41 protein-coding genes are annotated in these 49,935 nt (G+C 49.3%); 24 read left to right on the top strand and 17 right to left on the bottom strand.

Going from position 1 to position 49,935, the window contains the following annotated elements; translation table 11 throughout:
• Window positions 1-43: 43 nt before the first annotated feature.
• Both JRI95_05570 and JRI95_05565 read left to right on the top strand, forming a co-directional pair.
• Window positions 44-838, top strand: a complete 795-nt coding sequence (locus JRI95_05570) for a 2,4-dihydroxyhept-2-ene-1,7-dioic acid aldolase (protein MBW2061019.1) — start codon at window positions 44-46, stop codon at window positions 836-838.
• Between the two features lie 47 nt (window positions 839-885).
• Window positions 886-1,872 (top strand): D-glycerate dehydrogenase, encoded by a 987-nt coding sequence (locus JRI95_05565; protein MBW2061018.1) that lies wholly within the window; start codon window positions 886-888, stop codon window positions 1,870-1,872.
• 137 nt (window positions 1,873-2,009) lie between these two features.
• Here JRI95_05565 and JRI95_05560 read toward each other — a convergent pair whose 3' ends face one another.
• The 3 genes from JRI95_05560 to JRI95_05550 all read right to left on the bottom strand — a co-directional run bounded on the left by JRI95_05560 (window position 2,010) and on the right by JRI95_05550 (window position 5,026).
• Complete coding sequence (locus JRI95_05560) at window positions 2,010-3,428, bottom strand: CoA-binding protein (GenBank protein MBW2061017.1); 1,419 nt, start codon at window positions 3,426-3,428, stop codon at window positions 2,010-2,012.
• A gap of 530 nt (window positions 3,429-3,958) precedes the next feature.
• Window positions 3,959-4,417 carry a DUF3237 domain-containing protein gene (locus JRI95_05555; protein ID MBW2061016.1) on the bottom strand — a complete coding sequence of 153 codons (459 nt, stop codon included), beginning with the start codon at window positions 4,415-4,417 and terminating at the stop codon, window positions 3,959-3,961.
• Between the two features lie 96 nt (window positions 4,418-4,513).
• Window positions 4,514-5,026, bottom strand: coding sequence for a nitroreductase family protein (locus JRI95_05550; protein ID MBW2061015.1), 513 nt, complete (start codon window positions 5,024-5,026; stop codon window positions 4,514-4,516).
• Between the two features lie 322 nt (window positions 5,027-5,348).
• Between JRI95_05550 and JRI95_05545 the strand changes: the two genes are divergently transcribed.
• Window positions 5,349-6,296: an amidohydrolase gene (locus tag JRI95_05545; GenBank protein ID MBW2061014.1), complete on the top strand. Its 948-nt coding sequence runs from the start codon at window positions 5,349-5,351 to the stop codon at window positions 6,294-6,296.
• A 64-nt stretch (window positions 6,297-6,360) separates the two neighbouring features.
• On the opposite strand, the gene JRI95_05540 is transcribed toward JRI95_05545, so the two are convergent.
• From JRI95_05540 to JRI95_05525, 4 genes are all read right to left on the bottom strand, one after another.
• Window positions 6,361-8,055, bottom strand: a complete 1,695-nt coding sequence (locus JRI95_05540; GenBank protein MBW2061013.1) for a long-chain fatty acid--CoA ligase — start codon at window positions 8,053-8,055, stop codon at window positions 6,361-6,363.
• A gap of 462 nt (window positions 8,056-8,517) precedes the next feature.
• On the bottom strand, window positions 8,518-9,150 hold the full coding sequence (locus JRI95_05535) for a response regulator (protein ID MBW2061012.1): 633 nt from the start codon (window positions 9,148-9,150) through the stop codon (window positions 8,518-8,520).
• Between the two features lie 16 nt (window positions 9,151-9,166).
• Complete coding sequence (locus tag JRI95_05530; protein MBW2061011.1) at window positions 9,167-13,543, bottom strand: PAS domain S-box protein; 4,377 nt, start codon at window positions 13,541-13,543, stop codon at window positions 9,167-9,169.
• A complete protein-coding gene (locus tag JRI95_05525) occupies window positions 13,540-13,968 on the bottom strand; it encodes a response regulator (GenBank protein MBW2061010.1) in 429 nt (142 codons plus the stop codon). Before JRI95_05525 ends, JRI95_05530 begins: the two co-directional genes overlap by 4 nt.
• A 387-nt stretch (window positions 13,969-14,355) precedes the next feature.
• Between JRI95_05525 and JRI95_05520 the strand changes: the two genes are divergently transcribed.
• Window positions 14,356-15,513, top strand: a complete 1,158-nt coding sequence (locus tag JRI95_05520; protein ID MBW2061009.1) for a hypothetical protein — start codon at window positions 14,356-14,358, stop codon at window positions 15,511-15,513.
• A gap of 270 nt (window positions 15,514-15,783) precedes the next feature.
• Here the strand turns inward: JRI95_05520 and JRI95_05515 are convergent, their stop codons facing one another.
• Window positions 15,784-17,226 carry a hypothetical protein gene (locus JRI95_05515; GenBank protein ID MBW2061008.1) on the bottom strand — a complete coding sequence of 481 codons (1,443 nt, stop codon included), beginning with the start codon at window positions 17,224-17,226 and terminating at the stop codon, window positions 15,784-15,786.
• A gap of 313 nt (window positions 17,227-17,539) precedes the next feature.
• On the opposite strand from JRI95_05515, the gene JRI95_05510 reads away from it, so the two are divergent.
• Window positions 17,540-18,943, top strand: coding sequence for a CoA-binding protein (locus tag JRI95_05510; GenBank protein ID MBW2061007.1), 1,404 nt, complete (start codon window positions 17,540-17,542; stop codon window positions 18,941-18,943).
• Window positions 18,944-19,269: 326 nt separating this feature from the next.
• On the opposite strand, the gene JRI95_05505 is transcribed toward JRI95_05510, so the two are convergent.
• The 5 genes from JRI95_05505 to JRI95_05485 all read right to left on the bottom strand — a co-directional run bounded on the left by JRI95_05505 (window position 19,270) and on the right by JRI95_05485 (window position 25,779).
• A complete protein-coding gene (locus JRI95_05505) occupies window positions 19,270-20,715 on the bottom strand; it encodes a 4-hydroxyphenylacetate 3-hydroxylase family protein (protein ID MBW2061006.1) in 1,446 nt (481 codons plus the stop codon).
• Between the two features lie 211 nt (window positions 20,716-20,926).
• Window positions 20,927-21,772, bottom strand: coding sequence for an SMP-30/gluconolactonase/LRE family protein (locus JRI95_05500; GenBank protein ID MBW2061005.1), 846 nt, complete (start codon window positions 21,770-21,772; stop codon window positions 20,927-20,929).
• 105 nt (window positions 21,773-21,877) lie between these two features.
• A complete protein-coding gene (locus JRI95_05495) occupies window positions 21,878-23,353 on the bottom strand; it encodes an acetyl-CoA hydrolase/transferase family protein (GenBank protein ID MBW2061004.1) in 1,476 nt (491 codons plus the stop codon).
• A 27-nt stretch (window positions 23,354-23,380) separates the two neighbouring features.
• Window positions 23,381-24,337, bottom strand: coding sequence for a hypothetical protein (locus tag JRI95_05490; protein MBW2061003.1), 957 nt, complete (start codon window positions 24,335-24,337; stop codon window positions 23,381-23,383).
• A 254-nt stretch (window positions 24,338-24,591) separates the two neighbouring features.
• Window positions 24,592-25,779, bottom strand: a complete 1,188-nt coding sequence (locus JRI95_05485; GenBank protein MBW2061002.1) for a DUF362 domain-containing protein — start codon at window positions 25,777-25,779, stop codon at window positions 24,592-24,594.
• A 350-nt stretch (window positions 25,780-26,129) separates the two neighbouring features.
• On the opposite strand from JRI95_05485, the gene JRI95_05480 reads away from it, so the two are divergent.
• Window positions 26,130-27,443, top strand: coding sequence for an MFS transporter (locus JRI95_05480; protein ID MBW2061001.1), 1,314 nt, complete (start codon window positions 26,130-26,132; stop codon window positions 27,441-27,443).
• 73 nt (window positions 27,444-27,516) lie between these two features.
• On the opposite strand, the gene JRI95_05475 is transcribed toward JRI95_05480, so the two are convergent.
• From JRI95_05475 to JRI95_05465, 3 genes are all read right to left on the bottom strand, one after another.
• Window positions 27,517-29,382 carry an ABC transporter substrate-binding protein gene (locus JRI95_05475; protein ID MBW2061000.1) on the bottom strand — a complete coding sequence of 622 codons (1,866 nt, stop codon included), beginning with the start codon at window positions 29,380-29,382 and terminating at the stop codon, window positions 27,517-27,519.
• A gap of 549 nt (window positions 29,383-29,931) precedes the next feature.
• A complete protein-coding gene (locus tag JRI95_05470) occupies window positions 29,932-31,386 on the bottom strand; it encodes a sulfatase (protein ID MBW2060999.1) in 1,455 nt (484 codons plus the stop codon).
• 63 nt (window positions 31,387-31,449) lie between these two features.
• Entirely contained in the window at window positions 31,450-31,887 is a 438-nt protein-coding gene (locus tag JRI95_05465; protein MBW2060998.1) for a sulfatase-like hydrolase/transferase, read from the bottom strand.
• Between the two features lie 465 nt (window positions 31,888-32,352).
• Between JRI95_05465 and JRI95_05460 the strand changes: the two genes are divergently transcribed.
• The 15 genes from JRI95_05460 to JRI95_05390 all read left to right on the top strand — a co-directional run bounded on the left by JRI95_05460 (window position 32,353) and on the right by JRI95_05390 (window position 45,514).
• Entirely contained in the window at window positions 32,353-35,460 is a 3,108-nt protein-coding gene (locus JRI95_05460) for a peptidase domain-containing ABC transporter (protein MBW2060997.1), read from the top strand.
• A gap of 13 nt (window positions 35,461-35,473) precedes the next feature.
• Complete coding sequence (locus JRI95_05455) at window positions 35,474-36,826, top strand: HlyD family efflux transporter periplasmic adaptor subunit (GenBank protein MBW2060996.1); 1,353 nt, start codon at window positions 35,474-35,476, stop codon at window positions 36,824-36,826.
• A 24-nt stretch (window positions 36,827-36,850) separates the two neighbouring features.
• Window positions 36,851-37,594, top strand: a complete 744-nt coding sequence (locus JRI95_05450; GenBank protein MBW2060995.1) for a peptidylprolyl isomerase — start codon at window positions 36,851-36,853, stop codon at window positions 37,592-37,594.
• Between the two features lie 132 nt (window positions 37,595-37,726).
• Window positions 37,727-38,143 (top strand): hypothetical protein, encoded by a 417-nt coding sequence (locus tag JRI95_05445; protein ID MBW2060994.1) that lies wholly within the window; start codon window positions 37,727-37,729, stop codon window positions 38,141-38,143.
• 64 nt (window positions 38,144-38,207) lie between these two features.
• Window positions 38,208-38,390, top strand: a complete 183-nt coding sequence (locus JRI95_05440; protein ID MBW2060993.1) for a DUF4150 domain-containing protein — start codon at window positions 38,208-38,210, stop codon at window positions 38,388-38,390.
• Between the two features lie 384 nt (window positions 38,391-38,774).
• Entirely contained in the window at window positions 38,775-39,308 is a 534-nt protein-coding gene (locus JRI95_05435) for a biotin transporter BioY (protein MBW2060992.1), read from the top strand.
• 14 nt (window positions 39,309-39,322) lie between these two features.
• Window positions 39,323-40,072: an ABC transporter ATP-binding protein gene (locus JRI95_05430; protein MBW2060991.1), complete on the top strand. Its 750-nt coding sequence runs from the start codon at window positions 39,323-39,325 to the stop codon at window positions 40,070-40,072.
• Window positions 40,060-40,815: an energy-coupling factor transporter transmembrane protein EcfT gene (locus JRI95_05425; GenBank protein ID MBW2060990.1), complete on the top strand. Its 756-nt coding sequence runs from the start codon at window positions 40,060-40,062 to the stop codon at window positions 40,813-40,815. Before JRI95_05430 ends, JRI95_05425 begins: the two co-directional genes overlap by 13 nt.
• A gap of 187 nt (window positions 40,816-41,002) precedes the next feature.
• The gene (locus JRI95_05420; GenBank protein MBW2060989.1) at window positions 41,003-41,149 is read left to right on the top strand and encodes a hypothetical protein; all 147 of its coding nucleotides are present in this window, start codon (window positions 41,003-41,005) and stop codon (window positions 41,147-41,149) included.
• 69 nt (window positions 41,150-41,218) lie between these two features.
• Window positions 41,219-41,536 carry a hypothetical protein gene (locus JRI95_05415; protein ID MBW2060988.1) on the top strand — a complete coding sequence of 106 codons (318 nt, stop codon included), beginning with the start codon at window positions 41,219-41,221 and terminating at the stop codon, window positions 41,534-41,536.
• A 346-nt stretch (window positions 41,537-41,882) separates the two neighbouring features.
• Window positions 41,883-42,134 carry a DUF4150 domain-containing protein gene (locus JRI95_05410; GenBank protein ID MBW2060987.1) on the top strand — a complete coding sequence of 84 codons (252 nt, stop codon included), beginning with the start codon at window positions 41,883-41,885 and terminating at the stop codon, window positions 42,132-42,134.
• A gap of 140 nt (window positions 42,135-42,274) precedes the next feature.
• Entirely contained in the window at window positions 42,275-42,478 is a 204-nt protein-coding gene (locus tag JRI95_05405) for a hypothetical protein (GenBank protein ID MBW2060986.1), read from the top strand.
• 128 nt (window positions 42,479-42,606) lie between these two features.
• Window positions 42,607-43,761: a glycosyltransferase gene (locus tag JRI95_05400; protein ID MBW2060985.1), complete on the top strand. Its 1,155-nt coding sequence runs from the start codon at window positions 42,607-42,609 to the stop codon at window positions 43,759-43,761.
• A 324-nt stretch (window positions 43,762-44,085) separates the two neighbouring features.
• Window positions 44,086-44,385: a TIGR04076 family protein gene (locus JRI95_05395; GenBank protein MBW2060984.1), complete on the top strand. Its 300-nt coding sequence runs from the start codon at window positions 44,086-44,088 to the stop codon at window positions 44,383-44,385.
• Between the two features lie 91 nt (window positions 44,386-44,476).
• The gene (locus JRI95_05390; GenBank protein MBW2060983.1) at window positions 44,477-45,514 is read left to right on the top strand and encodes an alcohol dehydrogenase catalytic domain-containing protein; all 1,038 of its coding nucleotides are present in this window, start codon (window positions 44,477-44,479) and stop codon (window positions 45,512-45,514) included.
• A gap of 46 nt (window positions 45,515-45,560) precedes the next feature.
• Here the strand turns inward: JRI95_05390 and JRI95_05385 are convergent, their stop codons facing one another.
• The gene (locus JRI95_05385; protein MBW2060982.1) at window positions 45,561-47,066 is read right to left on the bottom strand and encodes a long-chain fatty acid--CoA ligase; all 1,506 of its coding nucleotides are present in this window, start codon (window positions 47,064-47,066) and stop codon (window positions 45,561-45,563) included.
• 357 nt (window positions 47,067-47,423) lie between these two features.
• Between JRI95_05385 and JRI95_05380 the strand changes: the two genes are divergently transcribed.
• The 3 genes from JRI95_05380 to JRI95_05370 all read left to right on the top strand — a co-directional run.
• Complete coding sequence (locus JRI95_05380) at window positions 47,424-48,695, top strand: 3-isopropylmalate dehydratase large subunit (GenBank protein ID MBW2060981.1); 1,272 nt, start codon at window positions 47,424-47,426, stop codon at window positions 48,693-48,695.
• Between the two features lie 14 nt (window positions 48,696-48,709).
• Window positions 48,710-49,210, top strand: a complete 501-nt coding sequence (locus tag JRI95_05375; protein MBW2060980.1) for a 3-isopropylmalate dehydratase — start codon at window positions 48,710-48,712, stop codon at window positions 49,208-49,210.
• A gap of 5 nt (window positions 49,211-49,215) precedes the next feature.
• Window positions 49,216-49,935, top strand: a 720-nt coding sequence (locus JRI95_05370; protein ID MBW2060979.1) for an isocitrate/isopropylmalate dehydrogenase family protein, incomplete at its 3' end; no start/stop codon positions are given.

Raw genomic sequence — 49,935 nt, 5'->3', positions numbered from 1 at the left:
CTTTTAAAAGCGGTAAGTTCTAACAGAAGGGAAGGTAACTCTGATGAAAAGAAACCGACTCAGGGAGCTGCTGAATGAAGGCAAACCAACGCTGGGGACCCACGTCATCATACCATGGCCGGGGGTTGTGGAGGTAATCGGCCAGTCAGGCGCCTTTGACTATATCGAGTATGTCGGGGAATATTCCCCCTTTAGCCTTGAGCAGATGGATAATTTCGGCCGGGCCATCGAGCTTTTTCCTGACATGTCTTCCATGATGAAGGTGGAAGAGCAAGGCAGAGGATTCATTGCCACCAGGGCCATAGACGCCGGTATTCAGAACGTACTGTTCACTGACTGCCGTTCCGCGGAAGAGGTCAGGGAGTGTGTTCGACTGGTCAGGCCGGAGACGCCAGAGGCGGGCGGCACACACGGTGCTGGCATGCGGCGAAATGTGGGCTATATTTCCTATGCCGGTACAGAGGCGTGGGTCAAGGCCATGAACGAAGTCGTCATTGCCATCATGATCGAAAAAAAGGGCGCCATGGAGCACCTGGAAGAGATACTTACAGTTGAAGGCGTGGATATGGTCCAGTTCGGTCCGTCTGACTATTCCATAAGCATCGGCAAGCCGGGCCAGGGGGGTAGTCCCGAGGTACAGAAGACGCATCGGGACATGATAGAACTGGCTCTGAAAAAGGGCGTCGCTCCCAGGGTAGAACTAGCCAGCTTTGAAGCGGCAAAACCATATGTTGAGATGGGGGTTCGTCATTTCTGTATTGGCTGGGATCTGGGAGTCATTTTCGGATGGTGCCGACAGCAGGCCAAGGGGATGCAGGAATTGCTGGCCTCGACTTAACCACGTTCACAGCTTGAACCGCCCCAGATTAATCCCAAGGAGTAGATATGGCCAGACCGAAAGTTTACATTACGCGCCAGATAGCGCAGGAGGCCTTGGACATGATTGCCCGGACTGCCGAGATGGTGGTATGGTCCGAGGAATTACCCCCGCCATATGACGTTATTTTGCAAAAGGCCCGGGATGCTGACGGCCTGTTAACGCTTCTGACCGACCGGATTGACTCGGTTGTCATGAAGGCCGCTCCCAGGCTGAAGGTGATCAGCAACCTGGCGGTGGGATACGATAATATAGATATCGTGGAAGCGACCCGGCGCGGCATCGTGGTGGGGAACACCCCCGAGGTGCTCACCGAGACTACGGCCGACCTTACCTTTGCCTTGCTCATGGCCTTGGCCAGGCGCGTGGTTGAGGCAGATAATTACACCCGGAAGAGGCGGTGGCAGACATGGGGCCCGCAGACACTGCTGGGGCAGGATATCCACAGCGCCACCCTGGGTATTGCGGGTTTGGGCCGCATTGGTGCTGGGGTAGCCAGGCGAGCCAAAGGCTTCAACATGAAGGTGCTCTATTACGACCCCATCAGACAGAGCGAGCGGGAAGAAAGGGAACTCGGTGTGGAATACGTCCCTGAGCTTGAGACACTGCTTTCAGCTGCCGACTTCATTACACTCCACCTACCGCTGCTTCCATCAACCCGACACCTTATCGGGGCCGCCGAGTTTGCGGCCATGAAGCCGACCGCCGTCTTTATCAATACCTCGCGCGGACCGATCGTTGACCAACGGGCGCTCTACGAAGCCCTCAAGTCGAGGCAGATTTTCGCAGCAGGGCTAGATGTCACTGAAGTCGAACCCATACCGCCCGATGACCCTTTGTTGACGCTCGATAACGTTGTTATAACTCCCCATATAGGCAGCGCCAGCTTTGAAACCAGAAGAAGGATGGCGTTTATGGCTGCCGAAAACCTTCTGGCCGGGTTACGCGGAGAAGTGCCGCCGAACTGCGTCAACCGCGAAGCTCTCAGCAGCTAGTGTTATGTCCTAAAATTAGATGATTAACATGTCTCCTGTCTTGTCATCAGGCCAATTGAGTGAACAGGAAGTAGACATCGCGGCAGAGAGGTTAGAATTGTGGTTATCAGTTTTTCGGGAACATTGAAGAGACAGTGCTACAACCTTCTCTTCTCATAATACCTTATCATTTTGCTAACGGCCCTGGCGGCGCGGCCGATGTTAGGATAGACAGGTAGATTATTAGCGACAAGCCTTGCCTGTATCTGGGCCATAATCTTTGCGTGCTCTTCAGCTTCACTACCGGCACCTCGAGGTCTGTCCGATATTACTGCTACTATCGGTTTGTCAGGCAATTCGTGTACGTTAAATTGCTGCATGTGCTTATCAAGCGAGAAAGGCTCTGGCCCTCTGCGCCACGGGCCATGAACGAAAACGATAAGGAAGTCAAAGTCTGGATGCTGGGCCATCATTCGCGTTATTATGGCGGCATCGGCAAAATTCCGCATTGAAATCGAAAAATCAGCAGGGTTGCCTATCCAGTCCCAGATGGGGTTGCCTTGGTTTTTTAATCTTTCTCTTATATCATCTGGTAATGGAATGACATCAAGGCCAGCCTCTTCGCACAAGTCAGCAGCGAGCACGCTACTGCCTCCACTGCCACCAGCCACCCCAACACTCCGACCGGCAATCCCGGGCAGGAAATAGAATGCAGCGGCTATGTCAACAAGTTCTTCGAGATCAACGGCGCTGATAACGCCAGTCTGGTCAATCGCAGCTTGCCAAACTCGTCGAGAGCCGGCCATAGACGCAGTATGAGAGGCCGTTGCTCTTGTTCCGGCTTCTCCTCTGCCGCCCTTGACAATGATAACCGGTTTAACCGCAACGGTACGCCTCAGTAAATTCAGGAATCTTCTGGGGTCCCTCACTCCCTCGATATACATCAGGATCACCTTTGTCTGGGGATCTTGTAAAAAATAATCAAGATAATCGCATTCGTTGAAGTCAAGGGCGTTACCATAACTTATCGCCTTGCTGAAACGAATTCCCCGCTGTGCGGCGAAGCCAACAATCTCACCCACTGCTTGCCCGCTCTGAGATGCGAGTCCCAGGTGCCCCGATTCCTTGGGCATACCATCGGAAAAAGCGATTCCCTCATCAGGATAATAGACTCCCATACAGTTCGGGCCGATGATGCGTATGCCGCCTTTTCTTGCCTGCCTTAGAATTTCTATTTCTAAATCGGCAGCATCCTTTCGCCCTGTCTCACTGAAACGGGCTGTGTAGAGGTGGACTGCCTTGACACCCTTCTGGGCGCAGTCCTCGATCAAACCTAGAACCTCTGACGCCGGAATGGAAGAAATGACGTAATCTACTGGCCCCGGGATGTCTCTGACCCTGGGATAGGCTTTCAAACCCATGATCTCCGGGTACTTGGGATTAACCGGGTAGATTTTCCCCTGGTAGCTGAGTTCTTGAAGGGGGGTGATGAAACCTCCTCCTCGACCACCGTCTGAGGCTCCAACCACGGCGATTGATTTTGGGTGGAGAATTTCCTCTAGTGGGTGAATTGACATCAATGAAACCTCCGTAAAATAAAACCGGTCACAGCCGGCTGAAAATATATGTAGCCTGATTGAGAACAAATAGGATAAATACCATCTGAATGAACCGGGCCGTGATAACCTCTAAAACCCGTCCCACATGCAGATGAAATGAAAGGAGACGATGAAAAATCCTTTTTTTCTGTGAGCAATATAAGAGGAAATGTCCTGGTGTGTCAAGGAAAAGGGCTTTACAAGAGTGTAGAATTAAGGCTATTCCCTGGCATGAATGATTGGGAAGGATAAAGCATTTAGAGATAACATCATCTTCAACATAATATGGTCTCTCTTACCCTTCTTTAACTTAATAATACTTACCAAAGCTCTTTCTCGAAAATCGAAAGCCGAAATGTATCAATAAAACTGAGACACCTCCAAGTCAAAATTACTATAGCGTTTCAACGGTCGTTCTGTTTCCACCGTGATGCAGCTTGAGACTTATAAAAAGCACTCAATTTAGGTGTATAACCTTGTGTAGACTTCTTCGCCTATAATTTTTTATTTTAAAGTATCTGATACACCCTATAGCGAACTCGTTTTGGTTCAATTTTACCAACACCAACACAGATAATCTGATTCAACCAACTATATTTCTCTGACCTGGTCTCGAAAATCGGCGTAGTACGAAAATAATACTCAGATGGATCAACGTCATCGCCATTTTGGATCCGTTGCATAACTTCTGGAGCAATTTTCAAGATGCCACGGTAATAAACATAGATGAGTTCACCGTCATCAGCACGCATAGTGGCTCGAACATCTACTTCTCCCACGCCATCGGAGCGCATAAGAATCCAGTCCGCCCCAAAAGCAAGTACCTCTCCGTTTAATTTGGGTCCTTTTACTGTGCCACCAACAATAGGAACAATCATTCGAACACCATAAGGTGTTGCCCCAATTTCCTGAGGATCATCTAAATCCCCCACTAATTCACAGAGAAACTCTGACTTAAGTTCAAGCATATTAGACTCCTTATTTTAATTCGATTTCCTTTCAGCCTGTATTCTCACTGATTTTATTACGACATTTAAAACACTGCCAATCAATATATTCGCTGTTTATGGGTTAACTTGGAATGGACGGCCATAGCCGTTTAGGTAAACAAATTCTTCGATCGCCTTACGGCTTTTCGGAGCGTGCCTTCCCTTGGGTATGCCAAAAGCCATACAAACAAGCACCTTCTTGTGATCGGGTATGCCTAAAAGCTCTTTGACTCTAAATTCATCAAAAGCGCCTATCCAGCATGTGCCGTAACCCAACTCCATGGCTTGCAGGGTGAAGTTTGTCAGGGCGATGGTGATGTCCACCTGGTGCCATTTTAACGCGGGATCAACAATAGCGGCAATAAGATAGGAACATTGAGCCACAAAAGGCTGATAGGAGCAAGCCTGAACGAGACGCTGCTTGAGCTTGGGATCACCGGCGAAAACGAATTCCCAATTTTGAAGGTTACTGGCTGAAGGGGCCAGTTGCAACGATTTGAAAAGCGTCTCCAGGTGCTCACAGGGGATGGATGATTCGGTATATTGTCTGATGCTAAGACGATTGGCAATGGCTTCTTTAACATACATGGCGATACCCTCCGTTCAACTTATAATTATGAACATCTCTGATGATTCGGTTGACGATATGTTTCTTTAGGATTAAATCATCGAGACTGTCGCTGCTTGATTTCTGATTTTTTAAATATGCTTACCATATCTGATGGCGGCAATCAATGACGATGCTTATAGTAATCTTGTCAAGATAAGGCATACTATTTCTTTGAAAATGACCCTCCGATATACCCATCTCAGCGCTGTTGACATGCACTGCAATCAGTTGATATGGTAAAACTAGCAGGCTGTCTCCCGGGAAATCATTCAAATCGCTTGTAATTAGGAGGGGACTGAGATGACTATTGATATGCATTGCCACTTATTTGTCAAAGGATTTACTAGTGAGAATGCCGTATCGCCTTCCTGGGTCCCGGGTGAGCACGAAGCCCGGAACCCTGAGGAAGCGCGGGCCGAAGCAGAGGAAATGAGCGTCACTCGCCCACAGAACTTTGACCCAGACGGCACGAGTCACATCAGGCGAATGGATGAGGCAGGCATTGAAAAGTCCATCATATTACACCTTGATTACGGTCTGCTGTTTGGTGAGGCCGAGATACCCATTGATGAGCAGAACAAGCACGTGAGTGAGGTCGCAGCGAAACACGCGGACCGCTTCATATGGTTCTGTGGCGTAGACCCCAGGCGAGAGGGCGCTGTGGAGTTACTCGAAAAGTGTGTCACCGAATGGGGCGCCCGGGGAATAAAGCTGTACCCCACGACCGGGTTCCTTCCCGCCGACAAAGAGTGCTACCCTTTCTACGAAAGGGCCTCTGCCTGGAAGATTCCAGTATACTTCCATATGGGACCGGAGAATCCCCCGTTCTATAATCAAGGCAATGCTCATGCTGCTGTCTTACTGCGAGTTCTTGTTGATTTCCCTGATCTTACCGTGATAGTGGCTCACCTCGGCTTTGAGTTCTGGCGAGACCTAATAGCTTTGGGGAAGGTCAGGGAAAACGTTATGTGCGATTTCTGCGCCTGGCAGACTATCGCCAGGCAACGCTACAGCCAATTCTGTTATATCCTCAGGAAGTTCTTGGACGAATTCGGGCGGGACAGGGTCATGTTTGGCACTGACGCCCCCATTTTGGAAGACTCCCTCTCAAGCAAGGAGTGGATTAAAATTATAGAAAGCCTTCCCCATCAGGCGCCACCGAGCCAGCCTTTTACTGAAGAAGAGGTGATGGCCCTTCTTGATGGCAATGCGCGAAGGTTGCTTGATTCGATACCTGTATCACTTTAACCAAAATCATAATATCTCCTGGCTGGGAATCGGAGATCGTCGAAATTTTGTGATCAGGGTCTTACTAAGGTTCTTTCTGAGAGTTGTCAGTATTCCGCAAGGCCCGGCGTAAGAATTTTCCAGTTTGGGTCTTGGGAATCTCTGAGACAAACTCGACGTTTCTAGGGTATTTGTAGGCCGCCAGCCGCTCCTTACAGAAATTTATTATCTCTTCCTCAGTGACCTGACCCTCATTTCCCTCCCTTAAGGCCACAAAGGCCTTTACGGTTTCACCCCTGTATGGGTCCGGTAAACCCACCACAGCCGCTTCACGGACGGAAGGGTGAAGATAGAGGCAGTCTTCGACTTCCCTTGGCCAGACCTTAAATCCTGATGCAATTATCATATCCTTTTTCCGATCTAGGATATAAAACCAGCCGTCTTTATCCATTGTGCCGACGTCACCGGTATAAAGCCACCCTTGTCGAATGGCATGGGCTGTTTCGTCAGGTTTTTTCCAGTATCCTGGAATTATTCCCGGGCCCTTAACGGCCAGCTCACCAACTTCCCCAGGGAAAAGTACCCTTTCAGGATCTTCCAGGTCCGTGATTTTTGCAAAGTGGCTTGGGATTGGAACTCCAATGGAAAGGGCTCCAGTAGTTGAATCTTCAGGCGCTCTTACCCCGAAAGGAACCATGTGGGTGGGGGATGTGCTCTCTGTGAGCCCATAAAGGTTGTGGATATAGACTCCAGTTGCCTTTTCAAATTGTTCAACGATGGCTGGAATAACAGGAGCTCCTCCGCTATAGACTTTTTGCAAACTGGACAGATCACGTTCATTGATAACCGGGTCGTTGAGCAAGGCGATAAATACAGTGATGGCGCCTGCTGTACATGTAACCTTCCACCGTTCGATCATCTCAAGGGCTGTAAAGGTATCAAAGCGGTAAAACAGGACGAGAGGAATGGCTGAGGCCACGGCTGCTGTTATATGAGCGATCATACCAGTAACATGAAAAAGAGGGGCGACACCGAGGATGACATCAGACGATTCGAGCTGCCACCAATGGCGATAGACCTCTGAGTTAAACACGACATTTCCATGAGTGTTCATAGCTCCCTTAGGCGGACCCGTAGTTCCGGATGTATAAGTGAGATAAGCTACATCATGGGATGATAACTGCACGTCAGGGGGACGCTGCCCCTGATACCTCTCCAATAGATCCACAAAGTCAAGCGTCCCCAATCCCTTGTTTTTTTCAATTCCCTGCATCATGGCTGGTAAAGCGGCGCTGCCATCGGTAAAGTCCAGTTCACAAGTTGTAATTACATGCTGAACACCGCTATTATCAATGGCATCCTGAGCCGAACCTATATAAAGGGATTCCTGGGCGATAAGCACCTTGACACCAGCGTCGCTAAAATAGTAGGTGAGTTCCTTCTCCTTATACATAGGATTTAGGGGAACAACGATCCCTCCTAACTTCCAGACACCATATTGAGCAATAACAAACTGGGGGATATTTTGTAGATAGAGGGCCACTCGATCTCCTTTACTCACTCCAAGGGCCTTTAAGGCACAGGCAAACGCATCACTCATCTCATCAAGCTGACGATAGGAAGTTGTCTCGGTAAAGTAAAAGAGGGCTGGTCTTTTGCCTTCTATTTTGACAGTTCGGCGGAGATGGTTGAGGGCTGTCGAAGCTTCAGGGGTTAAATCCGGAAGATAGCTTGGGGGATACAGAGAAAGCCAGGGTCTTGATTCAGAAGTTGATTCCATTTCAAGCCTCCTTATTTGATTGATGCCATGACCTTTAGTAGATTGTTTTAGAAGCCTCTAGCCGTTATTTAAAAATGGATCATCTCCGATTTTGTTGATCATTTAACCAATGTTTCGTAATTGGGTTGTGATATAATCAGTTGCAATTTCAATAGATTGGATAGGCAGGTGGAGTTTAACAAAAGTGTTGTTGATAAAAGACTCGGCCTAAAAAAATCCCCCTAAATCCCCCTTTAGAAAAGGGGGACTTTAAAACGCTCCCCTTTTGTAAAGGGGATTTTCCATGGGACAAGAATATTAGATTGCTCCTAAATTTAACAATATCAGAGCGTTAATTAATAGACCCAAGGATAAGCCCCTTCGCTTGAATTTTTTACCTATGGTCAAATATATGGTTATCAAGTTTTTATTATCAACTAATTTGGAGAAGAACCAAAGTTACCAATCGTTTTTAATCAGTTTCTACTGTTTATTTTGATCTGGAACATCGTTTTGTTTCGGCTCGGAATACTCAGGATAGTACTTTTCCAAACATTCCGGGCAAAGGCCGTGGCTGAATTCGGCCAGGGAGCGTTCTGAAACGTATTTTTCCAGTCGCTGCCAGACGTCCTGGTCGTCGCGTATCTTGTGGCAGTGCATGCAGATGGGCAGGATGCCTTGCAGGATTTTGACATGATCAAGGGCATCCTGAAGCTCCTTAACGCGGTTGGCCAGGGTGGACTGCAGTTCGACAATTCTCTGCCCGGCTAATATGCGTACGCGCAGTTCGCTGCGGCTAAACGGCTTGGTGACATAGTCATTAGCACCGGCTTCAAGGCCCGCGACAATGTCTTCTTCGGGGTCGCGGCTGGTGAGGAGAATGATATATGCTGGAACCTGCATTTCCTGCTGGCGAATCCTGAGGCAGAGCTTAAGGCCGTCCAGTCCGGGCATCATCCAATCGAGGATGGCGAGCCTGGGGGCGTTTGGAGACTGGAGCACTTCCCAGGCCTTGTTCCCATCCTGGACGGAAACTACTTTATGCCCCCACCGGGTTAAAAGGGCTTCAAGGGTTTTGAGTGTCGTTATGTCATCTTCAGCGATTAACACTTTCATGAAGAGCCTCTCCTCTCTACATCAGGATTCCTGACTCAAACAGGTGTTTTTTCAATTTCATAAACTCTTGCTCGATCTTTTCTGTTAGAGAAGCTGCCCGGCCCAGGTCTTCTTTTTGGCCCGCCGTTTCTATTTGGAGAGCCGCCTCCCGCATGCCCACGGCGCAGGCCATGCCAGAGGCGCCCTTGAGCTTGTGGCCGTATTCGCGTACCATCGAGGCGTCGTTATTCTTGAGGGCCTCTTTTAACTCATTAATCTGTCCAGAGGCGTCCTCTAGAAAGGTTTCCAGTATCTCCTTGACAAGCTCCTCGTCACCGAAGAGCCGGTCTAGCAAGACAGGCCGGTCAAAGACGTCCTTGGCCTGGGACCCGGCTTTGGCAGCTTCACGGGCTGGCGGGGATGTGTCGCTAAGGAGCGCCTTTTGTATGGCCTCGAACAGTTCCTGGGGCCGAAACGGCTTGGAGACATAGTCGTCCATGCCAGCTTCAAGGCATTTTTCCCGGTCGCCCTTCATGGCGTGTGCTGTCATGGCGATGATGGGAATGCCGTGGTCCTTGACTGCCGAGGCCTTATCCCGGATGACCCGCGTTGCCTCAAAACCGTCCATCTCGGGCATCTGAACGTCCATGAGTACCAGATCATAAGGTATGGTTTCCAGGGCCTTAACCGCTTCCTGGCCGTCAGCCACCGCGTCGGCCCGAAAGCCCAGCTTTTCCAAGACCTTTAAGGCTACCTTCTGGTTCGTTATATTGTCCTCGGCCAGCAGGATGCGAATATTTCTCTTTCTGTCTTCCGCGATAGTATGCCGGGTGACGATCGGTTTTTGGCCTGCCGCGGCCTGTGGTTTTCGACCCAGGACTGTTACGAGACAGTCATAAAGCCGGGACTGTTTGACCGGCTTGGTCAGATAGGCCGAGAATCCGATCTGTTCCATACGGGCGGCGTCCCCGCGTCTTCCGGCCGAGGTCATCATCACCAGAATCGTCTCCCGCAGGGATGCGTCCGCTTTGATTTTTCTGCCCAGGGCCTCTCCGTCCATGCCTGGCATTAACATGTCCAGGATGGCGATTCGGAAGGGGTCACCTTCTGCTATAGCGGCGGCAAGCTTTTTCAGGGCGGTATCTGCATTCGGCGCTTCATCATAACGGCAGTGCCAGGAGCGGAGCTGTTCCGCCAGCACGCGCCGGTTGGTGGCGTTGTCGTCCACGATCAGAATCCGTGTGTCTCTGATGTCTTCGGCCAGTTCGTAAACAGGTTCTGTGCCTTCGGGCTGTTTGCCCAAAACAGCGGTAAACCAGAAGGTGGCGCCCTTTCCCTCTTCGCTTTCAACCCCGATTTGACCGCCCATCAGTTCGACAATGCGCCTGGAGATGGTAAGTCCCAGGCCGGTTCCCCCGTACTGGCGGGTGGTTGAGGCGTCGGCCTGGGTAAAGGCCTCGAAGAGCGAGAAAGTCTTGTCCCTGGGAATCCCAATACCGGTGTCAGTCACCTCAAAGCGCATCATGGCCTGGGCGTCATCCTCCTGCTCCAGGCTCACATTAACGGCTACTTCCCCGCGAGCGGTGAACTTGACGGCGTTGCCAATAAGATTGGTCAGGACCTGACGGAGACGGCCGGGATCGCCTTGAAGCAGCGAGGGGACGTCCGGGGCGATGCGAAAGATAAACTCCAGCCCCTTCTCCTGGGCCTTAACCGCCAGTGTTTCGTTCATGTCTTCCAGGGTTGTGCGCAGATCGAAATCAAGCGTCTCCATCTCCAGTTTGCCCGCGTCAATCTTGGAGAAGTCGAGGATATCGTTGATGACTGCCAGCAGGGAGTCGCAGCTGTTTTGAATCGTTTCAACGTATTCGCGCTGTTCCGATGTCAGTTCGGTGTCCAGCAGCAGACCGGTCATGCCCACGATGCCGTTCATAGGCGTCCGGATCTCGTGGCTCATGTTGGCTAAGAATTCGCTCTTGGCCTGGTTGGCCAGTTCGGCCTCTATCTTGGCCTGCACGAGCGCCTGCTCGACCTGCTTACGCTCGGTAATATCCCTTGAAACGCCCAGAAACCCTACAAGTTTGTTATCCTGATCATGCAAGAACGTAAACTTCACCTCCGCCAGGAATGTGGAGCCGTTTTTACGAATAAACTCAAGCTCAAGTGCCAGGGGTTCCCGGTGACCCAGAGGCTCCTCATCTGCTAAAGCCAGCTCTTTGGTAAACTCCTTTGTCATGAGCTTCAAGGAAGCAGAAGTCATGGCTTCTTCTCCCCTCAAATTCATGGCTTCTTCAGGAGTATAGCCGCGCGACTGTATAACTGATGGACTGATATAAGTTAGATTCCCGTTCATATCCAGGGTAAAGACGACATCACTCATGTTCTCGGCTATGAGACGATACTTCTCTTCTGACTCCTTAAGCGCCTCCTCGGCCTGCTTGCGCTCGGTGACATCGTCGTAGACAGCCACAATTTCGCCTGAAGGCAGTTTGTAGACGTAATTCTCCCTCCAGCCCGTTATTCTATCGTCCTGGTAAAATGAGGTGGGGTGATGCTCTGGTTCACTGGTTTTCCAAACTCTCTGGAAGACTTCAAACAGGCCGAACTCCTTTACCCCAGGGAACGTCTCGGTGATACGCTTTCCGATGACATCTTCCCTGCTTGTTCCATCCATCTTCTCTCCGGCCCGGTTATAGTCCTTGAACACGAAGTCATTTCCATTATTCACGGCTTCATAGATCGCCACGCCGCAGCTTATATTTTCAAAAAGCTCTCTGAAGCGGGTTTCACTCTGGCGCAGCGCCTCCTCGGCCTGCTTGCGCTCGGTGATGTCCCTTATTATCCCCACGGCATTCCATTTTCCTTTCAAGCTTATAGCTGCAAGAGAAAGTTCTATGGGGATTTCGGTTCCGTCCTTTTTAACGGCCGCCAGTTCAAGGGTCTCACCCACGGCAGCCCCCTGACCCGTGACCTGGAACCGAGGAAAGGCCTTCTGGTAAGCTTCCAGAAAGCGTTCGGGAATCAAGGTTTCGTGTAGATTCTTTCCTAGAACCTCATGGCCTGAATAACCGAATATCCTTTCCGCGGCTTCATTCCAGTTGGAAATATTTCCATTATTATCAATAATAATAATGGCGTCATGGGCGGAAGTGGTGATTTTTCTAAAGAGTTCTTCGCTTTCACGCAACGCCTTCTCGGTCTGCATAGACTCGATGGCATTGCCCAATCGTCCAATAATTTCATCGAGCAGACTTTTTTCTTCCTTCAAGAAAGGGCCTTCATCGCTTTTCGGTTTTTCTTTCAGGTAACATACCTCCAGAGTACCAACCCGCTCGCCATGCACTTTGATCTCGCTGATTTGCTTCCAAATTGTATCTCTGAAGTTTTGGGTTCGATACTCTTGAGTTTCGAATATAATGCGCGCGCAAGTGATCTCCGGGTACTGCCAGGAAGGGGGAATGAGATCAACTACCCCTTGAAGTAACTCCTCTAATGACATGTTCGGCTGCTCGATAAGATTAGAAATGCCATAGAAGCAATTCAGTTCCTTGACCCGCTTGTCGAGATCATATCTTTCCTTCCGCAGTGCCTCCTCCGCCTGCTTGCGCTCGGCAAACTCTTTATTGAGATTGTCTATTGATGTGGTTTTTTTCTTCAGGTTTTCGATCATCTCATCAAATGCTCTTAAAAGCTGGCCGACTTCGTCCTTAGCGTCTGTGCCTACTCTATAGTCCAGATTGCCTTGGGCTATCATCTCGGTTCCTTTATGCAGTTTATTAATCGGACCGGAAATAGAACGGTAGATGAAAAGGCTCAGACCAACCGCTATACCGAGGAGCAATAGAGTTGTTATAATAATATATTTAGTAGCCCTGGCCTGTATTTGAAAAACTTGAGCATTTGCTATGGCTAGCTCTTCTAGGTGCTCTGCCTTATGGCTTATGACATACCCGGTAAAAGAGGAAAGGACCTCGCGAAGTTCTTCGTTTTCTTTTTTTAATAGAACGTCTAGAGGTACTCTCCGGTCCTTCAGGTCAATGATTTCGTTGGCTCTAGAAATAAGCTGTTTTGCTTCCTCTTCAAGTTTTTCTGCCTCTTTTTTTTCTTCTAAACCAATATGCTTTTCATGCGCTTTATGTTCGGCTGTGCTTTTCTGCAGTTCCTCCATGGCTGCCCGAACTTCTGCTTTACTTTCAGGATTATGAGTTAACATATACTCAATGGTCTTATGCGCTATCTGCTCGGCTGAGCCCTTCATCTCGGTCATGGCCAGTGCGCCGGGAACAATATCATTATTTAACTCATTAAGAATTCCCTCGATGTTTTTAAAAGACTTCCAATTGACAAGTCCAATAACTCCTATAAACAAAATAATTATTGCAAATCCTAATAATAATTTGTGGCTTATTCTCATCCGCTGCCTCCTTTCGATTGTTCCCCTTCAGCCTCGGCTTGCGCCTGTTTGTGGCTGCGATACCAGCTTAAAATCCTTTCACCCGCGCCCTTGAAATCAACCGGTTTAACCAGATAGCCCTGGATTCCCAGTTCGAGGCAGGCCTTGACGTCCTCCTCTTTATCCATAGAAGTCGCCATGATGATGGTTACGGATTGGTCTTTCTCTTGGATTCGAACAGTTTTAAGCACCGTGTAGCCGCTTATGCCAGGCATCATGATGTCCAGGACCAGGATGTCCGGTTTCCAGGATTTATAGGCGTTCAAGGCCTCTTCACCGTCTGTTTCAAAGCGCTTCTCAAAGACTTCATCGTCCAGCGCCTTGTCATAGAAAGTCCGGGTCGTCTTGTCATCTTCGGCGATCAGGATTTTAAGCTTGGACATCATGCCCTCCTTATATTTTCCCATGTTCCAGGGTTAAAATAACCCCTTTACCTGAAAATCTGCCCGCACCTATGGAGGATAAGTGCTTTACTTATTTTATTATTTTATTTAATTTAGTAAACCCTTTACCTGAAAATCTGCCCGCACCTATGGAGGATAAGTGCTTTACTTATTTTATTATTTTATTTAATTTAGTAAAAAATAACAAGATAATAGCATCGCCAAATTAATTCGGCCTCACGAACATGAGAGTTTTCGGGTTAGGCTTTTAAGTGGACTGGAACACTTCCAGGCTTCAAGCGGCCAGGGGCGAGGAAAAGCTTTTTAAGGGTAATAATTGACAAGGATATGAGCTGCCGGTAAGTTGATTAAAATATGAAGGAGCAGGAAATGAGTGGAAGTCAAACGAGCTTCAAGGTAAAACCTGAAGGCTGGAAACCGGACTTCGAGCGTTTTCGCAAGGCAGTGACTAGACGGGCGCCTGGCCCGGTGCCGGCGGGTGACCTTTTCGCGGACTCGGGGATCATGAGCGCTCTTCTGGGGGAGAGGGTCGGGAGCTTTCTCCAGCTCATGGCCAGCAGCAGGGAGCCCTCTGAGACCTCGATCAAGGAGACCATTGCGCAAGGGGTTAAATTCCTCGAGCAATCGGTCAGGTTCTATGAAGCGGTGGGCTGGGACTTTGTGACCACCCATGGTTTACTGAACTTCCCTGGTTTCCGCCTGCAGCTCGCAAGCAAATCTTCAAAAATTAAAGGTGGCCGAAGGGCCTATCTGGACAGCAACAGGGGCCCGATCATGAGCTGGGAAGACTTTAAAGATTACGAGTGGCCGGAGAGCCCCGGGATAATTAACCTTGGCGCCAAACAGCTTGCCGACATGGTCCCGGAAGGCATGAAGGTCATGGTGCTGCCTGGGGGGTTGTTTGAGTGGACAACCTGGCTCATGGGCATGGTTCCATTCTCCTATGCTTTATATGATCAGCCGGATTTGGTGGATGCGGTGATCGAGAAGATATCAGACATAATCTACCGCGGGGCTGAAGAACTGATGACGCTGCCAAACGTCGGGGGAATCTTTATTGGAGACGATATGGGGTTTTATTCCGGGACACTGGTTTCCCCTAAAATCTTTCGGGAAAAATTCCTGCCTCATTTGAAAAAGATGGTTGACCTGGCCCACAAGGCGGACAAACTGGCCCTGCTGCATTCCTGCGGCAACATCGAATCCATTATGGACGATATCTGCGAAACCGGCATTGATGGCAAACACAGCTTCGAGGACAAGATCATGCCGGTAGAAGAGGCCTACCGCCGCTGGGGCAATAGGGTCGGCATCATCGGCGGCCTGGACGTGAACCTCCTGGCTGCTGGGACCGAGGATGAGGTCAGAAAACGCACCCGCGAGATCCTCGATGCCTGCGCGCCGACCGGGCATTATGTCCTGGGCACCGGCAACTCGGTGGCCAGCTATATTCCTCTCGAAAACTACCTGGCCATGCTCGATGAAGGCAGGCGGTGGAACAGGGATCATTTTGGTAAGGAGTTTTAAGTCCTCTAAATTGTTGTCAGGGAGACCCGCTTCGCGGGCCACCCTGACCTACAAAGCTTCCGCAGCAAAAAAACGTTTATCCTGGAATTATAACTGAAGGCATCTCCCGCGTTTGATCTCGATAGCATTATTAATTTTGGGGAGCCCGGGTTCGATCATTCCGGACTCCTTTTTTTCTACCTGTTATTATGGTGGTCAAGAGTAGATACTTTATAAAATATTCATGTGAGCGGCCAAAACAATGACATTATCAACGCAGCAATAAGCCGCTCATTCCGCAAACTTCCATGGCGGCTCGGAAGGCAGTTCCTTATAAGCCGGGTGGTCTGTTGGAAGCCCCAGCGAATGCTTGGCCGCGGCCTTGAACTGCTCCCAATCAGCTTGTTGATAGACGGTCATCCGTTGGGCGGCCAGAGAGCCCTCGGCATGGATGCTGAGGATTCCCATAAAGGCGGATGTATGCCGGTTGATGGCGTTCAGCGCCAGTATCCTTTCCTCGGTGGGATACTCGGCCACGCCCCCGAGGTACTTCTCGATGTACGGACGTATATCAGGGTTCTCCCAATCCTTCATAGAAGGCATGGTTCCGGCGATGCCGCCGGTTATATCCTGGATATACTTTACGGCCTGATGCCAGTTGTCGGCAAACCAGAATTTGGCGCAATTGGTGTAAACGGAATTTGGCTGCGCAAAACCTGTCTCCGGATCAATTTGAGCATCCAGGGCCGCGGCCTTGCCCATAGCCTCGGTTACCTCGGCGTACATGGCCAGCCAGGCCAGCATGTCCCGGATACGGGTGGCGTGGGTCAGCCCATTGTATTCCGCCATGAGCATGGCCAGTCCGGCCAGGACCTGGAGGTGGACGTGTTTGTAAGTCGCGGCGGTGAGGCGATGGTAGCGTGCGAAGGAGGTGGCAAATATCCTAGAGAACTGCCATTCGCCAGCCAGGAAGACCCTCTCATTGGGAACGAAAACATTGTCAAAGATTATCATGGGATGGCCCCCCCCGCCGGCAATTGATGTGTCTGTTCCGATAAAAGTCACCCCCTTGGCATGACACGGTACAGCGCAGGCCAGGGCGTAATCCTTGCCCGACTCATTGTGGTTGCGGGAAGGCAGCAGTATGAGCTCATTAGAAAAGATCGCGTGGCTGATGTGGACCTTGGCCCCGTTGATGACGATGCCGTCACCGGTTCGATCAACTATCCTGACGTAGTAGTCTTTATGTTTTTGCTTCGGGTCTTCGGCATGCAGCTTCCTGTCGCCTTTCGGATCGCTCACCGCGGCACAGAGGCCGGGGTCGTTCTTCATACACCACTTGCGGTAATTATCAACATGCTCCCCGTAATTCGTACCCAGTGCCGCGTCCATCTTGTGAGCGGCGAAGGCAACGCCGTTCAGGCCGTCCACTCCCGTAAGCTTGGACCCTCCGGCTGCCGAGCGATCCAGCGTTTGAATAATCATCCTCCGCCTTTGAAGGTCCTCACCGGTTTCAGGCACGTGATACGAAAAGGAATATTCCTCACCGTCTTCCATCACATTAAACAGTTCCCGGTATTCGGGCTGCTGGGCTATGTAAAACTCTGAAGCCGCTCGTTCTACCATCCTTTTGTAGGCAGGGTGCGTGGGCACATCCTTGACTTTTTCTCCATCCTGATAGACCACCCTGCCATCCCTCAGGCTTTCGATGTATTGCTCTGGTGTCTTAATCATTTTTTCCTCCCTTGCTTATTAAAAATTGTTTGGCAGTTAATACTGACTGTCTGAGTAAAAAACCCGATTTGCTCACAGAAGCATTATATTTGATGGATCAGGCGGCTGACAATAAAAAACCGACTTATTTTCATTGGGGTTACCAAACCGATCGTGCCTCACTGAATCTTGTTTACTAAGGTTCTATCTTGCCTGAGTCCAGGTTCCTTTTCTATATTTGACATTAGTCACTTTTAAATTGACTGTGAAGTAATTTTCGGGGATATGAAGGTGTTCGAGTGAAACGTCACCTGGTTGAGCTAAAGGAGGGCACATGGATCTGGACAAGCTGTTCTACCCATCCAGTATTGCTGTCATTGGGGCATCCCCGCGTTTAGGCGAGGGGAAGCTCCCTTACTTTCAGCTCCTTAAACGCACCGGCTTTCAGGGTGCACTCTATGCGGTAAATCCGGCGCACAAGGAGATAGACGGCATAAAGGTCTTTCCATCCATAGATGATCTTCCAGAAGGGGTGGACCTCGCCATTGTCCAGGTCCCGGTACGGCGGGCCTTGGAGGTGGTAACGGCCGCGCAAAAGAAAGGTATCAAATTCGTACACTTCTTCACTTCTGGCTTCTCCGAGATAGGCGATATTGAACTCGAAAGGGCCATGGTCAAACAGGCCCGGCAGGGTGGGACAAGGATTATCGGTCCAAACTGTATCGGCGTATTGTGCACGGAATCAAAAGTTACCTTTAATTATAATCCTTTGCTTGAGCAAGCGGGGCCTGGAACAATCGCCTTTCTTGGTCAATCCGGCGGTGTGAGCCTGAATTTCCTGCGTATGGCGCAATCCCGCAAACTGGAGCTGAATAAAGCCATTTCCTATGGCAACCAGATTGATTTAGGGGCTCACGACTATATTGAGTACTTTGGCCGAGACGATGCCATCAAGGTTATCACCGCCTATATTGAAGACGTTAAGGATGGAAGAGCTTTTTTAGAGGTGTTGAAGGTAACCACCCCGAAAAAGCCTGTCATTATTCTCAGGGGCGGCGCGACCGCACAGGGGGCCAGGGCCGCGGCAAGCCACACCGGGGCCATCTGTGGGCCTCAATACATCTTCTCTGCGGTTATGCGCCAGTCCAGATGTATAGAGGTCCAGACGCTAGAGCAAATGCTTGACGTGGTAACACTGGTTACCTCAGCCAAGGTTCCCAGGGGGTCCCGGGTTGGTTTCCTGGGCGCCGGCGGCGGCACCTCGGTTTTGTTTACTGACCTTGCCGCGCTGCACGGCTTTTCACTGCCTGAACTGGAGGCGTCAACCCAAGAGCGCATCAATGAGAAGATATCCAGAATAAATACAAGTACGGCCAACCCGGTTGACCTGGGCGCATATGGCAGAGACCTTCAGATCATGGTGCATACGATAAAGGTTATGGACTCTGACAAGAATATAGATCTGATCATCCCGTTTTTCTATTTGGAATACATACGCACGCTGCAGCCTGATCAGTTAGAAAGAGTGATCAAACTCATGACCGAAACTTTTCCAGGGATGGAAAAACCGGTCATACCTATCTTTTCCAGGTTTTCTAAAGACGATCTCCAGCTCGAAGAAAGGAAAATTCAGCTTTTTTCAGCATTCAGGGATGCCGGCCTGCCGGTGTTTGAAACGATGCCAGAGGCCTTGTTTACCATAAGGTCTGTGCTCAAGTGGAAATACCTCAGCCATTGAATAACATGGTTTTTTTTAAGGACAGAATCAAACAGGCTGTTCTCTATTGAAATTCACCTCAATAAGCTCCGACTTAATCTTGCGGAGAAGATGCAGCTTCTTGCGCCACCGGCTTTGGCGGCTCATATCTAACGATGAAGAAGGCTGCATGAACAACGGCGCTGGCCGTGGCGCGCGCTTGCTCCTTAAGGGCAGCACGCCATCACCAGGGCCTCACCATAACTCGAACCCCGTATGCCATGAATCCTTTTTGTAGAACTTGATATACACAACGATCAGTGGCCTGAAGAGGCAGGTCAATACCGAGTTTTCGTTGGAATCGTAATTTAAAGTATGCCGCATAGCCTTTGGGCGGCTTTTTGTTTTTCTTGCAGATTTACCAGGCGGGAAATCATGATTCTCTGCGCTTGAGGTGAACCGGCGCCATGCATGGATTCTGTCAGATACCCGACCGCTGCGGTTCCCAGGGTGATATTTTCGATGAGCCGGAGAACGTGCATTCGATTTTCTGTCGGCACGTCCGGATTGGCCTTAAAGTACTTATCCAACCATCTGGCAGTCTGCGGGGATTTAAAGTCCTTCTCAGAAGGCATCGTTACCATCAACCCCCCTGCGATATCCTGGGCCAGCCGGGAAATTTCATATGGGAACCGGGTGACGTTATGTTTATGGATATTGGCGAGTAAGATGTTGACACAGTATGTGCCGCTCGGTTCTTTATGTCCCTCCGAGGCACAGGCGATACAGCCGCAGTACAGTGTTTCGTTCAAATGATTCATCTCGACAATCTTGTCTTTTATATGAGACGCCTGTTCCGTACCATTGTATTCGGCTATGGTCTGACTGGCGCCGATCAAAACATCGCCCACACCGACTTTGCAGGCATAGCTTTGCCGGTGATAGGCCGCAAAAATCTCCACCAGCTGTCCAGCGAAGTCACATTCTCTGTACATGAAGATACGCTCCCAGGGGACAAAGACGTTGTCGAAGATTACCAGCGCTTCATGCCCCCCAAAGAATAGATTGCCTTGATCGAGCGAGCCGCCTTCTAATTTCCTGGTATCACAGGATTGGCGACCCATGATGTAGATAATCCCCTCGGTGTCACTGGGGAGGGCGAAGGAGACGGCATAATCCTGGTCCGCTTCCCTCATGCTGATGGTGGGCATCACAATAATTTCATGGGAGTTTACCGCGCCGGTCTGATGCGCCTTTGCCCCTCTGACTACAATGCCCTCCTGTCTTTCTTCCACCACGTGCAGAAACTGGTCAGGATCAGGCTGTTGATGGGGCGGGAGCCGCCGAAAGCCTTTGGGATCGGTCATGGCGCCGTCACAGGTCAGATCGTTTTCCTGAACGTATTCGAGGTATTTCAAAAATCGTTCATGATACCCCGTTCCGTACTTTAAATCGGTATCATATGTCACGATGGACAATGCATTCAGGGTATCCATGCCGACACATCTCTGAAAACAGCATCCTGTGTGGCGGCCGAGTAATCTGCCCATCTTGCTCTTCCTGACCAGATCATCGGTACTTTGATGAATGTGAGTAAAGCGGTTGATTTTTTGGCCGGTCAGGTGGGAGGTTGCGGTCATGAGGTCTTCATATTCCGGGAGATGCGCCAGTTCGTATGTTTTGGCCACCGCGTTCATCGAGGGTCTGATAATGGGGTGATCCACCGGGTTTTCCACACGCTCACCGAACATATAGATCACCAGGTTTAATTTCCTCAGGCTTTCTTCATATTGTTCTGCGGTCATGATAGGCATAGCGCAAAATTACCTCCTTTGCAGTCTGGTGGAATTATGCAGCAGCTGTCTTTCTTTGTCGAGGGGAAAGGGTCGTCTTTTCTCAAAGAAGCAAGTCAAGAATAACAATCAGGTCCCGTCTTGCTCAAAATGCAGGCCGCCTGCGGTAAAGGCATTCCGCCGTTAGTTAGCTTATGCCTTCAAGGGCTCAGGTCAAGGTGGCAGGGGGAATTTACGGAAGGCCTGCCCCAGGGACGTCAACCGGCACGATTTCGATTCGCCCGCTCGCTTTGGCCTGAACCTCATCCGGCTGGGAGGACTCAGCCGTGAGAATAAAAAGCGTGCGCCGGTCCGGCCCACCCAGCATGCAGGCATAGGCCCGGGTCTGCACTATAATGCGGTCAGTTACTTCACCGCCCTCACGAAGACGCAGGACCTCGGAGCTCACCGGCGACGCAACCCAGATCGCACCTTCTTCGTCAAGGCAGATTCCATCGGGGACTGCCTCCTTCAGGCGCGCCCAGACACGGCGGTTGGTGAGAGATCCGTCGGGCTCGATGTCAAAGGCGGTCAAACGCGCAGCATAGGTTTCGCCGACGATGAGCGTCTGTCCATCCGGCGTGATCACGGTTCCGTTGGGGAAGGCCATTTTGTCAGCCACAACACGCGCCCTGCCTTCAGGAGTAGCCAGCACGATTTCGGCTAAGGCAAAGGATGCTTGAGCAGCCGAATTGAATCCAAAGTTTCCAATATAAGCCCGGCCTTGGCTGTCAACCACCATGTCATTACAGTGAAACGACGCGAGTTTGCTCAGGTTTGCCGCTTCGGTGAGCCCTCCAGGGTCAAGTCTAAGCAGGCGGCGATCCGTCATCGAAACCACCAACAATCGGCCGTCAGGCAGCCATCCCAGACCAGAAGGCCACCCAGGCACCTCGATGATGTCTTCGGTCTTGCCTTCCAGGTCCACGGTTTTAACCCAGCTGGCGTGCATGTCAGAGAACCAGAGTTTTCCGTTGTGCCAGCGTGGACCTTCCGGGAAAAGAAGTCCATCCAAAAGGACGGTGGGCTCAAGCGTCATAAAGATTCCTCCCTGAAAGATTCTTTTGTTCGTGAGATGCGACCTGCGGGCTGGAAACGAGATCGCTCAGATTCGACTGATCCGTGTTGAAATAGGCTGCCTTGCTTAAAAAATATCTTGAGCGGCTTTTTCTAGATCCTTCCTGAAATCAGGGTGCGCTATGCGGATCAGCTCCATAGCTCGTTCCCGGTGTGTTTTTCCCACCAGTTCGGCCACGCCATACTCTGTAATGATTGTATCAGCGTAAACCCTGGGAATAGTCACCAGAGAACCTTGATCAAGATAAGGCATAATGGTGGAAACCGCTCCATCACTCCAGGTGGATTTCATGAGGGAGATGGCCCGGCCGCCAGGGGCAAAAAAGGAGCCGATATGAAACTCAATCTGACCGCCTGGCCCGTTGATCAATCGCGGGCCGAATTGAGACTCGCAGGTTATCTGCCCGGTGAGGTCCACCTGGGTTATGTTGTTAATAGAGATCATGTTTTCATTTTTGATAATATTGGCGATATTGACGGTGTAATCGGCGCTATACAGCTCTATGAGGGGGTTATTGCTGGCCCAGCGGATTTCCTCGGGGCGGAAACCGATCAAGCCGGTAAAGACGGCCTTGCCCGGGTGCAGGGAGGCATACTTACCCGTGGCAATGCCTCGTTTGACCAGGAAGCCCATGCCCGGACAGGCCATTTCGGTAAAAATACCCAAGTCTTCAAGATCGTCAAAGACCCCCAGTTCGATCATGTACTTGGAAGGCTTGCCCACCCCGATCTGGATTGTGTCGCGGTCACGAAGCACGGTCTTCAGATGCTGGGCAATGGCCCTGGTCTCCTCATCAGGCTCATCCAGGTTCAGTTGAAACTCTATAAGCGGTAAATCAATCTCCTCAATCAAGGGAAGAACCCGACGCAGAAGTCTGGGAGGCGCCACGGCCGCGGCCTCTCTGGCCTGATCCTGTTTTTCTAGAGGAAATCGGCTGGCCACCAGTTTGCTTTCCTCTTCTGTGACCGGAGGTACGGAGATATCAACCAGATAGTCAATCTCTGAGACATGGATGGCCGTATCTCCGTGAGATCTTATTTGGAGTGAATCAATTTCAGCAATCACCGTTTTTGCCTTTGTGGCATAGTTCCGTTTTTCCCAAACAACGAAGCCAAAAGTGCAAAACCCGTTTTCATCCGGCGGCGAGACTTCCATCAGCAGGACGTCAATGTCCCGGGCGCCCGGCCGGTTGTCGCGGTAAGGTTTAAACCAGGTGCCGTTGGTATAGGGGAGAAAATGTATCCGGCCTTCATCATGGCCCTGCCGCGCCTGGTGCAAATACGTTCGGGCAATGATATCGAAAGACTTCTCCATGCCAGGCGAAAGCCATCCTGGATCAATGGCCGGGGCGCAGACTTCCACCTGAACGTCACGCAGCTCGTCTTGCCGGGCCACGAGGGCGTAAGGCATTTCTCCGATGTAACCATTCGGTATAAAAATATGGTCTCCTGATTTAATCACCTTGGCCGCCTCTTCGAGTGACACCAGCTTGCGCTTATACTCTTCCTGCCAGTTATCCAATTTAATCGGTCTTCTTTCCATGAGGGATCTCAATCCTTTCTTGGCGTGCTATATTTTTCTTTCGGACGACTCGGTTTCACCTTTTTCGCTCTTTTCTTCGTACTCTTCTCGAACCTTAGCCACAATCCCATCGCGCTTCAAAAAGCGGCGGGGATCGGAATCTTTGGTTTCAAGAATCTTTATTAGATAGTTTTTCTGTCTTTCAATCGCCTCCTGATAGAGGTTCTTATGGACATTCCACCGTGAGGCGAAGTGCAAACTCATGAACCGGTCTGCGGCGTCGAGTGTCTTTTCAAGGCGCTGGGCGATAAAATCATAAAAACCAACGGTCTTGCGGAGGAGGTCTATTTCACTTTCGTACTGACCCACCTCGCCTTCCTTGAATTCATGATAGAGGAACAGGAGTTTTTCCAGGTAGGTTCGATCGGCCATTTGAGCCAGGAGATCCGTGGTACCCAGCATCTTGCCCAGGAGTTCCACCTCGTATGAAGGAAAAGCGATTGCGGAAATATCCGCAGCCAGATCGGTGCACAGAATCATCATCCGGCCTTCAGCGATTTCCTGATGAGACAGGCCGTATTCAGCACCGTGGTGTTCTAAAAAATCCATGCTTCGCTGGACGTGGAGGGCGGTATATTGGGCCCCGGTACCCTCCATCTCGTCATCTTTCTGGATGTATCCCACATCATGGAGAATGGTGGCAAGGAGGGACAGAGTAATGTGGCGCTCCGAGAAGGTCTGGCCGCTAATGATGGCGCCGTGAATCAGGCGGGCCTGCGCCAGAAAGGTATCGGTCATGTGAAGGAGATCGTGAAACTCGGTCTTGCAGGCCTGATATCCAGGCCATTCGCCCCTGTAAAGGCTGACGGTTTTATGGAAGACGGTGGTTACCGGGGCGAGGTCGAAATCTGGAGAAATCAAGTTGAGGATTAGGAGTCCCTCTTTCAGCACATCTTCCGGAGAATCCATATCAACGAGTTGGGCAAGCTGTACGTTTTTCGCCATTCTGTCTCCACGGGCTAATATTTCTTCAAGAAATGGTGAAATATAACTTTAAAGGCATCATACAACAATTTTATAAAGAAAAAAACAGAATAGCTGTTTTATAGGGGAAGTCGAAGATTCATTCCTGGCTTAGCCCGCAGAAGTCAATTATCAGGAGATTAGTATTTCTCTGAGCACGTATGGCCATGAGGTCTGCGATGAGCTCAATCATGGTGTCTGAAGAAAGGCATTTGAAGTAAAAAGGATTGACTCCCTCACGCTGGTCTTGTGGTCATTGCCGTCAGCTTCTTCATGATGTCATCTGAAACCCTGCCATTGACATTGACAAGGGTTACCTTTGGCACGCCGCCCCAGAGCTGGTAGGCCCGGTTGAGGACTCTATCGTCCCAGATGGTGTTGAGATCGTTTCGGATGAGCTTTTCGGCCTTTCTCGATTGTTCTCGTCCTCCGAGCCACCTTACCACCATCCGGTTGGTGTTGCTGACCACCAACTGCTTTCTGTAAGGGTCTTTAAACCCCATTTTTTCAAAATCCGGGGTGAGCCGCCGGTTTTCAAGCAGCCAGGCCAGTGAAACCATGTCATGCGCGACAATTGATTCGGAAGCGATTATCAATCCTATTTCCGGTTCTGACACATACCCTTTATCAGGCCCGAAGGTAGTGAGGATCTTGGTGGCCGAAGTCAGGACCAGGCGTTGTCTTTCACGAAGCGAAGGCACTGTATTGGACTCTGCCGTTTTTTCCTGAAACGTTGAGGCGTCCCGATGATATTCCAGCCGGGAGTCCGGGCGCCAGTAACCAACCGCGGCTTTCATTCCCAGTGTGCTGCCCGCCAGGATATGACGACCGCAGCGGGGCATGAGGATTACATGATCCATATCTTTTAATATTTTCGGCATCATGATCCCGGCCTTCCAGTTGGAGCCTGATGCAGGGCGCTCCTCAAAGAAAGCGTCCCATCCATCCTCTTCCGGGAAGTAAAGCTCCGCGCCTGCGGACTCCGCCGCCTGCGCCATGCCGCTTTTTATCATCAATTCGCGGGAACTACCCTTGAGCTCATCCAGGGAGAGTTTCACGTGCTCAAACCCAGACATGTCGGTAACAACCACCCGACCGGCGCCCTTGTTTTTCAGAAGCTCCACCATGGTTCGGATTCCGGCGGGGTTGGTTGTGGCTGGATAGGGGTTGCCCGAGTTGAGCGCCGGCTTGATTAAAACGGCGTCGCCTTTGGAGAGCCATGAAAAGTCAGTGGCCGTTTCCGCAGCCGCCTGCACTGCTTTGGCCAGCGTTTCGTCGGCAGAACCTTTTTCCAGGCCTGCCAGGAACACCTTTGCTTCAGGCCCTGGCTCTGGTAAGTTCAGCCCGGCGTATGCTTTCCTGAATGGCAGGGTCCCCGCGGCTGAGGCTGCAGCTAGAAGCTCCATGAACTTACGTCGGTTCATAATATGATTACCTTTTTTATGTTTATCCCTCGATACCCCTTTTGGGCTTCATTATAAAGAGTTAGCTAAATTCAGCAACAGCTTTTGGAATAAATTTATTTCAAAATAACTTTTTTTTAACGTTTCTTCTTAACTATAAAACGGTGACAGGAACTTTTTTCCCAGGCGCGTTCTTTCTCGGCGGCGTGTGCATCGCCAGGAGCGCCTTGACGTTTCTTTTTAAATACTTTCTACGAAAAAACAGGGAACCTCTGTACAATAATCTTATTTTCTTTTAGTTTAAAGTTCCTGAGCGCTGCGAGAGGCCATTCCATGAAAGGTGGTCTGTAGTTCATTCACTGAGTTATAAGATGACAGAAGTTAGAAAGAAATCTGAAGGCTGGAAATTACGGAAACCGTTTTACGGATGGGTTATCGTTGGCGTCACCTTTCTCATTGGGTTTACAGAAGCCGGGGTTTTTCAAAATATCCTTTCCATCTTTTTAAAACCCATGGCCTTGGAGTTTGGCTGGAGTCGTTCTTTGATAACCGGCGCCATCACCTTTGGTTCGATATGCGGCGGGATCATAGCGCCTTTTGTCGGCCCGATCCTCGATCGTCATGGGCCGAGAATGATTGCCTTTTGGGGAGTCCTGGCCCTCAGCGCCGGTCTGATAGCGCTGTCATTCCTGACACAGCCCTGGCAGCTTTATATCTTCTTTGGGTTAGGCCGCATGATCGCCGTTGGGATGCTGAGTCTGGTGATTGCTGTCACCATTTCCAACTGGTTCTATCGGCAGAGAGGCAGGGCCATGGGCATTGCCCACCTGGGCAGCCGTGTTGGAACGGCCGTCTTTCCGCCTTTTGTTCTATTCATGATCCTGTCCTTTGGCTGGCGGATGGCCTGGGTAGCCCTGGGGGTGGTTGTCTTCCTCCTGTCCGCGGTTCCTTCTTTCTTGTTTCTTAAAAGAAGACCGGAAGATATTGGCCTATGGCCTGATGGGAAAGCGCCGGATCAAGCCGGGAGCGCAGATAACAGTGTTCCTCATGATACGGGTAGCAATGCTTTAGAACAGAATTCAGAGCCTGAATGGACGCGGGAACAGGCGATAAGGACCCCGGCCTTTTGGATGATCGTGCTCATGTCCTGTTTTGTTCTGTTCGGCGGGGCGGGTATGAGTTTTCACATCTTTCCCTTTCTGACAGATAAAGGCATTTCCGTAAAATCGGCTGTTCTCGTTCTTACCGTCGCCGCGGTATCCGGCGCCGGAGGCAGCCTTATCCTGGGATTTTTAGCGGAACGAGTTCAGATCAAACGTCTCATGGCCGTTGTTTTCATGATTTTAGGGATATTACTTTTGTCTATTTTCTGGGTTGTGAAGCAGGGCGGATTCATATATATCTTTGCGGTGTTTTTCGGACTATTACGGGGGGGGATGATGCCTCTGTTTGCCCTTATCTGGGCGGATTTTTTCGGCCGGTCGTCCCTGGGCAGTATCTTTAGCCTCGCCAGCCCGCTCAGGCTGACCGCCAATGCGCTCGGTCCGATTTTTGGGGCCCTTTGTTTTGACTCTCTTGGCAGCTACATGGTCCCTTTTATTATATTCGCGGTCCTCCTTTTTCTGGCCGGCCTGATAGCTTCCAGCATTAAACCTCCGAAGCACCCTCAGCCCAAAGGCGCTTAACTAAAAAGCCAAGCGCCGTTTGGGTCAATACGTTTTGGACTGTATTTTTTCACAGCATGACCTGCGACCCGGACTAGCGATGCCCGTCCTTGAACCATCCAGGATGCGTAAACCAGTAAGCCTCTCCGCCTTTGTCGTGCAGTTTGGCGTCATATCCTCTCAGAACTGTCCGTCTAGCGGTGTTAATAATAGGATACCAAAGCCAAACATCTTCGTAGTTCTCGTAAAGCACCTTTTCAAGTTCCCAATAAATTTTTTGCCTCTTTTTTAAATCCAGCTCTTTTTTACCGGCTTCGATGAGAGTGAGGGCTTTTTCATTATGGCTTCTGCCATAATTGAAGCCGCCGTTTGGGTGATAGAGGCCGGTGGCTATCATGTCCGGTTCTTTGATATAAGCCCAGCCGCCTGAGGCCAGATCATACTCGAGGTTTTTCGATCGATCCGAACTGGCTGCTGCGTCCAAGGAATCCACCTGCCAAGTGACGCCCACTTCGGCCAGCATGGCTTTTAAGGCTTCCGCCAGGTTCACCTGCCAGGTTGCATTGCCCATATAGCCTTTTATTTTCAGGCCCTTTTGATAACCGGCCTCGGCCAGGAGTTTTTTCGAAAGTTCGGGATCGTAATGCACTGGTTTGAGATTTGGATTATGACACCAGTGATTTTCATGATACATACAGCTGGCGATTATACCCTGCCCTAACTGCAGTCCATGAAGCAGGGCCTTTCGATTGATGACATGGGAGATGGCCTTACGTACCCGGATATCCTTACATGGCCCCTTGGCATGATTAAAACTCAAGGCAACGAGGTGATTCCCAATTTGGCTGGTGATATTGAATCGGGGGTCTTTTTTCAGGGCTTCAAACTGCGTCGGGCTGAGAACCATGTAGTCAATTTTCCCGGCTCTCAGGTTGGCCAGTCTGATTGACTCGTCGGGAATGACATAGATCATTATGCCATCAGGGTAAGGCATGTCCGGGCGGCCGATACTCCGGCCGAACCACCAGTTAGGATTACGTTTTAATCTTAAAAAGTTCCCCGGACTGGCCTTTTCCAGCATGTATCTTCCAGAACCAACCGGGTTGGTATCCACGTCTTTGGCGCCCTTGGCTATGGCCGCCAGTTTTGACATTTCTTCTTCAAATACGGCCACTTTTTTTCTGGCTTCCTTTACTGCGGCGGCTGCCTTATCAGCTTCGGCACCTCCCTTGGCTACAGCCTTCCTCGCTTTCTTTTCTGCCTGGGCTGCCTTATCGTTAGCTTTCTTGAGATAGCGAGTCAGTTTTTTGATTTTCTTCATGGCCACGTCCCCTTCCAGGGCTTTTTTGGATATCATATATCCGGGAGTCGTGGCCATCATTCCTAAAAATCCGGCCCAGGGTCTTTTAAAGTTCCACCTGACTGTGTATTCATCCACGACTTCGATTGACTTTATTGGCTCAACCCAGGCCCTGGTCCAGCATCCATTTCTCTTGTCTTTAATATAGTCAATCAAGTACTTCAGACTTCCTGCGTTGAAGTCGGATCCATCGTGAAACTTGACGCCTTTTCTAAGATTCATGACACATGTAGTCGGTTCAGGATACTCATAAGATTCCGCCAGCCAGAGGAAGGTGGGTTGATACTCACCATCAATATAAACCAGCCCTTCGTACATATTCGTTATAGAGACCCAGTCAAGGACCGGCCAGTGGTTGGGATTCATCAGCCCGATGTAATTCGTCGAAGCTGCATATATATATCCACCGCGTACCGGTTTATCTTTTTCATCATCCCATTTCCACCATAGCGGTTTGGGTTTGTCCTTTGTCCAAACCCAGCTCGATATAATTTCCGCATCCTTACCTGCAGCGGTCGTGCTCAACGGGGCTGTCAGCAGTAAGAGGAAGAACATACCCAGAACACCCGCGCCGATAAAATATTTATTTTTTATTTCCATGCTCTTCCCTCCTAATTTTTATGGGTGAAGCTGTTGCAAATTATGTATCCGGTTTAGACGCGGAACGATGCCATGCGTCAATCTTAATGAGTGTTTAATAAAACCGAGATTACCTGGCTTGACATGATAAAAGAGATGTTTCGAAACGCCTTAAGGTTTTCCAATCAGGAAGTGTATGGTCCTGTTTTCTTTAAGAAGCAGGCATCTCAGGAACCAGTAGCGTAGATTGGTTTAAACAAAATGGCTGCCTTCTCAGGGACTGAATGATCTTTTTCAGAGTATAAAACAACTCCTCAGGAAATCCAGATTTATCGCTACTTCAGGTTCCTGAAATTGTTTATACTTTTAGCTTCTTGCTTTAAAGATATTTAAAAATTAGTATGACTGATTACTGTTGTCAAGGAATTTTTGATGTGGGTGTGGGAAGGGGAGCATACATCGTATCCTCATTACGTAAAGAACTTCAGATATCCAACCCTGGTTCGGCTGGAAGGCATCCATGTGCGTTTAGGCTATATTTCATGCAGCGCTTTAAGGCCGGGTCAACAGCTACCTTTTCCTGAAGCCAAGCCGCTCATACTGTTCAGGCGGGGTATCTGTTTCTTCCATCAGCCGGACGAGGTGGTTGATCATGGTTTGCTCAGCTTCAGGGTCATTAATAGGACTTTCCTGCCCGGGGTCATTTTCCAGGTCAAAAAGCATGGTTTCAAGTTTGATGGGGTGAGGTCGGCGTCTTTTGATTTTCATTGTGCGGCAGCCTTTGGTGAAGGAAAATGGTTCTTGAAGCTGGATGTCCTGAAGCGCCTTCACCGAGAAGGTATGTAGCATATTGGTCGGCATCAGGGTATATTCATAACATGGGTCATTGTCTGGCGCGGCCGGTCCTCTCATATAAACATACCGGCCATCGGTAACGTTAACGTGAGCGCCGTGGAGCCCAAACAGGCCGGCTTCCCGGACCGGTGAGTCTTTAGCGATGGTATTTTTAAGCGGCCTGCCTTGCATATTCTTGGGTATTTCTTTTTTAAAGAATTCCAAGATCGTTGGCGCAAGATCAACGGTCTGAACGAGAGAGGTTCGCTTTTCACCCTTCCTGGCGCAGCGAGGGTCCCAGATAAAGAAGGGTGTATGCGCGACTTCGTTGTATATTGGAGGAATCATCTTGGCCCACCACCCGTGTTCACCCAGGAGGAATCCATGATCCGTATTGACAATGAGCATGGTGTCCTTCCAGAGGTCGAGTTCGTCCATGAGGTCCAGGACCCTGCCTAAATACTGGTCGCACATACTGTGAAGTGCGGCCGACTCATACCTGACATGCTGTACCTGCTCCGGTGTCTCCTCCACTTGTTTATAATTCGGCCAGTCAAAATGGGGACCATCGTATTCATGCGGGTAGAGGTCTCGGAACTTCTGAGGCGCGATATAAGGTTCATGGGGGTCGAAGGTCTCGATATGGAGAAACCAGTTGTCCTGCTGATAATTGGTTCTAATGAATTCCATTCCCATGGTAAAGGTCTTGGCCTGGGGTGTTTCTTCCTCCTTCTGCATATAGGGACGGTTGGCCCAGTTTATGCGGGTCTCTCTGCCCAAAACCCGGTCAGGTCTATCCGGCTCCGCCACAATCCCTTTCCAGGGGTCGTTTTCTTGACCGCGTGAGTTTTCCCAGGAGCTGTAACGGGTGTGGTAGGTCCAACCCCCTTCTTCCCAGTAATGATAGTTATCGCTCACCAGATGGGTATAGACGCCGGAATATTTTAAAATTTCTGGCATGGAGTCGTCAAAAGGTTCAAGCGGCCCCCAGGAGCGGTGAAGAAAATTGCAGCGCCCGGTATGGATCTCACGTCTCGCAGGGATAGTAGCCATGCTCCCAACGTAGCAGTTATCAAAAGTCACGCTTCTTTCAGCTAAGCGTTCGAAATTGGGCGTATGAACCCAATCGCACCCGTAAGGCGAAAGCATGCGGCGGTTCAAGGAATCATACATCACCATGATGATCTTCATTTTGAGCTCCTTTCTTTATTGATATATTTCAGCTTTTTTTTACTGCCCTTTTTTTTATTCCATCTAATCTGAATACGGCCGCGTTAATAATTCCTGATCAGGCTCCAAAGCCGCGGCCCAGGGCGCTCCATCCGGAATGGGTTTGCCTTTGTTCTCAGCGAGCCAATCGGCATAGAAACTCCGGCCCGTTTGACGCAGACGATTTAAATAACCCTTGAAGGCCTGGCTGTTTTCGTTGGCGTGAAAGGAGCCACCCTCCTTCATAACCGTCCACCCGGCCGCCAGGCCTCCATGATTGACCACGCCTGTATGGATACCGAACCGGCCTGTCCAGCAGGCCGAGCGCGAGGGAAGACATGGGGCGTCCGAGGCATAACAGTTATCAAAGCGGACGGCCTCAGCACAAATCCGGTCTATGTTTGGAGTGGTCTCTCGCGGATAACCATAGCAGGACAGGTGATCCGGTCGAAGTGTGTCAATATCAATATAAAGCACCCGCATAATTAAACCTCTTTTAATGAGTCCTCCATATTTAAGTAAGTAAAATGAGGTTCCTGATTGTCGCCTTTGTTTTTATCTATGAGGACCGATTCAAGTATTTTAGACTTCAATATAGCACGCGCTTCAGCTAGAGTAAAACATCTGAATTTCTACCAGATGGTTTTGCAAATAAACTAGAGTATTCATTCCTGATCTTGCTACTATCCGGCCGCAGTATTAAGGCAACAGGATCAGTGATCCGGTAATCGAATAATTTGTGCTTTGGCTAGGATTTTGGTAGACTGGCTCATCTTGGGAGAGTATTCTTTAATAGCTGGCCGTCTAATTTCCTAATGGTAAGGCTCAAGCCAGACGATTAGGTTTTATAACGGGCGGCTGATAGATGGCTGTTCATATTTTAAGAAGGTCTGATAGTAATGAAGGTAAAAATCCTTTGAGATTTTAAGCGAATTGAAGACATAAATTATGGACATCAAAGACCTTTCAGAATTCATTCGGAAAAATTCCCTTTTCTCCATCTATACTGATGAAGAACTGGACGAATTAATGAAGGCGGCTGAGCTGAGATCAGTGGGCGCCGGAGAGATCATCTTCGAGCAGGGAGATCAGGGTGACAGATTTTATATTGTTTACAGCGGAAAGATCAGGATTGTTCAAAAGAACGAGAAAGGACAAGAGGTCAATCTTGGCGTCCGGACCAGAGGCGATCATTTTGGCGAGACAGCCCTGATCAGGGAAGGCACTAGAAATGCTACGGCGCGGGCTACAGAAGACAGCATTCTTATTGCTATAGACAGGGAATCGTTTAATAGCTACCTCTTTGCCCGGCCTGAGCTGAGAGAATATTTCGATAAATTCATCAGGAACGCCTCCATTCATCAGTTCTTAAAGACATGTACTAATCTTTCAGAAGTATCGCCCAAGGACCTTCAGGAACTGGCTCGTCAACTAAAGCCCGAATTTTATGAGGCAGGCGATGTGGTCTTTAGGCAAGGGGCAAAACCGGATAAATTTTATCTTATCGAAACTGGCAAACTCAAGGTTGTAAGGTGGGAAGATAACAAGCAGGAGACCATAAATTTTTTACGGGAGGGTGACTTTTTTGGTGAAAAAGCCCTTTTAGAAGAGACGACAAGATACGCGGATATCGTTTGTCTCACCAGCTGCCATTTATTTTCTCTAACCAGAGAGGCCTTTGACGCCCTGGTTCAAAAATCTCCCAAGATCAGGAAGGTAATTGAAGACAGGATTAAATCCTATCTTACGGACAAACCGCCCATACCTTATACCGAGTTAATTAAACAGGAGTTGGCCGCCCTCAAAGAAATCAAGGTCGAACAGGAGGTTCCTGAAGAAGAGATAGTATCACCGAAGGAGCGTAAAAAGTATTTTAAGACGCTATCATCTGCTTATCGCAGACGTATAAGCTTTCCTATTATGATGCAACATGACGAGATGACCTGCGGCACCACCTGCATCGCGATGATAGCTAAATATTACGGGAAAAAGTTTTCATCAAGCCGATTGCGGGAACTGGCTCATGTTGACCGGAGCGGATCTTCAATGGCCAATCTGGCTTCTGCCGCCGAGCAGTTAGGCTTTTCCACTCGGGGGCTCAAACTTGACTATGACGCCTTCATGTCAGTGCATCTGCCTTGTATCGTGCACTGGCAGGGATATCATTATATCGTTATTTACAAGATCAATAAGAAACATGTTTGGGTCGCAGACCCGGCCAGCGGTCTCAAGAAGTATGATAAAGAATATTTTTTAGAAAACACCACCGGTATTACCCTCACCCTAGAACCAACTCCAGATTTTGAAGATCAGCCTGAAGATCAGTCTTCCTTAAAGAGGTTTCTTAACTTTGTTCTTCCTTATAAATTGATCTTACTTGAAATTTTCGTTGCCTCTCTTTTGCTGAACATCTTTGGCCTGGCCACCCCGATTTTCACGCAGAACATTGTGGATAAGGTTTTGATACACCAGAACATCTCCATGCTTAATATCATGCTGGGCGGGATGCTCATCGTTCTTGTTTTTCGTGTGCTGACAATGGTTGTGCGGCAGTATTTAATAATCCATACCAGCATGAAAATAGATTTGACGATGCTCGTTCTTTTCTATAAACATCTGCTCGCTCTTCCGCTGGGCTATTATAAGGTCAGAAAGATTGGCGATTTCATTACCCGCTTCGGCGAAAATATGAAAATACGGAACTTCCTGACCAATACCGCTCTGACCATGGTACTCGACTCAATCCTCATCGTCGTCTATCTTTCCCTGATGATTTATTACAACATGCAGCTGACTGTTCTTGTCCTTCTTCTTATACCGTTATTTATTATACTAACCTTGGTTTTTACTCCTATTCTTAAGAGGCTCAACATTGATTCCTTCGCTGCCAGAGCTGAATCTGAATCCCATTTAATCGAGTCCATAAATGCCATAGATACCGTTAAAGCCATGAATATTGAAGTCCCAACTCGGTGGAAATGGGAAGATAAATTTATAAAGAACATGAATATTGATTATAAACTGTACAATACCGGAATGTATTTCAACTCTATCGGTGAATTTGTGGCAACTTTGAGTACGACCCTTGTCCTGTGGTATGGCGCTCAGAAAGTCATCCAGGGAGCGATGAGTGTGGGAGAACTGATGGCCTTTATGGCTTTGGTGGGCAGCGTGATCACCCCGATCAACCGAATCATATCCACCTGGGATGAGATACAGCAGATCTTGGTTTCTGTGGACAGACTGAACGATGTATTTACGGCCAAAACTGAATTCCCGGCATCCATTGAACAATCTACCGAATTAATTCTCAAAGAGCCGCGGGGTGAGATCGAGTTTGAGCAGGTTTACTTTCGTTACGGCGGGGAGGATGATTCCTATATCCTTTCTAACATTACCATGAAGATAGACCCCGGGCAGACGGTGGCCGTTGTCGGGCGAAGCGGTTCCGGAAAGACCACGCTGGTAAGGCTTATTGCCAGATTCTACGATGTGACAGAAGGGAAAATTCTTTTCGACGGGCATGATATAAAAAATGTCAATCTTTCCAATTTAAGACGATTAATCGGTTTTGTCTTGCAGGAAAATTTCATTTTCAACGGTACGATCAGAGAAAACATATCGGTCGGTGATTCTGATGAAAATATAGAGAAGGTTATTGAGACGGCCAAACTAGCCAACGCCCATGAGTTCATTTCAAATCTTGCCTTGGGTTATGAAACCAAAGTTGGGGAGAGCGGTCTCCAGCTTTCAGGCGGTCAGAAACAGAGGATTGCCATTGCACGCGTTCTTTATGCCAATCCTAAAATTATTATCTTTGATGAGGCTACAAGTTCACTCGATACTGAGTCTGAACAGGCCATACAAAAGAACTTGAATGCCATGCTAAAGGACAAAACAGCGATAATTATTGCTCATAGATTGAGCACGGTAAGAAATGCCGATAATATCATCGTGCTGGACAATGGCGAAATCGTGGAACAAGGGGCACATGAAGAGTTGATGAGTCAGGAAGGATTGTATCATTACTTGAACTATCAGCAGCTTAATCTGTAGTATTGAAAGCTCAATGGAAGAGAAAGATACAGAAAAACAAGAGCAGGAACAGCCGGAAATCTTTGAAGTGACTCCCGCGGAGTCTCCTTCTGAAAACTACCTTGTCATAGAGAACCTGCAAAGGATGCCCAGCTTGTTCTCAAGAGGCCTGCTTTACCTTGTCTTGCTGGCCTTGTTGACGGCCTTGATTTACTCCCTGGTCAGCAAAATTGATCTCGTAATTGAATGCATGTCTGTGGCGCGGCCCACCTCACATAAAATAAGATTGCTTTCCGATAGAAATGGATATATAGAAAAAGTCTTTGTCCAAGAAGGTCAAACCGTGGAGAAAAACGCTCCACTTTTCCTCATCCGCTCAAAAGAAGCCCTGACTTACCGCTCAAGAATTGAAGAGCTTCGCGAGGCTATTCCGTTTAAAGGACAATATTTCGATACGAAAATATCTTCCGTCCTGGATGAATTAAATCAATTGAAGAGTAATTATGAGAGTTCATTGCAAATGAAAAAATTGAAACTGGAACAGAACAACCTGGCCCTTAACTCTATAACCTCCGATCTCAACTACTGGCACAAAGAAATTGAATTATTGAATTCCGATTTTAAGAATGTAGAAAAATTACTGAAAAGCGGCGTTATTTCCATTCGGGAATATAATTATACCAAAAGTAAGCTTGAAAAGGCTCGCACCGAGGTAGAGAAACTCATTTCAACAAAAAAAATAACTCAAAAAGAAAATAAGATTATTGAAGGTCAAATAGAAAAAGAGAAAGTAAACTTAACAAACTCGACCACGATTCTGCAAAAAGAGATTAAGAATCTAGAATTAGAAAGACAAACTTCTCTCAACACCATGCAGAATGAGTTGGAAATGAAAGAAAAGATGCTTTCAATGCAGGATGGCTCCTCATTCAAAAGCATAGATGCAGGCAGAAATGAAAATATGGTTAGGGCCGAGAATGCAGGAATAATTTCAGAGCTTTACTTTAGAAATCCAGGTGAGTATGTTAGAGAATCTGACCTGCTCTGCACCATTCTTCCTGTAGATAGTCCTCTCTATATGGATATTACCGTGGCCAATAAAGATATCGGCTTTATTGAAAAAGGCATGAATATAAAATATAAAGTTGATGCCTTTCCCTATACTGATTACGGGATTCTATTAGGCCGAGTTTCAACCATAGCCCCTTCTGCTGTTAACGAACAAATGTTCGGCATGGTCTATCATATCCATGGTTCTCTGGATAAGGCGTATTTTGAGATTAAAGGAAAGACCTATCCTGTCAAGGCAGGCATGACCGCGAAAGCGGAACTGGTCACGAAAAACAAAAGCCTTTTTTCCATTTTGTTTCAGAAATTTAAAAAATGAAAAAATTGAGTGGAGGTGATTTAGATGAAAATCGTATATTCGCATGATGCCGTTACTCCGGAAGAGGTCATTAAATTTCTTTCGCTGACACGTCAGTCCGGCCCGCTATTTCGTGAAATCATCAAGAACAAAGAGGTGATTAAAAAGGCAGAAGAGCTGAACCTGGAGGTTTCAGATGAACAGCTGCAGGACTTCAGCGACAATTTTAGAAAGATCTGCGGCCTCTATACAGTGGAAGAAACCATTGACTTCTTTGAGAACAATGGGCTAACTGAAGATGATTTTGAGGCCTTTTGTGAAGCCTCCTTGTTAACTACCGCCGTGAAAGAGCACCTGGCCCCTAAAAGCAAGATTGAGGAATATTTCGTCAACCACCGGTCCGAGCTCGATTTGGCTAGGATATCAAGCATAATGGTCAAAGATGAAAACCTGGCCAATGAAATCGTGCTTCAGGTAACAGAAGAGGATGAGGATTTTCATGCCCTGGCAAGGAGACACTCCTTGGATGAAAAAACAAAATATGCCGGGGGTTATCTTGGTTATGTTTCGCGAGATATGCTTTGGCCTGAAATGGCGGCCAAGGCATTTAACGCCGCCGAAGGCGATTTGGTCGGCCCATTTCCAATAGAAGATTTTTTTCAGTTGATCCTGATCGAGGAATTAAGAAAAGCCGAGCTGAATGAGGAACTCCGGGAGGTCATCAAGCAAAGAATCTTTGATGAATGGGCTTCTCAATTTTTTCAGGAAGGGATAAAGATTACAGATTGATTAGTTCCTGATTTGACCCCAACTCAATTGAGTTCACCTTTTGCTCTCCCTCCAAACTCAGCGGCAGGAGTCAGGAGGAAGACAGAAGGGTCTCGGGCACAATAATTTACTATTTAAGGAGGGAATTAGATCATGGCCAGAACTAAGGAAGAAATCGAAGTGGCAGTGGCAGAGGTGGTTGACTTTTTGAAAATTAACGGACAATTCACGCCCGCTTTACAACAGGTGGTCGAAAGAAAAATTACAGCCAAGGCGGCACGGAAGAACGGAGCAAGGGTTTCCACCAAACAGCTTCAGAAAACATTTGATACCTTTTGCCATTTGCGCGGCTTGATTAAGGCCCGCGATACTGAGGTCTGGCTCGAATCCATGGGCATTTCCTTAGAGGCCCTGGAAGCCTACCTGGAGACAAACATCCTTGTCAGTAAATTTAAGGACCAGCTTTATAAGAAATCAGACTCTGTTAAAAAATACATGTCATCACCAGAGGTAAAAGAAACAATCCGGGAATTAACCTATCAGGACTGGCTGACAAAACAGTTAAAATAACCTGAAATAATTTGAACTGCCAGAGAACGCCGGTCTCTTCTGACCGTAAAGAACTTGGTGCGCCATTTCCATGGCGACAACCTCGGACGGATTGACTATGTCTTTCCCGGATGTATGCCTCACGCCGCCATCTCCACCTGGTTCTCCAGTTCCGGTACCTTATCCCAATTTAGGCGGTTCCTCTGATGATCCTTCCGGATCGAAGGACACCAAGTTGCAGTATCTTGTTACAAAATCAGATGATTAAATGATAAAATTTCGGCGGAACGGATTATAATTAAAATTTTGGTAAATATTGCTGATTATACCGGTCCTAAAAAATATGTTCCGATAAAATTCATAAAACTGCTTTGTGGCTGTGGCTTCCGTCCATGATATTTTTCCGTTCTCTCTCAAATAGACCGCTCATTCAACCCCATCTTCAGCTAAAAAAATGATGTCTTGAATAAGTTCTGGCTCTCTAGGGCTTTGAGCTTCTGGAAAGGCAGGCCGCCTTACAGGAAGCTCCTCCTGCTCGGTAAGGCTTGGCCGTGATGGTCGTCAATCTCTCAGGCAAAGCTTGACATACCCAACCGCTCTGTGGCTTTATTTTTATTCTGAATGGATTAATTGAAAGGAAGATTTTTTTTATATGGTCCTAACCGAACAGATTCACATGACGGTTTATGCCTCGTTATTTGCCGCTTTGACCGCTGTGGGGGCCTTAATTTCGATACCGATTGGTCCTGTGCCCATTGTTCTCCAGAATCTTTTTGTCCTTCTGGCCGGCCTGCTGTTAGGTAGCCGGTGGGGCCTGGCCTGTGTGGCTGTGTATCTCCTGGCCGGGGCCTGCGGGCTTCCGGTTTTTGCCGGTGGCACCGGAGGAATAGGACGTTTTGTTGGGCCCACTGGCGGCTATCTATTAGGCTACCTTCCCACGGTTTATGTGGTAGGGATCATATCTGAAAAATCAGGAAGCCGCCTGGCCTTTGATCTAGTGGCCATGGTCTGCGGGGTTTTTATCGTCTATGCCTGCGGTCTGACTTGGCTTAAGATACTAACCGGCATGACTCTGGGCAAAACGCTGGTCGTGGGGATGTATCCTTTTCTTCCGGGCGATGCCTTAAAAATTGCTGTGGCCGTTCCTATTATTAAGGCCGTGCGGCCGGTTATTAAAAGAAAATAAGTGAAAGAGTCTTTATGAATATTATTGAGATTGAAAATCTCAGCCACCGTTTTACTGATGGCACCTTGGGCGTTGACAATATAAACCTGGCCATTAAACAGGGAGAATTTGTGGTTATTGCCGGCGTGAATGGTTCGGGCAAAACAACCCTCTTAAGGCACCTGAACGGGCTTTTATTTCCTGATAGAGGTAAGGTCAAGCTGTTTGGAAAACCTGTCTCAGATAACCCGGCTAAAGCCAGGCAGACTGTGGGGATGATCTTCCAGGACGCCGACAGCCAGATAGTCGGCGAAACCGTCTATGACGATGCCGCCTTTGGGCCTGAAAACCTTGGTCTGAGCCAAAACGAGGTTAAAAGGCAGGTCATGGCCGCCCTTAAGGTTGTGGATTTATTGAAACACATGCACCAAAGACCACACACCCTTTCGGCTGGAGAGAAGCGCCGACTGGCTATCGCCGGCATCCTGGCCATGGAACCCAAGATACTTGTTTTCGATGAACCTTTTTCCAACCTCGACTACCCTGGCATCAAACAGGTTCTCTGGCAGATCATTTCTTTGCATCACTCCGGTCACACCATTTTAGTTTCAACTCATGACATCGAAAAGATTATCGCCCATGCTGATCGCCTCATAATAATGCGGGCTGGCAGAGTGGTTAAAGATGGACCGCCGCAGAGCCTGATTAAGGGCATAGAAACCTTTGGCGTGCGTGAACCATGTACTTCCCGCTTGGGCCTCGGGATCAAATCATGGCTGAGCTGACAACCTTTTATTACCGTCCCGGCCGTTCCATCCTGCATAAGCTGGATGCTCGGTTTAAACTTATCTTTGTCATCCTGATCAGCCTGGCCAGCTTATGGGCTGGCTTAACCGCGCTTGCAATTTTAAGTGCAGTCTTTGCCCTTTTGATATTGAACATTCGTCTGCCGGTTAAATCTTCCTTAAAAGAGCTTCGATACTTTTTTGTCCTGGTTATGTTCGTTTTTCTGGCTCGGGCCTTAGCCGCCTCCGGCTCGCCCGTCTTTAAAATTGCGTTTATTTCTGTTTCCCCACAAGGATTATATGAAGGTCTTCTCATTGGCTGGCGGCTTGTATTAATCGCCATGCTCGGATTATTTCTTATTTCAACCACCCGATCATCAGAGATCAAAGCGGCCGTGGAATGGTTCTTAATCCCTTTCGGGTTTATACCCGGCCAAAGGGTTGCGACCATGATGGGTTTAATCATGAGATTTATCCCTCTTGTCTTTGATCAGGCCAGAATGACCATTGAGGCTCAGAAGGCCAGAGGGGTGGAAAACAGGAAGAATCCTTTTTACAGGCTGATAAAGCTGATCATCCCGCTTCTTCGTCGAATTTTTGAAAATGCCGATAATCTGGCCCTGGCCATGCAAGCCAGATGCTACAATGAAAACCGGACACCTTCCCGGCTTTCATCCAGCCGGGTGGATTGGCTGGCCTTGATCATGGTCGTGAGCTTGAGCATCTTGATGGTTGAACTTTAGATACACCTGTTTCCGAAGCGGAAAACTTTATTTTTTGATTATGCTTTTAGTAAGGTATTTGAGTCTCTTGATTGAACCTGAAAAGCAAAAAGCGGATGGTCTTTCAGGGCCGATCCTTTTTATAACGGACCCTGGAATTGAGTCAGCCAGTCAAGAAATAAAAATGCTTTGAACATGGAGGTGCATAATGGCCAAGGCAGAAAAAAGAATAACCGCCCCGGCAGGCTCGCCCTGGGCGAGAGGAACAGCCTTTGTGGATGGTGTTTACGTGCCTCTCGATCAGGCGAATATTTCAATTCTTGACCCGGGCTTTCTGCATTCGGATGTTACCTAGGATGTGGCGCATGTTTGGAACGGAAGCTTTTTTCGGCTGAAAGATCACATCAGGCGTTTCCAGGCTTCCATGGCCGGATTGCGTATGAGCATCCCTTATGGCGCCGACGGTATCGCCGCCGTCATGATAGAGTGCGTGCGCTTGTCAGGTCTGTGCAAAGCTTATGTAGATATCATGTGTACTCGCGGCTTCCCGCCTTCAGGCTTGATGACGCGTGATCCGAGCCGGGCCCTCAATCGCTTCATGGCCTTTGCCATGCCTTTTGTGTGGATTGTCTCGAAAGAAGTAATGGAGCGCGGCGCTCACCTGATCATCTCCAGAGGTAAAAGAAACAATCCGGGAATTAACCTATCAGGACTGGCTGACAAAACAGTTAAAATAACCTGAAATAATTTGAACTGCCAGAGAACGCCGGTCTCTCCTGACCGTAAAGAGCTTGGTGCGCCATATCCATGGCGACAACCTCGGACGGGCTTGTACGTTTATCAATATGCTTAATTATTCTTTTCTATCAGGTTCAGAACGCTTCATGAAAAGACTTGACAAATAAATATATATTAATCTATATTGATTAATATAATTAAATTCAGAAGCCGCGCCAAGGGCGTTTTGATGGCAGCTGGCAGGGGGGAAATCGCCGGTCAACCCTTGAATCACGGCTGTCTCGATTAGCATCAGTTGTAAAAACGACTCAAACCCCGAGAGGCGTCGTTTTAAAAGGAAGGCATGAAGCATGGCCAGGATTAAAATCAAGGACCTGCCAGAGGGTCAGAAGATAAGCAAAGCGGAGATGAGAGAGGTTTTTGGGGGCGTTATGGTCTTTGCGTCTTCATCTAGCATCCTTTATAAAGGAAGTGGAGGATTGGCTATGTCTTTCCCGGATGTATGCCTCACGCCGCCATCTCCACCTGGTTCTCCAGTACCTTATCCCAATTTAGGCGGTTCCTCTGATGATCCTTCCGGATCGAAGGACACCAAGTTGTAGTATTGTTCTAAAATGGGATAGTTAATTAAATCTATCTTAAAAGACTCTGGCTTTAAGCAAGGGTGAGTATTATTCTTATTAGGTGCATCCAGGGGAATTATTTACAACCAGATAACAATACGGAGAAAGGAAAGGTTATTATGCCAAGAATCAAAATCAAAGACCTCCCGAAAGACATGACCATAAGCAAGGAAGACATGAAAAAGGTGACCGGGGGAGATCCTGGGTATGGAAGAATAGGGCAGTATTTGTCGAACCCATGGGTTCTAAGCGGAGTTGTGGCCACAGCCATTGCGATTCCGCTCGCGATTGATAATGCAGACGACCGCAAACCCGAGAGCTAAGCTTATCCTCCTGTTATAAAGCCTTAAAAAACATCATTTTAAGTCAGACCCGCCTGATTGAAGAGGAAACTACGATCCTTAGGCAGAGCGATCTGAAGCTGTGAGATTTTTGATTAGTAGCGGCAGCTATGGTCAGGTTAAAGATAAAAAATTTATCCAAGAGCCTGAAGATAAGCCAGGCCGAAATTAAAAGGTTAAGAGACAGCCACAACCGCATATATTTTCCTCAACACGTCCATTTTCAATCCCAAAGTAGTATTTCGCGGCCTTATATTCCGAAATCAATCCCCCAGGTCGTCATCCTTCCCCGTAAGCATGATTACATCAACGCTCTTTATGATGCCATGCCCGAGGGATCATTCATTGAACGCCCGCTTAGCAAGAGCCTGCAGCCTGACAAGGTTGACATCCTTCATCTTCACTTTCCCGAGCATTTGCTGGTTTGTAGCGATCATGATCGAGCCCAAAGGGAATCCGAATATTTGAAGTTCATTAAAGAAGTTGGGCGCAGTCCGATTCGGGTTGTCTGGACCATGCACAACCGCCTGCCGCATAGCGGCGATCCTGAATGGGGCAGAAAATTATATCGAGCCTGGGCCGCAGTCGCGGATGGTGTCATCCACCATAGCCACTGGGGAATGGAATTGATGAGAGTTGAGTTACCTTACAAGCCTGAGGCTCAACACGTGATCATCCCATGCGGCCACTTTGGTGAGCAGATGCCGACCATTAAGCCGAGAGGAACTTTAGAAAGGGAATTAGGCCTAAAACCTTGTACAATGCGCTTCGGTGTTCTCGGTCGGCCTCAGAAGGAGAAGCAGGTCGAATTGATTACCAGGGCTTTTCATAAAGGCGCCAGGCAGAATCAGCAGCTTCTGGTAGCTGCTGTCACAAAAGATATGGAGCTGCCCGATGATCCGAGGATTATCCCCATTTATCGAAAAGGATGGTTGAGTCGGGAAGAAATTGCCTGCCATGTTCGGGTGTGCGACGCCCTGGTTTGCGCCCACACCGGTCAGACCTACCTTACAAGCGGCCAGGTTGCCGATGCCGTTGGCGTAGGGATTCCGATGCTGGTTGGGGAGTGGGGCTTTTTCAGGGAAATCATGGGAGATGCCGCCTGGTACTTTAATGGCGCCGAATCGGACTTGGCGCAATTATTCGGCCATATCACCTCGACCGATATAGAAGCGGGAAAGCGTGCCTCAACCGCTTTACAGCATAAATACTCATGGCCTTTAGCCGCAGCAAAGACGCTTGCGCTGTTTAAAAAACTAGGCTGAACACTCTATTCAATTGGTTAACAAATCATTATATCTTAGTTAAGAAGGAATAAACAGGATGGTAAAGGTTAAAACGAGAAGAACATTAGAGGAGCGCTCGCCCTGGGCGAGAGGAACAGCCTTTGTGGATGGTGTTTACGTGCCTCTCGATCAGGCGAAGATTTCAATTCTTGATTCGGGCTTTTTGCACTCGGATGTTACCTAGGATGTGGCGCATGTTTGGAACGGAAGCTTTTTTCGGCTGGAAGATCAATACCTCACGCCAGTTGACTACGATTAAGGTGTCATAGTCGCCTTGATGATTAATAAGGAGTCTTCAATAAGATGAAACTGGTAATTACTGTTGTTGAGATCAAAGGCAGCTGCCCTGTTTATAAGATTGGCGACAGAATAACGCTTCAGAACGGCTATATCCTGGATCCGGCCGCAACAGACACGGTGTGCATGCATTCTTTAGCTTCCATATTGCCTTATTATGTGGCCCTTTCCAGAGGCATAAAGGCCGCGGATTTAAACCTCTCCCGTGGAAATTCAGATGATGCCTACGTGCAATGCCTCGATCCGTGTGAAATAACGGGCGGCGGAACCGTGCGCTTTAAAATTTCTCGGCTGGAAAATTCATAGCTAAGGTAGGCGCCAGAGGAGATGAGGGCTGTGATCGTCACGGGATGTAAGGAGTAATGAAACAACCGGAAACAGATACAGGGAGGAAGGGATGAAAGCCATTGTCAAGACCAGGAGGGAGCCGGGCATCGAGGTGCTTGAGGTAGATGTACCCGAAGTAAGGGAAAACGATATTCTGGTCAAGGTTGCGGCCGGGAGTCTCTGCGGCAGCGACGTCCACTACTATGAATGGCTTCCCGGTTCTCAGTTCATCCGCGTGCCTGTTATCCTGGGACATGAATTTTCAGGAGAAGTCGTCAGGGTGGGCTCTGAGGTTGGCGTGGTAAACGTGGGTGACCGGGTTGCGGCCATGCCTTCTATGCCATGCGGCCGCTGTGCCAGCTGCCGGACAGGCCGTGGGGATTTGTGCGCCAACCGGCTCGTTCCAGGTCTCCTTTCCGATGGTTTCTTTGCCGAATACGGGCGTCTGACTGCTGGCGCCAACATCTTTAAGCTCCCAGAAAATGTGAGCTATGAGGCGGCGGCCCTTCTTGAGCCTTTTTCCGTGGCCCTGAATGCCATAGACATTTCAAACCTGAAGATAGGCGGTCAGACGGCTGTGCTCGGTCCGGGTCCTATCGGGCTTTTCACCTTGCAACTCCTGAAGGCCGGCGGAGCGAGTCTGGTCATGATGGCCGGAACCGGCGCTGATGGAAAAAGGCTTGAACTTGCAGACAGACTTGGCGCGGACGTAGTCGTTGACGTGGAAAAAGAGGATCCGATCACAAGGGCCTTGGATCTCACCGGGACAGGACTTGACCTCGTCTTTGAGGCAACGGGAAACCCAAAGTCTGTTTCCCAGGGCCTCAGCATGGTTAAACCGGGCGGCAAGGTGGTCCTGATCGGGATTCATCCGGGACCGGCTGAGTTTGACCCGACTCCCATGGTAAGAGGCAGAAAGATTATCATGGGCGCCTATGCCTATGACGTGCAAACCTGGGAGCGGGCCCTGGCCATCATTTCTTCAGGCCTGGTTCACCCTGAAACAATCATCACCCATCGGCTTCCCCTGACACAGGCTGAAAAGGGCTTTGACCTGGCGATCAAGAAAGAGGCGGTCAAGGTGCTTTTTAAACCGTCAGAGGATTAACCCTCACTGGGCAGATCAGCTAGTTATAGAAACATTCGTAAACGTCCTAATTAAACTTCTCCCTCAAAACGCGCTTAAGTATCTTACCGGTTGGTGTTCTGGGGATGGAATCGGTAAAGGCAACTTTCTTGGGGATTTTGAATCTCCCGATTCTACCCTGGCACCATTCGATTAGCTCCTCTTCGGTGAGTTTCTCCCCTTCTTTGACCACCACCACGGCCTTGACCGCCTCGCCCCATTGATCATCCTGGTAGCCAATGATGCCTACGTCCTGCACCTTGGGATGACCCAGAAGCGAATCCTCGATCTCGGCAGGATAAATATTCTCGCCGCCGGAGATGATCATGTCCTTTTTCCGGTCCATGATGTAGAGGAATCCGTCCTTGTCCCTTTTGGCGATGTCCCCGGTGTAAAGCCAGCCGTCCCTGATAGTCTCGGCCGTGGCCTCAGGCTTGTTCCAGTATCCTTTCATCACAATAGGCCCGCGCAGTAAGACTTCTCCTAATTCTTCCGGCCCAACGTCTCGGCCCTGGTCGTCAACCACACGGATGTCAATATGGAAAAAAGGCTGGCCGCACGATCCGACCCTGAATATGGCGTTTTCCGCATCGAGCACGCTGCCCGAGGGGCATTCGGTCAGGCCGTATAACTGGCGGACCTCGATTCCAGCTTCAGCATACTCCTTGATCAGGGTTACCGGTACGGGCGCGGCATAGACCAGAATGATTTTGACCGAGCTCCAATCATACTTATCGAAATCAGGCACGAGCTTGAGAAATGACAGAAGCGCAGGCACTGATCCAAAGCCGGTGATCTTCTCTTCCTGGATCAATTCAAGGAATCGTTTGGGGTCAAAGCTCCTGAGTAAGACCATTCGCGCGCCTAGATGGACAAACATGGGCACACCTCCCAGGGCCCCGATGTGGAAAAGAGGCAGAGCCACCAGACTGGTATCGCCCATTTCCCCCAGGGTCACCGCCATGGTCACTGAGACCCAGAAGTAGTTCAAGTGAGTTAGTTCAGCGCCCTTGGGCCGGCCGGTCGTGCCTGAGGTATAGAGAATGGTCAAGGTGTCGTCATCACCGCCAGTGATCTCCGGCTCCTCGTCAGACATTTCGCTAATCAATGTTTCGTATGACCTGGCCCATTGCGGAGGGGTATCCGAGATGGCGATAAGCTCTTTAGCCGGAATGCTATGGCGGAAGGAGTCCACGACCTCGAAGTATTCCCGGCCGAACACGAACACCTTGGCATCGCAATCTGAAAGGATATACTGTATCTCCGGCCCGGCCAGCCGGTAGTTGACCGGCACCAGAATCGCACCGATCTTTCCCAGGCCAAACAGCATGTCATAATACTCCGGCTCGTTCAGAGCCAGGATGCCAACTCGATCACCATGGCCCACCCCAAGAGACCGCATGGCATGAGCGACCCGATTGGCCCGTGCGTTAAGCTCTGAGAAATTGCGGCGTATGTCCTCACACACCAAGGCTTCCCTGTTCGGGCTTAAGACAGCCCTTCTGGTCATAATCTCGCCGATATTGATTCTCATGATATCTATCTCCTTTACCCTCCAAAGTTAAGGGTTAGTGTTTTTAAAGTTTTGTATCAAGCCCTTTGCATTGCCAGACCACGTTGCCGTTCATGTCAATCAGGGTGGTACCTAGGTCTCGGGCCGGGGGAATGGTATATTCATTGAAGTATTTCTCAAGGTAGTAGATTGCCGTCTTGTTGGATGTATGCCTGGATAGCCCATCCTTTCCTCCTTGTCGTTCATTAATTTTTGGTAGAGGTACTTTATATCAGAATAAGCTTTCTTTTTCAAAATATCTCAGTTAAAAGGGTCTCGGCTTGATTGTAAGCTCAGGTTTCTATATTCTCATGGTACCAATTGTTAAGAGGAAAGCTTATGGGCATGACCATGGCTGAGAAAGCTCTGGCTCGCGCCTCCGGGCAGGGACGTGTGGAGGCCGGTCAGTATATAACGGCGATCGTGGACCGGATGATGGCGCATGAAGCCTTTGCCCCATGTGCCATAACCCTCAAGAGGTTGGGTGTAAAAGAACTCTACGATCCTGACCGCGTCATCGTCATTCTCGACCACTATTTCCCCGCGCCAACGGTGAGAATGGCCGAAGGCCACAAGTTGATTCGGCAGGCGGTGGAGGAGTATGGCATCAAGCATTTCCTCGGTCATGCCGGGATATGTCACCAGGTAATGTGCGAGGAGGGCTACGTCCTCCCCGGTCATTTGATCCTGGGCACGGATTCTCACACCACCACCTATGGCGCTTTTGGCGCGGCCAGCGCCGGGATTGGTGTCACCGAGATGAGTTATGTCCTGGCCACCGGTGAACTCTGGATGCGGGCGCCGCCTACGATTCGTTTTGATCTCAAAGGGGGACCATCTCCTGGAATCATGTCCAAGGATATTATCCTTTACATCGCCGGTGTATTCACCACAGAGGTGGCCCAGTATCGAGCCATCGAGTTTGCCGGGGAGGTGGCGGCAAGAATGAGCCTGGCCAGCCGCATGACCCTGTCCAACATGGGGGTGGAACTCGGGGCGAAGTTTGCCTTTTTCGAGGCTGACGAAAAGACAACCGAGTATCTCAAAGGGCGGACCAGTGAGGAAGCCAGGACCTTTGGTCCGGACCCGGATGCGGAGTACGAGGCCATACACACCGTGGACATTACCGGTCTTGAGCCACAGGTCGCCTTACCTGATAATCCAGGTAATGTCGAACCAATCTCTGAGCTCGTTGACCAGCCGGTGGATCAGGCCTTCCTTGGTTCGTGCACCAATGGACGGCTGGAGGATCTTGCGGTTGCCGCGCAGATTCTTAAGGGTCGGCAGGTGAACCCCAGGACTCGGCTTCTGGTGACTCCAGCCTCTCAAGAGGTCCTTCTGCAAGCCACCAGGGCCGGGTACACCGAGACCTTTCTGCAGGCGGGCGCGCATATCACCCCGGCCGGATGCGGCCCCTGTCCCGGTGGCCACATGGGTTTGCTGGCCTCGAACGAGGTTTGCGTCTCCTCTACCAATCGTAATTTCCGCGGCAGAATGGGCTCGCCAGAATCCCAAGTGTTTTTGGCTTCCCCGGCGACCGTAGCAGCCTCGGCCATAACGGGTCGGATCACGGATCCGCGCCGGTTCTGGTCCGAAACCACACTATCGTGAGGTGCACCATAGATATGATTAGCAAAGGTCGCGTCTGGAAGTTTGGCCATGATGTTGATACAGACGTCATGGCTCCTTGGAGTTCTCTCACCGAACCGTGGGAGGAACGCCGTAAGGTGATCCTACACATCCGGCCTGAGTTTGCGGAGCAGGCCCGGCCCGGTGACATCATCGTGGCCGGAAGGAACTGGGGATGCGGTTCCAGCCGCGAACAAGCGCCTGAGAATCTGAAAAATCTGGGGATCGGCGCTGTGGTCGCCGAATCATTTGGCCGTATATACTTTCGCAACTCCGTGGCCATCGCCTTCCCGAACATTGTCTGCCTTGGTGTCCATGACGTCTTTGAGGAAGGGGATGAAATGGAACTGGATCTCAGTACAGCGCGAGTGCGCAACCTGACCTGTTCGACTGAACTTCAGGGTCAGTCCTATACGGCGGAGATGCTGAACATATTGGAAAAAGGCGGCCTCTTGAACGTCCTGAAAGAACGTTTGCTAAACAAGGCAGGAGGTTAAAGATTATGGAAAAAAAACGAGTGGTGGTCATAGAAGGTGAGGATGCCTCACCCGAGGCTGTCCGGCCAACTGTGGCCTTAATTGATAAACTGAACCTTGGGATCGAATGGGTGCGCCCGCCGGTGGGTGATGAAGGCATGGCTCGCCATGGTTCCGTCTTCCCTGAGGAGGCTCGGCGCGCCATTGACGAGTCAGATGCGACGCTTTTTGGGGCCACGAGCGGCAAGAGCGCCTTGGCCCTTTTTTATCTGCGCTGGGGAAAATCCACCTATGCCAATGTGCGGCCAACCCGGTGGCTGCCGGGCTATAAAAGCCCACTGACCAACCCGGAAGGTATAGATTTCGTGATCGTGCGCGAGAATCTGGAAGACCTGTATTTAATGGTAGAAGGTGATGTGGAGGACCTCAGCTCGTTAAATCTCACCAGCCCTATCACGCGGCGTAAGGTGGCAGAGATGGGTCCTGGCCGGTTTGGCCTAAAGGTGATTACGGAAAGCGGGACGAGGCAGGTGGTGCGCTTTGCCTTTGAACTGGCTCAGCGCCGTAAGGCCAGCGGGAGGCCGGGCAAGGTTACTTCCGCTACAAAACATAACATGCTGCCTCGCAGTGATGGTCTGTTTCGAGAGGTGGCACAGCAGGTGGCTGAATCCTATCCGAACATAACATTCGAATCGCTTATTGTGGACAATTTTGCTCATGTGATGACTTCCACGCCCCAGAGCCTG

The sequence above is a fragment of the Deltaproteobacteria bacterium genome (genome assembly GCA_019308995.1).
Taxonomy (GTDB): Bacteria; Desulfobacterota; Desulfarculia; order Adiutricales; family JAFDHD01; genus JAFDHD01.
The sequence above is the reverse complement of the archived record's forward strand: the minus strand, read 5'-3'. Positions and strand labels throughout refer to the sequence as shown.

Excerpts from the sequence above, each read along its gene's own strand:
- JRI95_05530 (MBW2061011.1), bottom strand. The coding sequence starts at position 13,543 with ATGAGAATAAGCCACAAATTATTATTAGGATTTGCAATAATTATTTTG.
- JRI95_05395 (MBW2060984.1), top strand. The coding sequence starts at position 44,086 with ATGAAACTGGTAATTACTGTTGTTGAGATCAAAGGCAGCTGCCCTGTT.
- JRI95_05485 (MBW2061002.1), bottom strand. The coding sequence starts at position 25,779 with ATGAACCGACGTAAGTTCATGGAGCTTCTAGCTGCAGCCTCAGCCGCG.
- JRI95_05405 (MBW2060986.1), top strand. The coding sequence starts at position 42,275 with ATGCCAAGAATCAAAATCAAAGACCTCCCGAAAGACATGACCATAAGC.
- JRI95_05465 (MBW2060998.1), bottom strand. The coding sequence starts at position 31,887 with ATGCGGGTGCTTTATATTGATATTGACACACTTCGACCGGATCACCTG.
- JRI95_05490 (MBW2061003.1), bottom strand. The coding sequence starts at position 24,337 with ATGGCGAAAAACGTACAGCTTGCCCAACTCGTTGATATGGATTCTCCG.
- JRI95_05495 (MBW2061004.1), bottom strand. The coding sequence starts at position 23,353 with ATGGAAAGAAGACCGATTAAATTGGATAACTGGCAGGAAGAGTATAAG.
- JRI95_05505 (MBW2061006.1), bottom strand. The coding sequence starts at position 20,715 with ATGCCTATCATGACCGCAGAACAATATGAAGAAAGCCTGAGGAAATTA.
- JRI95_05375 (MBW2060980.1), top strand. The coding sequence starts at position 48,710 with ATGATTAGCAAAGGTCGCGTCTGGAAGTTTGGCCATGATGTTGATACA.
- JRI95_05390 (MBW2060983.1), top strand. The coding sequence starts at position 44,477 with ATGAAAGCCATTGTCAAGACCAGGAGGGAGCCGGGCATCGAGGTGCTT.
- JRI95_05565 (MBW2061018.1), top strand. The coding sequence starts at position 886 with ATGGCCAGACCGAAAGTTTACATTACGCGCCAGATAGCGCAGGAGGCC.
- JRI95_05455 (MBW2060996.1), top strand. The coding sequence starts at position 35,474 with ATGGAAGAGAAAGATACAGAAAAACAAGAGCAGGAACAGCCGGAAATC.
- JRI95_05435 (MBW2060992.1), top strand. The coding sequence starts at position 38,775 with ATGGTCCTAACCGAACAGATTCACATGACGGTTTATGCCTCGTTATTT.
- JRI95_05545 (MBW2061014.1), top strand. The coding sequence starts at position 5,349 with ATGACTATTGATATGCATTGCCACTTATTTGTCAAAGGATTTACTAGT.
- JRI95_05415 (MBW2060988.1), top strand. The coding sequence starts at position 41,219 with ATGGCCGGATTGCGTATGAGCATCCCTTATGGCGCCGACGGTATCGCC.
- JRI95_05445 (MBW2060994.1), top strand. The coding sequence starts at position 37,727 with ATGGCCAGAACTAAGGAAGAAATCGAAGTGGCAGTGGCAGAGGTGGTT.
- JRI95_05515 (MBW2061008.1), bottom strand. The coding sequence starts at position 17,226 with ATGATTAAGACACCAGAGCAATACATCGAAAGCCTGAGGGATGGCAGG.
- JRI95_05425 (MBW2060990.1), top strand. The coding sequence starts at position 40,060 with ATGGCTGAGCTGACAACCTTTTATTACCGTCCCGGCCGTTCCATCCTG.
- JRI95_05480 (MBW2061001.1), top strand. The coding sequence starts at position 26,130 with ATGACAGAAGTTAGAAAGAAATCTGAAGGCTGGAAATTACGGAAACCG.
- JRI95_05380 (MBW2060981.1), top strand. The coding sequence starts at position 47,424 with ATGGGCATGACCATGGCTGAGAAAGCTCTGGCTCGCGCCTCCGGGCAG.
- JRI95_05570 (MBW2061019.1), top strand. The coding sequence starts at position 44 with ATGAAAAGAAACCGACTCAGGGAGCTGCTGAATGAAGGCAAACCAACG.
- JRI95_05400 (MBW2060985.1), top strand. The coding sequence starts at position 42,607 with ATGGTCAGGTTAAAGATAAAAAATTTATCCAAGAGCCTGAAGATAAGC.
- JRI95_05475 (MBW2061000.1), bottom strand. The coding sequence starts at position 29,382 with ATGGAAATAAAAAATAAATATTTTATCGGCGCGGGTGTTCTGGGTATG.
- JRI95_05525 (MBW2061010.1), bottom strand. The coding sequence starts at position 13,968 with ATGATGTCCAAGCTTAAAATCCTGATCGCCGAAGATGACAAGACGACC.
- JRI95_05510 (MBW2061007.1), top strand. The coding sequence starts at position 17,540 with ATGGATCTGGACAAGCTGTTCTACCCATCCAGTATTGCTGTCATTGGG.
- JRI95_05385 (MBW2060982.1), bottom strand. The coding sequence starts at position 47,066 with ATGAGAATCAATATCGGCGAGATTATGACCAGAAGGGCTGTCTTAAGC.
- JRI95_05560 (MBW2061017.1), bottom strand. The coding sequence starts at position 3,428 with ATGTCAATTCACCCACTAGAGGAAATTCTCCACCCAAAATCAATCGCC.
- JRI95_05410 (MBW2060987.1), top strand. The coding sequence starts at position 41,883 with ATGGCCAGGATTAAAATCAAGGACCTGCCAGAGGGTCAGAAGATAAGC.
- JRI95_05555 (MBW2061016.1), bottom strand. The coding sequence starts at position 4,417 with ATGCTTGAACTTAAGTCAGAGTTTCTCTGTGAATTAGTGGGGGATTTA.
- JRI95_05470 (MBW2060999.1), bottom strand. The coding sequence starts at position 31,386 with ATGAAGATCATCATGGTGATGTATGATTCCTTGAACCGCCGCATGCTT.
- JRI95_05450 (MBW2060995.1), top strand. The coding sequence starts at position 36,851 with ATGAAAATCGTATATTCGCATGATGCCGTTACTCCGGAAGAGGTCATT.
- JRI95_05420 (MBW2060989.1), top strand. The coding sequence starts at position 41,003 with ATGGCCAAGGCAGAAAAAAGAATAACCGCCCCGGCAGGCTCGCCCTGG.
- JRI95_05500 (MBW2061005.1), bottom strand. The coding sequence starts at position 21,772 with ATGACGCTTGAGCCCACCGTCCTTTTGGATGGACTTCTTTTCCCGGAA.
- JRI95_05540 (MBW2061013.1), bottom strand. The coding sequence starts at position 8,055 with ATGGAATCAACTTCTGAATCAAGACCCTGGCTTTCTCTGTATCCCCCA.
- JRI95_05430 (MBW2060991.1), top strand. The coding sequence starts at position 39,323 with ATGAATATTATTGAGATTGAAAATCTCAGCCACCGTTTTACTGATGGC.
- JRI95_05460 (MBW2060997.1), top strand. The coding sequence starts at position 32,353 with ATGGACATCAAAGACCTTTCAGAATTCATTCGGAAAAATTCCCTTTTC.
- JRI95_05535 (MBW2061012.1), bottom strand. The coding sequence starts at position 9,150 with ATGAAAGTGTTAATCGCTGAAGATGACATAACGACACTCAAAACCCTT.
- JRI95_05550 (MBW2061015.1), bottom strand. The coding sequence starts at position 5,026 with ATGTATGTTAAAGAAGCCATTGCCAATCGTCTTAGCATCAGACAATAT.
- JRI95_05520 (MBW2061009.1), top strand. The coding sequence starts at position 14,356 with ATGAGTGGAAGTCAAACGAGCTTCAAGGTAAAACCTGAAGGCTGGAAA.